At 55.9% G+C, this 57,157-nt stretch carries 50 protein-coding genes and 1 tRNA gene (1 of these 51 cut by a window edge); 30 read left to right on the top strand and 21 right to left on the bottom strand.

From position 1 onward, the window contains the following. The first annotated feature begins 33 nt into the window (after positions 1-33). A tRNA-Met gene (locus tag HKD32_RS00005) sits at positions 34-110 on the top strand. Between the two features lie 302 nt (positions 111-412). Here HKD32_RS00005 and HKD32_RS00010 read toward each other — a convergent pair. The 3 genes from HKD32_RS00010 to HKD32_RS00020 all read right to left on the bottom strand — a co-directional run bounded on the left by HKD32_RS00010 (position 413) and on the right by HKD32_RS00020 (position 2,616). Further along, the gene (locus HKD32_RS00010) at positions 413-958 is read right to left on the bottom strand and encodes a flavin reductase (RefSeq protein WP_061930392.1); all 546 of its coding nucleotides are present in this window, start codon (positions 956-958) and stop codon (positions 413-415) included. After that, positions 948-1,634: a peroxiredoxin-like family protein gene (locus tag HKD32_RS00015; protein ID WP_061930389.1), complete on the bottom strand. Its 687-nt coding sequence runs from the start codon at positions 1,632-1,634 to the stop codon at positions 948-950. The genes HKD32_RS00010 and HKD32_RS00015 overlap by 11 nt, the downstream gene beginning before the upstream one ends. A gap of 97 nt (positions 1,635-1,731) precedes the next feature. After that, a complete protein-coding gene (locus tag HKD32_RS00020) occupies positions 1,732-2,616 on the bottom strand; it encodes a LysR substrate-binding domain-containing protein (protein WP_061930386.1) in 885 nt (294 codons plus the stop codon). Between the two features lie 142 nt (positions 2,617-2,758). Here HKD32_RS00020 and HKD32_RS00025 point away from each other — a divergent pair, with 142 nt between their 5' ends. From HKD32_RS00025 to HKD32_RS00045, 5 genes are read left to right on the top strand one after another with little or no spacing between them, the layout of a single operon-like run. Next, on the top strand, positions 2,759-3,853 hold the full coding sequence (locus HKD32_RS00025) for an LLM class flavin-dependent oxidoreductase (RefSeq protein ID WP_194257301.1): 1,095 nt from the start codon (positions 2,759-2,761) through the stop codon (positions 3,851-3,853). A 3-nt stretch (positions 3,854-3,856) separates the two neighbouring features. Further along, complete coding sequence (locus HKD32_RS00030) at positions 3,857-4,852, top strand: NAD(P)-dependent oxidoreductase (RefSeq protein WP_194257302.1); 996 nt, start codon at positions 3,857-3,859, stop codon at positions 4,850-4,852. A gap of 19 nt (positions 4,853-4,871) precedes the next feature. After that, on the top strand, positions 4,872-5,678 hold the full coding sequence (locus HKD32_RS00035; RefSeq protein ID WP_194257303.1) for a class II aldolase/adducin family protein: 807 nt from the start codon (positions 4,872-4,874) through the stop codon (positions 5,676-5,678). Between the two features lie 14 nt (positions 5,679-5,692). After that, the gene (locus HKD32_RS00040) at positions 5,693-6,289 is read left to right on the top strand and encodes a cysteine dioxygenase family protein (protein ID WP_194257304.1); all 597 of its coding nucleotides are present in this window, start codon (positions 5,693-5,695) and stop codon (positions 6,287-6,289) included. Beyond that, on the top strand, positions 6,286-7,893 hold the full coding sequence (locus HKD32_RS00045; protein WP_194257305.1) for a rhodanese-like domain-containing protein: 1,608 nt from the start codon (positions 6,286-6,288) through the stop codon (positions 7,891-7,893). Before HKD32_RS00040 ends, HKD32_RS00045 begins: the two co-directional genes overlap by 4 nt. 51 nt (positions 7,894-7,944) lie before the next feature. On the opposite strand, the gene HKD32_RS00050 is transcribed toward HKD32_RS00045, so the two are convergent. Both HKD32_RS00050 and HKD32_RS00055 read right to left on the bottom strand, forming a co-directional pair. Continuing rightward, positions 7,945-9,108: an acyl-CoA dehydrogenase family protein gene (locus HKD32_RS00050; RefSeq protein WP_194257306.1), complete on the bottom strand. Its 1,164-nt coding sequence runs from the start codon at positions 9,106-9,108 to the stop codon at positions 7,945-7,947. Positions 9,109-9,153: 45 nt separating this feature from the next. Then, a complete protein-coding gene (locus HKD32_RS00055) occupies positions 9,154-10,092 on the bottom strand; it encodes an aliphatic sulfonate ABC transporter substrate-binding protein (RefSeq protein ID WP_061930420.1) in 939 nt (312 codons plus the stop codon). Positions 10,093-10,276: 184 nt separating this feature from the next. Here HKD32_RS00055 and HKD32_RS00060 point away from each other — a divergent pair, with 184 nt between their 5' ends. From HKD32_RS00060 to HKD32_RS00070, 3 genes are read left to right on the top strand one after another with little or no spacing between them, the layout of a single operon-like run. After that, positions 10,277-11,116: an ABC transporter permease gene (locus tag HKD32_RS00060; RefSeq protein WP_194257307.1), complete on the top strand. Its 840-nt coding sequence runs from the start codon at positions 10,277-10,279 to the stop codon at positions 11,114-11,116. After that, complete coding sequence (locus tag HKD32_RS00065) at positions 11,113-11,841, top strand: ABC transporter ATP-binding protein (protein WP_010505447.1); 729 nt, start codon at positions 11,113-11,115, stop codon at positions 11,839-11,841. The genes HKD32_RS00060 and HKD32_RS00065 overlap by 4 nt, the downstream gene beginning before the upstream one ends. Positions 11,842-11,868: 27 nt before the next feature. Then, complete coding sequence (locus HKD32_RS00070) at positions 11,869-12,474, top strand: nitroreductase family protein (protein ID WP_061930364.1); 606 nt, start codon at positions 11,869-11,871, stop codon at positions 12,472-12,474. Between the two features lie 29 nt (positions 12,475-12,503). Here the strand turns inward: HKD32_RS00070 and HKD32_RS00075 are convergent, their stop codons facing one another. Both HKD32_RS00075 and HKD32_RS15490 read right to left on the bottom strand, forming a co-directional pair. Further along, positions 12,504-12,821 carry a transposase gene (locus HKD32_RS00075; protein WP_156471979.1) on the bottom strand — a complete coding sequence of 106 codons (318 nt, stop codon included), beginning with the start codon at positions 12,819-12,821 and terminating at the stop codon, positions 12,504-12,506. Beyond that, entirely contained in the window at positions 12,760-13,017 is a 258-nt protein-coding gene (locus tag HKD32_RS15490) for a transposase (protein ID WP_156470767.1), read from the bottom strand. The genes HKD32_RS00075 and HKD32_RS15490 overlap by 62 nt, the downstream gene beginning before the upstream one ends. On the opposite strand from HKD32_RS15490, the gene HKD32_RS00085 reads away from it, so the two are divergent. Next, positions 13,008-13,427, top strand: coding sequence for a TonB-dependent receptor domain-containing protein (locus tag HKD32_RS00085; protein WP_228118669.1), 420 nt, complete (start codon positions 13,008-13,010; stop codon positions 13,425-13,427). The genes HKD32_RS15490 and HKD32_RS00085 overlap by 10 nt on opposite strands. Positions 13,428-13,641: 214 nt before the next feature. On the opposite strand, the gene HKD32_RS00090 is transcribed toward HKD32_RS00085, so the two are convergent. The 3 genes from HKD32_RS00090 to HKD32_RS00100 are packed head-to-tail and all read right to left on the bottom strand — an operon-like array spanning position 13,642 to position 15,961. Continuing rightward, positions 13,642-13,836, bottom strand: coding sequence for a hypothetical protein (locus HKD32_RS00090; RefSeq protein ID WP_228118670.1), 195 nt, complete (start codon positions 13,834-13,836; stop codon positions 13,642-13,644). Beyond that, positions 13,833-15,701, bottom strand: coding sequence for a ferrous iron transporter B (feoB, locus tag HKD32_RS00095; protein WP_061930359.1), 1,869 nt, complete (start codon positions 15,699-15,701; stop codon positions 13,833-13,835). Before feoB ends, HKD32_RS00090 begins: the two co-directional genes overlap by 4 nt. Before the next feature lie 8 nt (positions 15,702-15,709). Further along, positions 15,710-15,961, bottom strand: coding sequence for a FeoA family protein (locus HKD32_RS00100; protein WP_026017613.1), 252 nt, complete (start codon positions 15,959-15,961; stop codon positions 15,710-15,712). 263 nt (positions 15,962-16,224) lie between these two features. On the opposite strand from HKD32_RS00100, the gene HKD32_RS00105 reads away from it, so the two are divergent. Beyond that, entirely contained in the window at positions 16,225-16,578 is a 354-nt protein-coding gene (locus HKD32_RS00105; protein WP_010503891.1) for a metal-sensitive transcriptional regulator, read from the top strand. Between the two features lie 25 nt (positions 16,579-16,603). Here the strand turns inward: HKD32_RS00105 and HKD32_RS00110 are convergent, their stop codons facing one another. The 4 genes from HKD32_RS00110 to HKD32_RS00125 form a co-directional block, all read right to left on the bottom strand. Continuing rightward, on the bottom strand, positions 16,604-16,879 hold the full coding sequence (locus HKD32_RS00110) for a hypothetical protein (RefSeq protein ID WP_061930356.1): 276 nt from the start codon (positions 16,877-16,879) through the stop codon (positions 16,604-16,606). A gap of 27 nt (positions 16,880-16,906) precedes the next feature. Then, complete coding sequence (locus HKD32_RS00115) at positions 16,907-17,680, bottom strand: copper resistance protein B (RefSeq protein ID WP_061930351.1); 774 nt, start codon at positions 17,678-17,680, stop codon at positions 16,907-16,909. Continuing rightward, complete coding sequence (locus HKD32_RS00120) at positions 17,677-19,461, bottom strand: copper resistance system multicopper oxidase (RefSeq protein WP_061930348.1); 1,785 nt, start codon at positions 19,459-19,461, stop codon at positions 17,677-17,679. The genes HKD32_RS00115 and HKD32_RS00120 overlap by 4 nt, the downstream gene beginning before the upstream one ends. Positions 19,462-19,545: 84 nt before the next feature. Beyond that, entirely contained in the window at positions 19,546-19,947 is a 402-nt protein-coding gene (locus HKD32_RS00125) for a hypothetical protein (RefSeq protein ID WP_010503884.1), read from the bottom strand. Between the two features lie 276 nt (positions 19,948-20,223). Here HKD32_RS00125 and HKD32_RS00130 point away from each other — a divergent pair, with 276 nt between their 5' ends. From HKD32_RS00130 to HKD32_RS00145, 4 genes are all read left to right on the top strand, one after another. Beyond that, positions 20,224-20,436: a heavy-metal-associated domain-containing protein gene (locus HKD32_RS00130; protein ID WP_082905311.1), complete on the top strand. Its 213-nt coding sequence runs from the start codon at positions 20,224-20,226 to the stop codon at positions 20,434-20,436. A gap of 79 nt (positions 20,437-20,515) precedes the next feature. Beyond that, entirely contained in the window at positions 20,516-22,912 is a 2,397-nt protein-coding gene (locus HKD32_RS00135; RefSeq protein ID WP_061930345.1) for a TonB-dependent siderophore receptor, read from the top strand. Beyond that, positions 22,899-24,614: an ABC transporter ATP-binding protein/permease gene (locus HKD32_RS00140; protein WP_061930342.1), complete on the top strand. Its 1,716-nt coding sequence runs from the start codon at positions 22,899-22,901 to the stop codon at positions 24,612-24,614. The genes HKD32_RS00135 and HKD32_RS00140 overlap by 14 nt, the downstream gene beginning before the upstream one ends. Before the next feature lie 79 nt (positions 24,615-24,693). Continuing rightward, entirely contained in the window at positions 24,694-27,069 is a 2,376-nt protein-coding gene (locus tag HKD32_RS00145) for a heavy metal translocating P-type ATPase (protein ID WP_194257308.1), read from the top strand. Here the strand turns inward: HKD32_RS00145 and HKD32_RS00150 are convergent. Next, positions 27,066-27,737 carry an RBBP9/YdeN family alpha/beta hydrolase gene (locus HKD32_RS00150; protein ID WP_061930337.1) on the bottom strand — a complete coding sequence of 224 codons (672 nt, stop codon included), beginning with the start codon at positions 27,735-27,737 and terminating at the stop codon, positions 27,066-27,068. The genes HKD32_RS00145 and HKD32_RS00150 overlap by 4 nt on opposite strands. Before the next feature lie 111 nt (positions 27,738-27,848). Beyond that, complete coding sequence (gene cysK, locus HKD32_RS00155) at positions 27,849-28,844, bottom strand: cysteine synthase A (protein ID WP_061930334.1); 996 nt, start codon at positions 28,842-28,844, stop codon at positions 27,849-27,851. A 309-nt stretch (positions 28,845-29,153) separates the two neighbouring features. Between cysK and HKD32_RS00160 the strand changes: the two genes are divergently transcribed. The 5 genes from HKD32_RS00160 to HKD32_RS00180 all read left to right on the top strand — a co-directional run bounded on the left by HKD32_RS00160 (position 29,154) and on the right by HKD32_RS00180 (position 33,273). Beyond that, positions 29,154-29,348, top strand: coding sequence for a hypothetical protein (locus tag HKD32_RS00160; RefSeq protein WP_061930331.1), 195 nt, complete (start codon positions 29,154-29,156; stop codon positions 29,346-29,348). Positions 29,349-29,467: 119 nt separating this feature from the next. Continuing rightward, positions 29,468-30,418 carry an ABC transporter permease gene (locus HKD32_RS00165; protein ID WP_061930411.1) on the top strand — a complete coding sequence of 317 codons (951 nt, stop codon included), beginning with the start codon at positions 29,468-29,470 and terminating at the stop codon, positions 30,416-30,418. Further along, on the top strand, positions 30,415-31,398 hold the full coding sequence (locus HKD32_RS00170) for an ABC transporter permease (RefSeq protein WP_061930327.1): 984 nt from the start codon (positions 30,415-30,417) through the stop codon (positions 31,396-31,398). Before HKD32_RS00165 ends, HKD32_RS00170 begins: the two co-directional genes overlap by 4 nt. Beyond that, on the top strand, positions 31,388-32,341 hold the full coding sequence (locus tag HKD32_RS00175; RefSeq protein ID WP_061930325.1) for an ABC transporter ATP-binding protein: 954 nt from the start codon (positions 31,388-31,390) through the stop codon (positions 32,339-32,341). Before HKD32_RS00170 ends, HKD32_RS00175 begins: the two co-directional genes overlap by 11 nt. Further along, positions 32,338-33,273, top strand: a complete 936-nt coding sequence (locus HKD32_RS00180; RefSeq protein WP_194257508.1) for an ABC transporter ATP-binding protein — start codon at positions 32,338-32,340, stop codon at positions 33,271-33,273. Before HKD32_RS00175 ends, HKD32_RS00180 begins: the two co-directional genes overlap by 4 nt. A 3-nt stretch (positions 33,274-33,276) precedes the next feature. On the opposite strand, the gene HKD32_RS00185 is transcribed toward HKD32_RS00180, so the two are convergent. Further along, positions 33,277-33,891: a LysE family translocator gene (locus HKD32_RS00185; protein WP_023944636.1), complete on the bottom strand. Its 615-nt coding sequence runs from the start codon at positions 33,889-33,891 to the stop codon at positions 33,277-33,279. 112 nt (positions 33,892-34,003) lie between these two features. Here HKD32_RS00185 and HKD32_RS00190 point away from each other — a divergent pair, with 112 nt between their 5' ends. From HKD32_RS00190 to HKD32_RS00215, 6 genes are all read left to right on the top strand, one after another. Continuing rightward, positions 34,004-35,449 (top strand): aminotransferase-like domain-containing protein, encoded by a 1,446-nt coding sequence (locus tag HKD32_RS00190; protein ID WP_194257309.1) that lies wholly within the window; start codon positions 34,004-34,006, stop codon positions 35,447-35,449. A gap of 125 nt (positions 35,450-35,574) precedes the next feature. Next, entirely contained in the window at positions 35,575-37,977 is a 2,403-nt protein-coding gene (locus HKD32_RS00195; protein WP_194257310.1) for a TonB-dependent receptor family protein, read from the top strand. 265 nt (positions 37,978-38,242) lie between these two features. Continuing rightward, positions 38,243-39,703: a xanthine dehydrogenase small subunit gene (xdhA, locus tag HKD32_RS00200; protein ID WP_194257311.1), complete on the top strand. Its 1,461-nt coding sequence runs from the start codon at positions 38,243-38,245 to the stop codon at positions 39,701-39,703. Continuing rightward, a complete protein-coding gene (gene xdhB / locus HKD32_RS00205) occupies positions 39,696-42,023 on the top strand; it encodes a xanthine dehydrogenase molybdopterin binding subunit (RefSeq protein WP_194257312.1) in 2,328 nt (775 codons plus the stop codon). The genes xdhA and xdhB overlap by 8 nt, the downstream gene beginning before the upstream one ends. A gap of 2 nt (positions 42,024-42,025) precedes the next feature. Then, complete coding sequence (xdhC, locus tag HKD32_RS00210) at positions 42,026-42,817, top strand: xanthine dehydrogenase accessory protein XdhC (protein WP_194257313.1); 792 nt, start codon at positions 42,026-42,028, stop codon at positions 42,815-42,817. A 295-nt stretch (positions 42,818-43,112) separates the two neighbouring features. Next, complete coding sequence (locus HKD32_RS00215) at positions 43,113-44,540, top strand: glucoamylase family protein (RefSeq protein WP_194257509.1); 1,428 nt, start codon at positions 43,113-43,115, stop codon at positions 44,538-44,540. On the opposite strand, the gene treZ is transcribed toward HKD32_RS00215, so the two are convergent. Genes treZ through glgA form a run of 3 tightly spaced genes read right to left on the bottom strand, consistent with a single transcriptional unit; the run spans position 44,537 to position 50,167 of the window. Continuing rightward, positions 44,537-46,294: a malto-oligosyltrehalose trehalohydrolase gene (gene treZ / locus HKD32_RS00220; protein WP_061930309.1), complete on the bottom strand. Its 1,758-nt coding sequence runs from the start codon at positions 46,292-46,294 to the stop codon at positions 44,537-44,539. The two genes, HKD32_RS00215 and treZ, sit on opposite strands and share 4 nt — an antisense overlap. Positions 46,295-46,312: 18 nt before the next feature. After that, a complete protein-coding gene (gene glgB, locus HKD32_RS00225) occupies positions 46,313-48,514 on the bottom strand; it encodes a 1,4-alpha-glucan branching protein GlgB (protein ID WP_061930306.1) in 2,202 nt (733 codons plus the stop codon). 12 nt (positions 48,515-48,526) lie between these two features. After that, complete coding sequence (glgA, locus tag HKD32_RS00230; protein ID WP_061930303.1) at positions 48,527-50,167, bottom strand: glycogen synthase GlgA; 1,641 nt, start codon at positions 50,165-50,167, stop codon at positions 48,527-48,529. Here glgA and HKD32_RS00235 point away from each other — a divergent pair. The 3 genes from HKD32_RS00235 (at position 50,166) to HKD32_RS00245 (ending at position 52,794) form a co-directional block, all read left to right on the top strand. Beyond that, positions 50,166-50,321, top strand: coding sequence for a hypothetical protein (locus HKD32_RS00235; RefSeq protein WP_167347212.1), 156 nt, complete (start codon positions 50,166-50,168; stop codon positions 50,319-50,321). The two genes, glgA and HKD32_RS00235, sit on opposite strands and share 2 nt — an antisense overlap. A gap of 62 nt (positions 50,322-50,383) precedes the next feature. Beyond that, positions 50,384-52,537, top strand: a complete 2,154-nt coding sequence (glgX, locus tag HKD32_RS00240) for a glycogen debranching protein GlgX (RefSeq protein ID WP_061930300.1) — start codon at positions 50,384-50,386, stop codon at positions 52,535-52,537. A 68-nt stretch (positions 52,538-52,605) separates the two neighbouring features. Further along, positions 52,606-52,794 (top strand): YqaE/Pmp3 family membrane protein, encoded by a 189-nt coding sequence (locus tag HKD32_RS00245; protein WP_061930297.1) that lies wholly within the window; start codon positions 52,606-52,608, stop codon positions 52,792-52,794. Positions 52,795-52,852: 58 nt separating this feature from the next. On the opposite strand, the gene HKD32_RS00250 is transcribed toward HKD32_RS00245, so the two are convergent. After that, positions 52,853-53,647 carry an SDR family NAD(P)-dependent oxidoreductase gene (locus HKD32_RS00250; RefSeq protein WP_082905310.1) on the bottom strand — a complete coding sequence of 265 codons (795 nt, stop codon included), beginning with the start codon at positions 53,645-53,647 and terminating at the stop codon, positions 52,853-52,855. 175 nt (positions 53,648-53,822) lie between these two features. Here HKD32_RS00250 and HKD32_RS00255 point away from each other — a divergent pair, with 175 nt between their 5' ends. Beyond that, positions 53,823-57,157 carry the 5' portion of a PAS domain-containing protein gene (locus HKD32_RS00255; RefSeq protein WP_194257314.1) on the top strand. The gene runs 298 nt beyond the window's last position, so only the first 3,335 of its 3,633 coding nucleotides appear in the window; the start codon lies at positions 53,823-53,825; its stop codon lies beyond the right edge, outside the window.

Raw genomic sequence — 57,157 nt, forward strand, 5'->3', positions numbered from 1 at the left:
AAAACCCCAAAAAACCAACATCACACACACCACCGCGGGGTGGAGCAGCCCGGTAGCTCGTCAGGCTCATAACCTGAAGGCCGCAGGTTCAAATCCTGCCCCCGCAACCAACTGAACCAACTTAATATCAAGTACTTAGGCCGCCTACCGGGCGGCCTTTCTGCGTTCCAGAGCGCACCAACTGGAATCATATAGGAATCAAACGGCGGAGAAAGATGTCGGGGCATAGGTTTGAGATGTGGCTTTTTTCTGTGAACCTTTGAGACCAAGCCGTGCTTTTCCATGAAGTCTTCATTGGGTTTTGAGCGATACGCCTTGTCGGCCCAAACCGTTGAGGCCGTATTGGTTTTATCCAGCAGGCCCGCGAGCAGTCTGGCGCCATCCCTGCCGGCAGCATGCGTCGTTTTCCATTTCAGGCCCGTTTGACGGGCAAATGGTGGAAATTACGAGAGAACCAGGCAAGCCCATGGTCGGCGTCTGCACTGGTAGAAATGGATTTGACGGCACAGAACAGGACGTCGTGCGTGCCTGCGCTGTGAATGGCGTCAATTTCGCAATCAAGTGTGACAAGCGCGTCTGAGAGCAGGGCTGACCCTGTTTCGCCAATGACCCAGTTGCCTTGTGCGAACTTCTCGTCAGGTTCTACGGAGCGGCTGGCAAAGACCCTTGCCAGATCATGATGAACAGGCGACAGCACACTAATTCCGACGACACCGTTCTTCAGAAACGCCTGATGGGAGCGATTACTGCGGTTCAGACAGACCAATATCGTCGGAGGTGTATCGCTGACACTGCTGATGGCGGAAACCGTTAGCCCCTGACGTCCTCCGGGGCCATCAGTTGTGACGAGAACCACGGGAGCCCCAAGCAGGCTCATCGCTTCCCGGAACTGGTCCTGACTGACGGCAGGGGCTTCAAAGGTGGTTTGCGAAAGCAGCGTTGTGGTGTCATGCGGCATGAGAAACGCCTTTTTGGTCTAGCCCGAGAACCTTCAGGATGGTTGAAGTTTCTGTTCTGCGCATCCAGTCAGGCGAGATATCGATAAAGCGCACAACACGACCGGGGTTGAGAACCAGAACGGTGGGCTTTGGAAGTTCCCAGCGCGATGTTCCATTCAGGGCTTCGCTTCGGCTTCCTTTGGAAATCGCCGCTTCTCGCGCGGCCGCATCGAAGAGATAGGTAATTCCCAGATCCTGAGACAGCGTCAGTTCCGGATCATTCAAGACCGGAAAAGGCAGATCATTCCGCGTTCTGATGCTCTCGAGTTCTGGAAAAGGCTGGGAGGAAACTGCAACCAGCGGAATGCCTGCCTCTTTCAGAACGGGAGCCAGCGTTTCTGCATAATAGGGCAGCGCAATATTACACGCTGGACAGCCGGCGAACCTGAAAAAGACCAGAACGGCTGGCCCTGAAGATGTCAGATCATCAAGTGAAACCGTGGCACCATCTGCGTCCAGAAGCGTGTACGGCGAAAGGACATCGCCCGTTTTAACATGCGTCGTCGCGGGGTGTGCCCGGACAAGGGCTTCCCGTTGCGCGATATTTCCAGCCAAAGCTTCAGGAGACCACGTTCTGCGACGTTCTGCCTCAACGGCTTCATAGCGGCTTTGGAGGGAAGAAGAGGGAGTGCTCATGCTCATTAGACCCCAAGGGTGACCTGATTGGCCCACCATGGGGGAGAACCGGGCGCGGTTTCCAAAGAGTTTTTCTTATGTGGCAATTTGCGCCCGGTCATTGATCAGCTGTCGCCTGAGCCAGAAGTTCGGCAAGGTCCTGAGCAGCCTCCGGCAAGCTGTTTCTCTGTACGAGAATGGTTTCGATTTCCGGGACTTCCGGCAGGATCCCCGTTGGCAGAATGGAGAGACCTTCGGACGTCGCGAAACGTCGCGTCCGGCAACTTGCGCCCAGACCGCTCCGAACCCCCGCGCGCATGGCGGGAAGATGCGGCGTTTCAAGTACAATGCGGTAGTCCCGACGTGCTTTCGCAAGAGTTCTGAGCGCGGCCTCGCGGAAACGGCAGGGTGGCTCCAGCAAAACAAGCGGAATTTCAGACTGATCCAGAACGCTTGGATCTCCGATCCAGACCATTCTGTCATGTCCTACAATACGCCAGGAGGAATTGGGGCGATCCCCGTGCTGGCCCAGGCACAACACGATATCCAGCCGGGATCGATCAAACATTTCCAGCAGTTCCGCTGATCCACCAACGCGAACGGTCAGCCGGCAGCGCGGATGTTCGAGACGGAAACGGGCAAGAACGTCTGGCAAAATAGTGTCGGCAAAGTCCTGCACCATACCAATCGTTATGGGTTCCGGTTCTGAAACGTCGCCAAGCTTGTGCATGATCCGGTCATTGAGGGCGAGAAGCTGCCGTGCATAGGCCACGAGTTCTTCGCCAGCAGGGGTAAGGACCAGCTTTCGTCCATCCCGACGGAAGAGTTTCTGCTGCAACACGTCTTCCAGCCGCTTCATCTGCAAACTCAAGGCGGACTGCGTCAGAAAGATCGTCTCGGTCGCTTGAGCCATGGAGCCAGCTTCCACGATCGCGACGAAAGACCGCAGAAGTTCGGTCGGAACATTGCGTGCCATGCGCTGGGGAAGGGACGTGTTGGACATAGCAGTGCTCCGTGCTGGAGGCATGGCCTACAATTAACCATGCAAAAGTGTGGCATTTGTGTTTCTTGCTTGAATTATGACGTAAGAAAATGAGTATATTGTCAATACAACAATTTATTATAGTCTTTTAGGGGCTTCAGCCATGCCTGTGGAATTCATCGGGTTCGTGAGCAGTCAGAACCATTCCGAGATTATTCCCCCAACAGGGCCGGTCATTGATCTTGCCCATATCGAGACGGCTGCCAAAATCCATGAAAATGGTGGTTTTGACCGGGTGCTGATCGCTTTTCATTCTAATTCGCCTGAGAGCATCCTTCTGGCCCAGCATGTTGCTGCGTCCACGCGGACGCTGGGTTTGATGGTGGCACATCGTCCTGGATTCACGGCACCGACTCTGGCAGCCCGTCAGTTCGCAACACTGGATCAGATCAGTCGTGGTCGGGCTGCCGTACATATCATCACGGGCGGGAGTGATACGGAGCTTCAGGCCGATGGCGATCACACCGTCAAGGCAGAGCGGTATGCCCGGACTCGCGAATATCTTGAGATTGTCCGTCGGGAATGGAGCAGCCGGGAGCCGTTTGATTATCAAGGCAAATTCTACACGGTGCATGGCGCCCAGTCCCGCGTGCTTCCCTATCAGGGGGGCGCCATTCCGGTTTATTTTGGCGGCTCTTCGGAGGAAGCCATTGCTGTAGCCGGGGAACAGGCGGACGTTTACGCCCTGTGGGGGGAAACCTACGAGCAGGTCCGTGAAACCGTCTCCCGTGTTCGGGCTGCTGCGGAAAAAGCGGGGCGTAATAACCTGCGGTTTTCACTCTCTCTTCGGCCCATACTGGCTGAAACGGAGGAGGCTGCATGGGCCAAGGCAGATGCCATTCTCGAGAAGGCCAAAGCTCTTCAGGAAAAGACGGGCTACACACGTTCGTCCATCATTCCGAACGAAGGATCCCGCCGCCTGCTGGCTGCGGCCGAGCAGGGCTCGAGGCTGGATAAGCGCCTCTGGACGGGGATTGCCGCTCTGACGGGGGCCAAAGGCAATTCCACGTCCTTGGTGGGAACGCCGGATCAGGTTGCGGAAGCCCTTCTGGATTACTACCGCTTGGGAATTTCAACGTTCCTGATCCGTGGGTTTGATCCGCTTGTGGACGCCTATGACTATGGGCGGGATCTGTTGCCGCGTGTTCGCGAGCTGGTTGCGAAAGAAGACCAGCGCTCCGGCCAGAAGGCTGCCTGAAACATGGCAAGCGCCTCAACGGCCTTGACGGTCATCAACCAGATTGGGCCGGAAATCGGCCATATCCTTTCTGGATTGGGTGAGCGCGTCCGGGTGGTGGCTCAGAGCCGGGATGTTTCCGAGCCATGGAATACGGGTGAGGCAGATATTCTGTTGACCGGTCCGTCTGTGGCGTGGCGGAATGCTCCCGAGGCCCCGCCCGCTGACTGGAATCCCTCGCTTCGCTGGGTGCAGATTGCATCGGCTGGCGTTGATGGTTTTCCGGAATGGCTGCTTCAGGGACGGGAGATTACGACGGGTCGCGGCAATGCTGCCGGGCCAATCGCTGAATACGTTCTTCTTGCGTTGCTGGCCCAGACCAAGCGGTTCGAAACGTTCAAGCCGTCCTCTCCCGAGGAGTGGGGGCAGCAGGCGTCTGTCGTCAAACACAGTGCGCCATTGGGATCGCTGGCGGGGCGGGCGCTTGGCCTTGCGGGATACGGCGCTATTGGGCAGGAAATTGCCCGACTGGCGCGTAGCTTTGGCATGACTGTTCTCGTCTGGCGCAGGAGTGCGTGGACGGATGGGGAAGCGGAGCGGGAAGGTGTGCAGCCGGTTTCCGATCTCGGCACGCTGTTCGAACGCGCCGATCATCTGGTGTTGGCCCTCCCGCTGACATCAGAAACGAATAGCATTGTGAGCGCGGATATACTGGCGCGAGCAAAGCCCGGACTGCATCTCGTGAATGTTGCGCGGGGAAAGCTGATTGATGAAGCAGCGCTCCTGGACAGTCTCAATCACGGACGTATCGCAGCAGCGACGCTGGATGTTACGGCGCCGGAGCCTCCTCCTGCCGGACACCCCTTTTACACCCATCCCAAAATTCGGCTGACGCCCCACATCTCCTGGTCCGGGCCAGATGTGCTGGCCAGTCTCGGGCAGCGCATTACCCGGAATTTCGAAAATTTCCTTCAGGGGCGGCCTCTGGAAGCCCGGTTGGATCTGAGCCGTGGATACTGATTTCTCAAGGAAGACCCTCATGAGTGCGACACAGCATAACATCTCGTCCCTGCAGGAAGTCCGTGCACGGACTCACCGTCTTCAGCCGCGCAAACCCGCAGCGACGTTTGAAGAAGAGCGGCTCCATCGGAAGCAGCGCCTGGCTGCAACGTTCCGGCTCTTCGGGCGCTATGGCTTCGATCAGGGGCTGGCCGGGCATGTGACTGCCCGTGATCCGGAGTTCCCGGACCGGTACTGGATTAACCCGCTGGCTGTGCATTTCTCGCAGATCAAGGTTTCTGACCTTCAGCTTGTGGATCATGAAGGAAATATCCTGATCGGTGAACGCCCGATCAATACGGCAGGCTTCACCATTCATTCCGCTTTACACCGTGCCCGCCCGGATGTGATCGCTGCGGCCCACACCCATTCCACATATGGCAAGGCATTTTCCACGTTAGGGACCGAACTGCTCCCCATCACGCAGGATTCCTGCGCTTTTTACGAGGATCATGCGGTTTTTGATCCGTTCAGCGGGGTGGTTCTGGATGACAATGAAGGCGACCGTCTGGCCGCGACGCTGGGAAACCGGAAAGCTCTGATCCTTCAGAACCACGGTCTTCTGACCGCCGGACCGACCGTTGAAGCCGTGGCGTGGTGGTTTCTGGCTATGGACAACGCCGCCCATACTCAGCTTCTGGCGCAGGCCGCCGGACCGCTGAAGCCTATCGCGCCGGATATTGCACGGTTGACTGCCAGCCAGGTCGGAACGGCACAAGGTGCCTATTATTCGTTCCAGCCTCTTTGGGACTGGATCGTCGCACTTGAGCCAGATCTGCTCGATTAAGGATTGCGAAATCAATGACGAATATTGAGCCATTGCGGGAGTTTGTTTCCGGATTTACGCGGCTTTTCGAGACACATTCTGATGCCGCATTGATCCAGAAGGCGGGAGCGGAGCTTCTGAAAACACTCGTTTCGCGCGATGACTGGCTACCCGAAACCTATACTCGGCCACATCCGGAACGCTACAGCCAGTATCTCCTGCACTGCGATCCGCTGGAGCGGTTTTCTGTCGTCAGTTTCGTGTGGGGGCCGGGACAGAAAACGCCTTTGCACGATCATCGTGTCTGGGGGCTGATTGGAATGCTCCGGGGTAAAGAAAGCGAAACGCAGTTCACGCGCCGGGAGGACGGGAGCTTTGAAAAAGGCGAAACGGATTTTCTTGAACCCGGTGAAGTCGCGTTTCTGGCGCCCGGGGTGAACGACTATCATCTCGTGGCCAATGCCCTGACAGATCAGACGTCTATTTCCATCCATGTGTACGGGGCCAATATCGGCGGTGTTTCGCGTGCCGTTTACGATGAGGCCAGTGGCATCGAGAAGAGTTTCATATCCGGATATTCGAGCGAGGACGTTCCCAATCTCTGGGATCGTTCCAGGAGCAAGGCTGCATGAACAGCATTACAAATCTTCTGCCCGTGACCTCTTCGGAAGACGTCCGGCAGAGCCTGAAAAACGGGGCTGAAATCGCGCTTCTGGATGTCCGTGAAGAAGGGCCGTTTGCCTCCGCGCATCCGCTCTTTGCCGTCAACCTGCCTGTGGGGCGCATCGAGGAGCGCATTACCGGGCTGGTGCCGCGCAAGGACGCCCCCATTGTTGTGTATGATAACGGGGAAGGCCGTACGGCAAAAGCTGTTCGACTGCTCCAGTCTCTTGGATATTCGGACGTCTCGGCGCTGGAGGGCGGTCTGGAAGGCTGGAAACGATCCGAGGGTGAAATATTCATTGATGTGAACGTCCCGTCCAAGGCATTCGGCGAACTCGTCGAACATGTCCGGCACACACCATCCCTGCCGGCGCGTGAGGTTCATGGCAGGATCAAGCGCGGCGATGATCTCGTTATTCTCGATGCAAGACGGTTCATTGAGTACAATGTCATGTCCATTCCCGGAGGCCGTTCCGTTCCGGGGGGTGAACTGGCGTTGCGGGTTCGGGATATTGCGCCTTCGCCGGAAACAACCGTCATTGTGAATTGCGCTGGACGGACAAGATCCATCATTGGCACGCAGTCCCTCGTCAATGCTGGAATACCCAACCCGGTTTTTGCGCTTCGAAACGGCACGATTGGTTGGACGCTGGAAGGGCTTTCGCTCGAACATGGTGCCGCTCGTAAAGGAGCAGACGTCTCGGAGCAGAACCACCAGGCGGCGCGCGAGCGTGCGGAACTTCTGGCAGAGCGGACCGGTGTTCGGTCTGTTACGAAGGATGATCTGGAAAGGTTTCTCGCTGATCCGGAGCGGACCGTTTATCGACTGGATGTGCGTTCGCCTGAAGAATACGTGGAAGGGCATCTGAAGGGGTTTCGTTCCGCACCGGGCGGCCAGCTTGTGCAGGCAACGGATGAATGGGTTGGTGTCCGGCATGGAACGATTGTTCTGACGGATGACGATGGGGTTCGTGCCAGAATGACGGCGCACTGGCTCAGGCAGTTGGGATGGAACGACGTTTACGTTCTGGAAAAATGGGATGGTCTGCCGTTAGAAACCGGGCAGGAAGCGCCTTTGCTTTCTCGGCCGTTGCCGGATGTAGAAACAATTTCTGCTGTAGAACTGCATGAGCACCTTGAGGGGGGCAAGAGTCTGGTGTTGGACCTCGCCACCAGTCCGGCTTTTCGGAAGGGACATATTCCGGGTGCGCGGTTCGTGATCCGCCCGGATCTGGTGTCTCATCCTGCAATTCTTGAGGCTGGAGAGATCGTTCTGGTATCTCCGAATGGTATTGCCGCTTATCTGGCAGCGCCGGATCTTGCTGACGGAAGCCGTCGCATTCGTGTTTTGAAGGGAGGAACGGAGGCCTGGCAGGCAGCAGGTTATGCGCTTGAAACCGGGCTGGATGATTCGCAGGCCTTTTCCACACCGGATGATGTCTACAAACGGCCTTATGAAGGCACGGACAATGCGGCAGAGGCGATGCAGGCCTATCTGGACTGGGAGTACGGGCTGGTTGCCCAGCTTGAGAAGGATGGAACTCATGGCTTCAGAGTTCTGGAAAATATCTGAAGCCTGACGATCTTTCCCGGCGACTTTCGTGGTCGCCGGGTTTTTTTGTATCTAGACCTTCAGGGCCTCTCGCCCGGCTGCCAGAAGGGCGCTGTCACCTTGAGGGGTGTGAACGCGACCGCACAGCACATTGCGATAATGCCGTTCCAGTGGGTTGTCCTGGCTCAGACCGGGGTTTCCGATAGCGGCGACCGCTTTGCTGACGGCGGCAATGGCATTTTCGGTGACAACCTGTTTGGCCAGTCCGGCGCGGGTGTCGCTTTCCGTACCCTGTTCCGCGAGGGTGATGGCATGGTTAATCAAAGCCTCATTGGATAGAAGCAGAGCATCAATCTCACCGAGCAGGATGTGAAAACGGGGCAGGGTTGCGAGAGAGGCCCCGAGATTGGAAGGGACGCGGCTGTGAAGGAACGTCACCAGCCAGTTCCGCGCCGCGATGGCAATTCCATTATAGAGGCCGGCAATGACAATCGCATGCCAACTTGCAATCGCGACCGGGCCATTTTCCTTTGCAGGAGAAGGCGCCAGAAGGCCCAGATAGCGCTCTGGAATTTCCACATTATCAAAAATGATGGTGTGACTTCCGGTGGCACGCATTCCAAGCTGGTGCCAGCTTTTCTCGATCCGTACCCCTCGCAGGTCGAGCGGAACAAGAACCGGGCCAACCTTGGGTTCGGCATCATCCGTTTTTGCCCAGACAACGCCCCATTGAAGGGCTGTCGAGCCGGTTGAGAAGATCTTGCGGCCGGAAATACGCCATGTCGAACCGTTTCGGCTGACAGTCGTATCGGGCAGACCACCCCGGGCAGGCGTGCCAAGTTCCGGTTCCACCCGCAGGGCGTTGATGAGTGCGCCTTCCTGACGAATGCTCTCAAACAGTTCCTGCTTTACCTCGTCTGACCATTGAGGCGAATGTGCGAAAGCTCCAGACTGAAGATACTGCATTGCCAGAATGAGGGCGGTTGATGGATCGCCCTGTGCAAGACGGCTGATAATCTGTGTCACAGTCCGAAGGGAAATGTCTTCTCCCCCAGCAGCTTTTGGCAATGCCAGGGCGAGAAAACCCGCTTCATGAAGGTCATGCAGGTTCTCGACCGCAATATTGCCGCTACGGTCATAGCGTGGGGCACGCTCAGCAAAGACCTGAACCAGTTCGTCGAGGGCTTTGTCCGTAACAACGGGACTGGTTGGGGGGGAAAAGGGACTGTCACCCATGGCGGTTCTCCGTCTTTCCTCGGTCTGGCAGATACTAGAACGTATTTATTGGGGGGTGGAAACTGTCAGATCGAAAGCGTCCTCCAGCTTTCCCGCGTCTTTCAGGAAACCGCCGGAGCGATAAGCGTCCAGCGTCGTCTGTTCCTGCTGAATGACCTTTGGAGTCAAAGGTGCAGGAGCAGCGATCAGGCGCTTGGCCACGGCGGTTGCGACGGGCAAGGGGAGGCCGGTCTGACGCGCCAGAATGGCGGCGTATTCGGCCTGATGTTCTGTCCCCCATGCGTAAGCAGCTGTCATCCGTTGATAGAAATCTGCCAGTTGTGCGTGCTTTGTTGCCAGAGCCTCATTGGTCGCAACAAAGAAACTGTTATTGGGCATGACATTGCGGCCATCCACAATGTTGTGTGCATGACTCTCGACGACTGCCAGAGACACATACGGTTCCCATGTAGACCAGGCATCAATCTGCCCCGTATCAAGAGCGGCTTTGGCCTGAGCGGGCGCAAGAAAAACGATATGCGGAGCCGGTGCAGGAATGGCACCCGTGGCAATCAGGCGCAGAAGCAACAGATGCCCGATCGACCCTTTGCCCGTTCCGATCCTTTTACCAGACAGATCTGCTGCGGTACGAATGGGTGAGGTGGCCGAAGTAACCACAGCCGTAGACTCGCCGCCGCCTCTAGGGGGAACCAGGAACGCTGCCTTGATGGGCAGATGGGCGCCCCATGCAAAAAGGAAGGGACCATCTCCCGCAATGCCCGTATCCACGGCGTTTGCCGCAAGCGCCTGTAGAAGAGGAGATGCGGCTTCAAATTCTGTCCAATGAAGCGTGTAAGGCAGGTTTTTGTCTTGTCCTGCAGCTTCGAGAAGGGCTTTTTGCTGACCTTTCTGATCGGCAACAATCAAAGTCTCTTCTGCGTGCACAAAAGAGGGCCCCAAAAGAAGCGCGGCCATAAAGGGCAAAAGTTTTCTTACAGAGGCCATGAAAAACAACTCGTTCAGAACTGGGGCCACATCCTGCATACGACAGGAAAGTCTCCAGCCTGACTCCATGTCTGCTCAAGAACAATTAAATCACGTCAAACATTGGGATTTACAATATTCACCTGACATCTGCGCGTAGAATAGGGAAGGTGGGCGTCTAACGCTGCCTGTGGGAGGACGCCCGATGTCAGACGCCATCACACTGACTGGATCTTACAAGACTGCCGAAACCAGGGGGAAAACCCGGAGTTTGAGGACGCTTGTTTCCATAAGGCGGTATGCGTCTCCCATTGTGCTGGTCTGTCTCTGGCAGATTGCCTGCTCGTCAGGGTTGCTTTCCACCAGGCTTGTGGCGTCTCCGGTTCAGATTGCCGTAACGGGCTGGACGCTGGTGCGCGATGGAACATTGCCTTTCAATCTGGGTGTTTCGCTTCTGCGAGCAGGAAGCGGCCTCGGTCTTGCCATCAGTCTGGGTGTGGCTCTGGCGCTTGTTTCGGGGCTGTCCCGTATCGGGGAAGATATTGTGGATGCGCCTCTGCAAATCCTGCGGACGTTGCCTGCGCTGGCTCTCGTGCCGTTGTATATTTTGTGGTTTGGAATCGGCGAGACGCCCAAGATCCTGCTTGTTGCGCTCGGAGCGACGTTTCCGATCTATCTGAATCTGCATAAAGGCATCCGGTCTATCGATCCGAAGCTTGTGGAAATGGCATCCACACTCGGACTGTCGCGGTGGCAGACTATTCGGGATGTTTTTCTTCCGGGCGCATTACCTGATTTTTTGACGGGACTCAGGTACGCTGTTGGGGTGTCCTGGCTGATGCTGGTCGTTGCTGAACAGGTGAACGCGGAAAGTGGCATCGGACATATGATGATGGATGCTCAGGACTTTCTGCGGACTGACATCATTCTTGTCGGGCTTCTGGTTTACGGTGTGCTGGGGCTGATGTCCGATCAGATTGTCCGCCTTCTGGAAAGCACACTGCTGGCCTGGCGTCCGGATGGACGAAAAGGTCGTACGGCATGACGCACATACAGTCTGACGTTCATCCGGGTACCGCCGTTATTGTGGAGCGACTCACGCGTCGCTTCAATAACGGTCCTCCTGTTCTGGATGAACTGGATCTGGCGATTGCGCCGGGCGAATTTGTTGCTCTTCTGGGGCACAGCGGCTCCGGAAAATCGACGCTTTTGAGAACGCTTGCCGGGCTTGATCCGGTGACAGACGGAGCAGTGACCAGACCGCGTGACGTCTCGGTCGTGTTTCAGGAACATCGTCTTCTTCCATGGAAACGTGTGTGGAAGAATGTTGTCCTGGGGCAGGAAGACAAAGCTATACGGCAGCGGGCGGAGGCTGTTCTGGAAGAAGTCGGTTTATCGCACCGCAGCAACGCTTGGCCATTGACGCTCTCAGGTGGGGAAGCCCAGCGCGCGGCCCTTGCGCGGGCACTTGTCAGAGAACCTGCCTTTCTGATGCTGGATGAGCCATTTGCTGCTCTGGATGCCCTGACGCGATTGAAAATGCAGCAACTGGTCGCTGATCTGTGGAAGAAACACGGCTGTGCTGTGCTGCTTGTAACCCATGATGTTGATGAGGCTCTTCTTCTTGCAGACCGGGCTGTGGTGCTTGAACGGGGGCGCATCAGGGTAGATGTTCCCATTACCATTCCGCGTCCCCGGCGGCATGCTGATCCAGGATTTGAGGGGTTACGCAGTCTGTTGCTGGATGCTCTAGGCGTGCATGCTGCATGAGATCGTATTTTTGATAAGGCTAATGTCATGACAACTGCCCCTGACCGCGCGCCGGATTCTGAGGTTCTCCCAGTTATTCTCGATCGGTGGTCGCCGCGGGCGTACGCGCCGACGGACATCGATCCGCAAGATCTGCTCGGTTTTCTGGAGGCAGGCCGCTGGGCTCCTTCGGCTTACAATATCCAGCCCTGGCGTTTTATTCATGGCCGCCGGAATACGCCGGATTGGGACCGGTTTCTGTCATGGTTGATTCCGTTCAACCGAAGCTGGGCGGAAAATGCCTCTGCAATTGTCTATATCGTTTCCAGAACAATTACGATCTCCAGCAGAACGGGAGAACCGTCTCCTTTGCCGACCCATGCTTTCGATGCAGGTGCGGCGTCGGTGTTGATACAGCTTCAGGCTTCACAGGCAGGCTGGGCGGTTCATCCGATCAGCGGGTTCGATCATGACCTGGCCCATGCGGGGCTGGAGCTTCCCGAAGACTATCAGGTGCATGCAGCCCTCGTCATTGGCCGACAGGCGGATGCTGGTGTTCTGCCAGAAGGGTTACGTCAGCGCGAGCAACCCTCTGGTCGTCTGCCGCTTGAGAAGATTGCGTTCGAGGGTCGTTTCAAACCGGACGACCAATAAGGTTCCTGAAACCCTTTTTCGTTTTGTGCCTAGGTCACGTTGGCAAAAGATCCAATCCAGAGCCTTGCTGCGGCGATATTGAGGAAACTCATGAAGGAGAGGGCGGTCTTGTTGTAGCTGGTCGCAATGTGGCGCATCTGCTTGAGGTGGTTGAAGATCTGCTCGACGCGGTTGCGGTCCTTGTAACGTCGCCAGTCTGTTTTCTGTGGAACACTGCGGCCTTTTTGTGAGGGAATAACCGGCAGGATCCCTTGGATCAGCAGGTCCTGGCGGAAACTGTCGCTGTCATAACCCCCGATCAGCCAGCATGGCCCTGGGGTTTGGAGCCGGAAGTTCCAGCAGGGCATTTACGGCTTTATAGTCCGAGACCTGCCCGCCGGTGAGGGCAAAGCCAAGAGGACGTCCCTGATTGTCGCATCGGGCGTGGATTTTGCTCGTAAAGCCGCCGCGTGACCGACCAAAAGCTTCCGCATGAGCCCCTCTTTTGCGCCAGTTGCCTGTGAATGGGCACGAACCACGGTGCTGTCGACCATATGCTGTCAGTTATCCAAAGTTTGCAGCAAGGCGTCCCAGACGACCTAGCCTATTTGGATGCACGATATGTTCAGGCTGCAGCGGGCTACCAAAATCATAAGCTGGAAGCGGTTGCTCCCTTTCAGGCAGCCTTCAATGCAGAATACCGGCTGGAGTCCGTGCGGGGTTTGAGTGTCAACGCTGGATTCAATTATGTTTCACGCAGTTGGCTGGATGCAAGCAATACGGTGCGGTTGCCATCTTATATCGTGGGCAATGTCGGTACAGCGTATAGTATGAAAATTGCGAACCACCATGTTGTATTGCGGGGCGCTGTCGAAAATATTGGGAATATTCGTTATTGGATGAGTCGCGGAAATAGAAACCTGTTTCCAGGCGCTCCTCGGACAGTGTCTCTTAATGCCCGGTTTGATCTTTAGACTGAGAAGTCATCGGCATAATGTGATGATTGCAGCGCAGCAGATGGCCGACCCACTGCATTTCGGATATCTGCCACAGTGTGCTGCAATCCGCTTTCAGTTCTTAAGCTGCCTTGTACGTTTTTTGTTGGAAAAAGGGACGTAAAATAATCCGTCTTCTCTTTCGTCAGGCCATTAAAGACCTTCTGTCTTCAGTCTCTCTCTGGGTGCTGATTTAATGGCACCCACCAGATTTTCCGCTACAGGCAGAGCAATTGTCACAGCCTTTGGCAGGTGAGGGGGACGGAACACTGGTTGCAAGACCCATGGACATTTTGAGCCTTCTCCATCCTGTAGGAAAGAGGCGTGTGTACCAGTAAAGCGCTGCAAGGGAGACAAGCAGCACGGCAATGATCGTTTCAATCATCATGCTTCTCCTGTGATGGCCTTGGTCAGGTGGTAAACGATAAACGCAGCCAAATAAGCTAGCCCGAAAAGATAGGTGGTTGCACCTATAACGACCTTCATGGATCGGGTTTCCCTGCGCATCACAGCCAACGTAGAAATGCACTGGGGCGCATAAACATACCATGCCAGCAGAGATAAAGCAGTTGCAATGCTCCATTGGCTCGACAGGAGGGGGAGCAGTTTTTCTGGGGCTGCTTCTTCGCTAACGCCGAGCGCATACACCGTCGCCAGTGCACTGACTGCGACTTCGCGCGCGGCGAGACCAGGAATAAGCGAGACGCAGATTTGCCAGTTGAACCCGATTGGGGCAAAAACCGGCAACATGAGATGGCCAATGCGCCCTGCCAGGCTGTAATCAATGGCTGCACCTGTGGCTCCCTGCGGGGGAAGCGGAAAGCTTGAGAGCCCCCAAAGCAGGACGTTCAAAGACACAATGATCGTCCCGACACGCGACAGGAACATGACCGCACGTTGCCAAAGCCCCAGTGCGAGGCTCTTGAGGTTGGGACGGCGATAGGGTGGCAGTTCCAGAAGCAGCGGATGCTCTTCGGACTTTACGCCCCGCGTCATGATGCGTGCGGCGACAACGCCACTGACAATGGCGACCGCATACAGTGCGAACAGGACGAGGCCCTGAAGCCCGAAAATCCCCAGAACTGTTTTGTGCGGAATGAACGCGCCAATCAGAAGCGTGTAGACCGGAAGACGTGCTGAACACGTCATCAGCGGAGCAATCAGGATTGTGACCAGCCGGTCCCGGGGATTCTGAATGGTCCGTGCGGCCATGATGCCGGGAATGGCGCAGGCGAAGCTCGATAGCAGGGGAATGAAAGACCGGCCGCTCAGTCCGGCAAGGGCCATTAGACGGTCCAGCAGGAATGCGGCGCGGGGCAGATAGCCGGATTCCTCCAGAGCAAGAATCCAGAGGAAAAGAATTAGGATTTGCGGGAGGAAGACGATGACTGTCCCCGCACCGGCAATGACGCCATCAGCCAGAAGGCTTTTCAGAACACCATCAGGCAATGGCTTGAGGATCAGTTCTCCAAGCAGGGTAATGCCACTTTCCAAGGCGTCCATGAGGGGCTGAGCCCACGCAAAGACGGTCTGGAACATGACGAACAGGACAATGAGCAGGATGACCGGACCCCAAACAGGGTGCAGGAACCAGCGGTCAAGACGATCGACCAGTCTTTCCTGCCCTGCGGAGCGGTCTGTGACATAGGTCTGAATCAGCCTGCGCACTTCTGCGTGAATATCCAGGCCGTTCTGCAAGGGGACGGGAGGCGCGGGAACCGGGTGATCCAGGACTTCCAGAAGTGGTTGTACACCCTGCCGGTGCAGGCTGATGACCGGGACAATGGTCAGCCCCAGATCGCGCTCAAGCCCCGCAATATCGATGGTCATGCCATTGCGTTTGGCCTCGTCCATCATACTGAGGGCGACAATGATCGGCACGCCAAGCTCACGGAGTTCCAGCAGGAAGCGGAGATGCAGGCGGAGATTTGTTGCGGACACCACGCCGATCAGGAGTTGCGGGCGAGGCTCCGTACGATGTCGCCCAAGGCAGACATCGCGTGTGACATCTTCGTCTGGGCTGGTTGAGGAAAGGCTGTAAGCACCGGGAAGGTCCAGGACCCGGATGGATTTGCCTTGCGGTGTAGAAAAGAAACCTTCTTTCCGCTCAACCGTCACGCCTGCGTAGTTCGCGACTTTCTGGCGGCTTCCGGTTAACTGGTTGAAGAGAGAAGTCTTGCCGCAGTTGGGATTTCCGACCAGTGCAATATGTAATGTGGAATCTGCGCGTAACGCTTGTGCTGGAGAGGCCATGGAACGTGTCAGACGGCACGTCGAAGCATGATTCGGGCAGCTTCCCCTTTCCGAAGAGCAAAACGGGAGGTCCCGAGGGAGACAGCAATGGGGTCTGCGCCAACCGGTCCGGTTGCAACGATTTTAACGCTTTCTCCAGGAACGAAGCCGAGTTCACATAGGCGTGCACTGATCGGATCGGCGGTGGTCCGCTCTTCAACACGATCAATAATGGCGTAATTCCCTTTGGGAAGCGTATCCAGAGACCACATCAACTTCATATCCTAATGCGCCCCAGCGTTCTTTTCGAAAGGCTGGCTGAACACTAGATAAGCCCATCTGGCAGCAGCGAAAAGGGAGAGATGAGAATTAATTGCATCCACATCTTTCTTTTTAACATCCGGGTTCTTTTTATCCTGTCTTTTCAAAAGAGAGGGAGCCAGCCGGATTTGAGATTACGGGCATGTCGCTTTTTCCGGCATGGTCGGAAGGAGCCAGGGAGTGCTATGCACCTTCTGGCCCGAGTGTATAGGAAATGTGCCCCATGAGTGCTTTGACAGCAAACGAAGACGAATTTCCGGCAGAAGGGTGCATCCATTGTGCCACGTCTGAGACATCCGGAGAAAAGCGCGTTGAGCAGCCTCAGAAAAAAGCACTCCTGAACCGTATTCGTCGGATTGAGGGGCAGGTTGGTGGTGTTCTGAATATGATTCAGGAAGACCGTTATTGTGTTGATATTCTGACGCAGATCTCGGCCATCAAGTCTGCACTGGATGGCGTATCCATTCAGATTTTGTCCACGCACGCCAATGGGTGCGTCCGAAAGGCCGTACAGGCGGATGGGGGCGAAGAGGCGATCGACGAGCTGTTGCAGGTCGTGCGCCGGATGATGCGCTGACGCCTCTTCGGGGGTTGGGAAGGGTTTAGCGGTCCTGTGTGGCGTCGGGTGCCGTCTCAGGCATGGAGTCCATGGTCATGGCCTGACATGCTTTGAGCTGTTGCTGCATCTTCGGCGAAAGCGGTTTGTTCTGCTTTTTCAGCGTCTCAAGACGATCGCACAGTTCCATCTGCTGATCCATGCTCAGACCTGCAAGCGGGTCTGCCGGCGCTGTGGAGGGCTGCTTGGGCATGGGTGCCGGGGAAGCATAGGCTGCTGTTGCAAAGAGCAGGACTGCGAGAGCGGGAAGGCTTTTTGTCATGATGAAAACTCCTGAGAGATGTGAAAATCAAAACCAGCTTCGGATGCCAAGGCTGAAGCGGAGTGAGCCAGGCTTTTCGCCCTGATCGCGCACAATCCTGCGGGCCTGCGTCAAATGGCCGGAATAAGTGACGCCCACATAAGGGGCGAACTTGCGCCAGAGTTCGTATCGAAGCCGCAGACCGGCATCCACGTCTGACAGGCCCGCGCCTCCCTGTCGTTGTGGGTCTGACTTCGTATAGAGATTGAACTCGGCCTGAGGCTGAAGGATGAGGCGATTGGTTAGCAGGAAGTCATAAGATCCCTCAACGCGTGCGCCAAACCGTCCCCGATCGCTGACATAGCCTGTGGCCTGAAACTCGAACTGATACAGGGCGAGCCCCTGAATACCGAAGGCGCCCCAGGTTCGTGTCGGGCCATCATCCAGATCGATGCGGACGCCACCCTGAAGGTTCCAGTATGTCGAAATGGCACGGCTGTAGAGAATGTCCTGCTGGCCGTCGCTCAGGCGTCCTTTTTCGAGGGTGCCTTCGGACTTGATCCAGAGCCTGTCATAATCCGTGCCGTACCAGACTTCGCCATCCCATCGGAAATCGGTTCCGGATGGTGCGTAACGTCCCTCCGCCTGCTCCAGAATACCGTGGAACCAACTGCTTTGATCCATCATGACGGGCATGATGTTGCCAAGATGCGTGACGGAGCCTGGAACGGGAGCGTCTGCGGCGTGATACTGCATGGTGTCTTCCGCGCCTGCTGTCCCCGCAGCCATCAGGAACAGCGCGGTTGTCAACGCGGCCTTCATGACACCACCACAGTGCGGAACATCCCAAGATCCATGTGGTACAGCAGGTGGCAGTGATAGGCCCACATGCCGGGGATATCTGCCGTCACGAGATAGCTCATGCGAGAGCCGGGCTGGGAAATGATGGTGTGTTTGTAGGGACGATAGTCTCCCTGACCATTCTCCAGCTCGCTCCACAGACCATGCAGATGAATCGGGTGCTCCATCATCGTGTCATTGATGAGCGTGAAACGGACGCGCTCGCCTTTTTTCAGTTTGATCGGGCCAGATTCTGAGAACTTTCGTCCGTTGAAGCCCCAGATATAGCGCTCCATATTCCCTGTCAGATGCAGAATGATTTCCCGCGAGGGAGGGCGTGGGTCCGCGCCGGGCCGTGTGGCACGAAGCTGTTTGTAGTTCAGGACGCGACGGCCGTTATCTTCCAACCCATCCCCGGGGCTACCCGTCCGATCCATGGGCATCATGGCGACGTTCTGGTTTTCCACGTTGATCGGAGGCGGGCCGGGATCGTCCACTTCCATTTTTGGCATGGCCATGTGCCCCATATGGCTCATGTCCATGCCTGCCATAGACATGTGATCCATCCCCTCCATGTCCATGCCGGACATGGACATATGATCCATGCTTTCCCAGGGCTTCATGTTTCCCATGCCCATATCCACCATGGTGCGAACAGGGCGGGGGTCCATGGGCGGGATCAGGCCGTTCATACCGACACGAGGGGCCAGCGTTCCGCGGGCAAAGCCTGTCCGATCCTCGCTCTGGGCAAAAATCGTGTACGCGCGGTCTTCCTTCGGCTGCACAATGACGTCGTAGGTTTCGGCTACCCCGATCCGGAACTCATCGACCGGAACCGGCTCGACGTCATTTCCATCCGCCTGAACAACCAACATTTCAAGACCCGGAATACGGACGTCAAACAGCGTCATGGTGGCGCCATTGATGAACCGCAGACGCACCCGCTCCCCGGGCCGGAACAAACCGTTCCAGTTCATGTCCGGGGCATGGCCGTTGAGCGTGTAGGTATAGATGACGCCGGACACGTCCGCGATATCGGTCGCCGCCATGTTCATCCGCGACCAGGCGAGCCGGTCTTTCAGCGCAGCCATGGCACTTCCGGCTTCACGGGCTTCCTTGGGGAAGGACGCAGCCGTGCGCTGACGGAAGACGTAATAGTCATCCTGCATTTTCAGATTGTTCACGATGTCATGGGGCATGACATCGGTCCATTCCCCCAGAAAGACGACATAATCCCGGTCACAGGCATTTGGGTCAGGGCGGATCGGGTCAATGACGATCGCGCCATACAGGCCCATTGCTTCCTGCATGTTGGAATGGCTGTGATACCAGTAGGTACCGCTCTGATGCAGCCGGAAGCGATAGGTGAAGGTTTCGCCGGGAGGGATTCCTGCAAAGCTGAGACCGGGTACGCCGTCCATATCCGCTGGGACACGAATGCCGTGCCAGTGGATGGATGTTGTTTCATCCAGCGTATTCCGGACGTTCAGAGTGACCGTCTCGCCCTGTTTCCAGCGCAGGATAGGGCCGGGAACACTGCCTCCTATGCTGGGCGCATGCATGGATTTTCCATCCAGAGAGACGTGCGTTCGGCTGACCTTCAGGTCCCATGTATTGGACGGCATTGCGGGCAGGCAGCCGGAAGAGGGGCGACCTTCTGCTTTGGCCTGTTGAGGCAGGGCGCTCAGGCAGGCCCCGGCGCCAAGACTTGTGACGAAGCGACGACGCGTCAGGCCGCGTGCGAGGCTGGAAAAACTGTGCATATGCTGAAAACCGGGAAACGGTGCAGGAAAACCGTAGCGTCTTCAGACCTATGATAGATCAGAACGCTTACGGATCGGGACGTTTCAGGACAGCAGGAGTTTGGGAGGCGGGGGTGTCGGAATCCAGTCCGTACCAGACAGGGATGGATGCCCGGTCTGGACGAAACGTCCGGAAATGGCGATCTGAGCGGGAAGCGGTGTCAGATGCGCGAGCGTCAGAGCAGGCTCTGCCGACGCCGTATGGATATGGCAGCAGCCTTGCCCGTGACTGTCATGATGATGGGACGGCGCTTCTGACATCATGACCTGCATATCATGCTGGTCACAACGCACAGTGGCGTGCTGTGTCATGGATGCGCAGTGCGCCATGGTCATGACGTGGGTTCTGGTTGCGGCATGTGCCGGGAATGCGCCCGCCATCAGCCCTATCTGCATCAGCAGACAGGCGATCAGGCCAAGCCATTTCCGGGTATGCGTTCTGAGCATCTCAGATCCCTGTTCCAGACAGACAGTTCGATTTCCTCTGTCTGCCTTGTATGGCGCGATCCTATACCGGGGCGGGGCATAAATGGAAGAGTGATTTCCGGTGAGGGCTGTTTTTGGAGAATACCCACCAACCGTATAGAAATTTTAATTCGTTCCATTAACGATTTTAATTTCAAAACTCTCTCTGAATTGCCTAAGGGAAAAATAGATACCCAAAGGGGGTATAATGGAATCGCAGAATTCCAAGAATGTTCGGGCATCGGGGGAAAATAAGTCATGACACAGACAGCACATCTGACGGTTAAGGGAATGTCCTGTGAAGGGTGTGCGAAGCGTCTTCGAGAGGTGCTGGAGGGTGTCGATGGTATTTCCGCTGTGACCGTCGTTCTGGATGGTGGTCAGGTGGCGGTTGCCTATGATCCGGCTGTCATAACCGTGGCAGGTCTGCGCGAAGCCGTTGAAGAGACAGGCTTTGATGCAGTTCCATAGCGTGCGTCTGCCTTCTCATTCCTGAGGGTGCGCGATAGACAGTCATCCGGTTCAACAGGTGAAACCAGTACCGGGTGTCATGTCGCAGAATAATATTCTTAAAGTGAAACAGATCATGCGGCAGTCTTATCATTCCTGGACAGGTTTCATGGAGCACCACAGTGTAAACACGCTGCGGCGGTCCGCTCTTTTTTCTGTTTCCGGCTCGGCCCTTATTTGCGGAACTCTGGTGATAGGGAGTATTCCCCATGTACAGGCCTCAGAGCTGAGCGAAAAAGGTCGTCAGAAAGTGTCCCGTTGCCACGAGGGTCGGGGAACAGGGCCTAAAATTGCACAGACATGCAGGAAGCCCGCTGATCTTTCTGCTTCCTCTCAGTCTTCGGCTGCCAGCGCTTCAGGAAACGCTGATGAGACGTCCGCTGTGGACGGCGGAACGGAAAATCTGCACGTCTACGGAACGTCCCGCTCCTATACAGCTCCCGCTGTAGAAGCGTGGGGGAAAACACCTGTTGCCCTGAAGGATATTCCACACTCGATTTCCGTCATTACTCAGCAGCGCATGGAAGATTCCAACATGCTGACAATGACGGATGCCATGCGTCAGATAAACGGAATTCGCGTGCTGCCGGCATCAACGGCCAACAGTAATTTTTATTCACGGGGCTATCAGCTCACAACGTCGATTGACGGAACGCCCAATGCGGCCGGAACGCTGAACAACGCGAGTTTTGATCTCTCCATGTATGACAGAATTGAGGTCATGCGCGGGTCAGCCGGTTTGCTGCAAGGCGCGGGCGGCGCTGGTGGCGTGGTCAATCAAGTGACAAAGAAGCCCGGAAAGGAATTCGCCGCGGGTGGAAATGCTACTGTGGGCAGCTTCAATAACTACCGTGCGGATATGGATCTGACCGTTCCGCTCAACCGCTCCAAAACATTACGGTTCCGGACGGCTGATCTCTTTCAGGATAATGATTACTTCTACAAATATTCCCATAACCGAAGCTGGCAGGCTTATGGTGTGCTGGAATGGGATATCACGCCGTCCACCACGTTTCTGGTGTCTCATGCGGCGCAGAAGCAGAATATTGATGCGCCTTATTACGGACTTCCCGTCACAACGACACGTACCCTCTGGTATGGTGGCAGGGATGCAAATCCAACCCCGCCCTGGGGTTATAGTGATTACATGACCCAGCAGACAATTGCGTCCCTGACGCAGAAGCTCTGGGAGGATTGGACGGTCACTGCCCGCGGGACATTTTACGACCAAAGTTACAACACGTCCTATAACTCTCCAGATACACTTCCGAATGTGCGGACGGGTCTGACAAGTTATGTGGATGGTGGGACTTTTCCGAACCGGGGAACCAATACGTCCCGGTCAGCGGATGTCTATGCCACGGGCAGTTTCCGGCTTCTGCACCGCACGCATCACCTGCTGCTGGGCTTTAATTACAACTCTTATAATACGCATGTCGGGTATGGCGCCGTTACGTCGGATACAGAGTACTCGGATGTCAATATTAACAATACGGCGGTTGTAAAGGCGCCTCCTGCTGGTAGCATTACTTATAATGCGGTCGATGGTGCGGAAGGAACGGATGATAACGCCTATCAATGGGGTTTTTACGGGCAGCTCAGGCTTGAAGTGATCCGTCACCTGTCCCTGATCCTTGGTGGGCGGGTGTCGCGTTTCTCCGAAAAAACGCGGGATGCCAGTCCTTCTCCGGAAGGCCCATGGAAGACAACCGCCAATATTCACGGTCAGCTGACGCCGTATCTGGGAACTGTCTATCAGATCACACCCAACCTTTCTTGGTATGCCAGCTACGCCAGTATTTTTACGCCTTCTGTCGGACGGCTGACTTACAACAGAGAGGGTCTGACGCCTCAGCAGGGCAATCAGGTCGAGACAGGTTTCAAGGGCGAGTATTTCCACGGTCGTCTGAATTTTTCGACAGCGCTTTTCCGTATGGAAAGTGTCAACCAACCCGTTCAGGACCCCGATCACACAAGCTTTTACATCACGACAGGACCCATTCGTCGACAGGGTTGGGAAGCGCAGGTTGATGGACAGCTCATGCTAGGGCTCGATGTGTCTATTGGATACACCTATCTTGATACCAAGGTTTCCAATCCGAAAGTGTCTGATTTCGGCGGGGTTTTCTCACCGCGTCACATGTTCAAATCCTGGGTGCATTACAATGCGCAGCAAGGGCGCTTGAAAGGACTGAGCTTTGGTGTCGGGCTGGATGCTTACAGCAACCTCCGTGGCAGTTATGCAACGACGGTTCAGGGGGGGTATATGACGCTCGACAGCGTGATCGGATATCGCTTCAACAAACATCTGAAACTCCAGCTCAACACCTATAACCTGACCAACCGCTATTATTACGAGCGTGCCAGCGGGGTCTGGCAGTTCAATTTCCCAGCGGCTCCCCGCAGTTTCATGGCAACGCTTCGTGGCACATACTGAAGACCCTACACCCGCGCATTCTCTTTCAGACTGGAAAGTTCTCCTGCCTTACTGGCGGTCGGAAGACCGCTGGAAGGCTTTGGGCCTTCTGATCGGAATTATTGGCCTGTCGTTTCTGGATGTGCAGGTCGCGGTCTGGTTCGGGAAATGGGACCAGACATTTTTCGATACGATGTTCGCGTATAAAGTTGCAGCCTGTATTGCGCTTATCCCGATCTATGTCGTCATGATGGGTTTGAGTGCAGGAATGCGCGTCATCCAGCAGTACATGACGCAGGTGCTCTCCATGCGCTGGCGTTTATGGAACACGCGAGTCTATTTGCGAAAATATCTGTCCGATAATGCGTATTATCATCTGGAGCACGGAGAAAACCGGGCCGACAACCCCGACCAACGTATCGCGGATGATCTGGCGCAGATGTCGGTTTGGACCCTGCGTCTGGGTCTGGACGCCATTCAGGCTGTGACGACTTTCCTGTCCTTCGCGATCGTTCTCTGGACGATTGGTGGCACATTGTCCTTTGTCTGGCAGGGTTGGCACATCGTCATTCCGGGCTACATGTTTTTCGGGACGACAATTTCCATTCTGCTCATTTCTCTGGTTCTGGAAAAAGCCGGTGGCCCGCTCGTCAGCGCCAATTATCGCCAGCAGCATTATGATGCTGATCTGCGTGCGGCTCTGCTGGATGTGCGGCGTAATTCGGAACAGATTGCTTTTTATGGCGGCGAGGGCGCCGAACACTTTCGACTTTCGGACTGTTTGCACCGCATTGCCGCCAACTGGCGCAGCGTGATGGCCTATACATGGCGTGCCAATACCGTGGTCGAGCTTTATACGGGTGGGATCAATATTGTCCTGTGGGCTTTGCTGATCCCGAAACTGCTGGCGCATACGCTGACGTTTGGTTTGTACTCCCGAATCAATTCGGCGTTCATGAATGTGCGTCGAAGCCTGCAATGGTTCATTGAAAATTACACGGACCTCGCGACGCTCCGTTCTATTCTGCAACGTCTCAGCGAGTTCGAGCGCGTTGTAACGGATTGTCCTGAAGGTGGCGTTGTTCGTGTGCCGACACAGCAGGGACAGATCGAAATCCGGGATCTGGTGCTTGATCGTGCCGATGGATCGCGACTGGCCAGCATTGGGGATCTGACAATTCCCGCAGGAAGTCGCTGGATCATTGGCGGGTCGTCCGGGGTGGGGAAAAGTACGCTTCTGCGGGCGTTGGCAGGACTTTGGACTTATGGGACGGGACGTGTCTCGTTCAACATGCGGGACGCCATGTTCCTGCCGCAGCGAAGCTATGTTCCCACGGGTACGCTTCGACAGGCTCTCAGTTATCCGGCGACACCAGATCGGTATGACCGGGCTGCATGTGAGGCTGCTCTCGAAGCCGCTAATTTGGATGGGCTCGTGTCAAAGCTGGATCAGAATGCCGTCTGGGGGGATGTGCTTTCCCCTGGCGAGCAGCAGCGTCTGGCCTTTGCCCGCGTTTTTCTGGCGAGGCCCACGGTGCTTTTTCTGGATGAAGCGACATCGGCGTTAGATACAGAGAATGAGACGCTTCTTTATACCCGCCTCCTTGCGTTTCTGCCGGAGGTGACCCTCATAAGTGTGGCGCATCATTCAGATCTGAAGCGATTTCATGCTCGGGAAGCTGTTCTTTCGCGACAGGGCATGACGATTCAGCTTCTTTTATAATACCGTACTGGGGTATATTCCTCTTTCGTTTTCCGGAGCCGCCAGTGTCGCGACTCTCGCCCGCTCAGGAGATGTTCAGATGGCCCAGACAATCAGTTTTCCAGTTGGTGGAATGACTTGCGCAGCCTGTGCGGCCCGGATCGAAAAAGTGTTGAACCGGCAGAGCGGCGTGCATGCAACCGTCAATTTCGCGTCCGAACGGGCTCAGGTTGATCTGGACGGACCGGATGCCAGCGTTGGGACTGTGGTCTCTGCTGTTCGTAAAGCCGGGTTCTCCGTTGATGAACAGAGCGTGGATTTCGTGATTACCGGCATGACCTGTGCGGCCTGTGCCGCCCGGATTGAAAAAGTGCTGAACCGCATGCCCTCCGTTCAGGGGAGCGTGAATTATGCGGCGGAACGCGCCCACGTCACCTATATTCCTGGCATTGTGACACCAGAAGATCTGGCGTCCAAGATTACGAAAGCGGGTTTCGGTGCGACCCGACTTGATGAAGGTCAGCGCGAAGATCCGAAAGCAAAACGTGCGGCCGTCTGGCGGAAAGAGCGTAACCGCTTTCTGCTGACGTTCGTGCTGGCTCTGCCGCTCTTCGTTGAAATGTTCGGGATGCTGCTGGGGCGGATGGAAACCGTGCCGGTGGCCGTACAGTTTGCCAGTGCCACACTGGTGCAGTTCGTCTGCGGTGCGCATCTGTATCGCCGGGCCTGGAACGCTGTGCGAGGCGGATCGGCCAATATGGATGTGCTGGTCGTTCTGGGAACGAGCATTGCGTATTTGTTCAGCGCGATCGTTGTTCTGTTCCGTCTGGATCAGCCGGTTTATTTTGAAGCGAGTGGCGCGATCATTACCCTGATTTCTCTGGGTAAGCTGATGGAAACACGTGCCAAGGTGCGCACGAGTGCCGGAATTGAAAGCCTGTTGCAGCTTCAGCCGCAGACTGCACATGTGGAGCGTGATGGCGTTCTGGTTGATCGGGCGGTCGCGGACATGCATGTCGGAGATATCTTTGTCGTCCGGCCCGGTGAGAGCATTCCGGTGGATGGAACCGTTCTGGACGGATCTTCGGACGTCAACGAAGCCATGCTGACGGGTGAAAGTATTCCTGCTCTGAAGCAGACCGGAAGTGACGTCTTTGGCGGCACGATCAACGCGAATGGCATGCTGAAGGTTAAAGCGACAGGCGTTGGCTCTGATACGGCGCTCGCGCGGATTGTGCGTATGGTCGAGCAGGCGCAGGGGTCGAAAGCTAATGTGCAGCGGCTTGCGGATCGGGTGTCCGGTATTTTTGTTCCGGCCGTCGTGGCGTTTGCTGTCGTGACCTTTCTGATCGGCTGGGCCGTGACGGGATCTGCGACGTGGAGTCTGGTTTCAGCAGTGTCCGTGCTGGTGATTGCCTGTCCTTGCTCTTTGGGGCTTGCGACCCCAACCGCCATCATGGTGGGTACTGGTCGTGGGGCACAGAACGGGATTTTGTTCCGGAATGCTAATGCACTGGAGCGTGCGGAAAAACTGTCGACGATCATTCTCGATAAGACAGGGACCCTGACGCAGGGACGGCCTAGTGTGACCTGTCTGCATCCTGTTGCTGGAGTGTCAGTGGAGCGTCTGCTGGCGGTAGCTGCGTCGCTGGAGCAGAATTCCGAACATCCGCTTGCCCGTGCGATTGTGGATCATGGGGCTGCGCATCACGTGACAATTCTGAGCGTTGACGGGTTCAGGGCTGTGCCAGGTCTGGGCGTTGAAGCCCAAGTTGAAGGTGAGCCTGCGTTGCTCGGTTCTCCCCGTTATCTAATCGAAGCCGGATATGACCTGACGGCTCTGCCGGTGGACGCTCTGGAAAGCGGGGGGCAAACGGTTATTGCAGTTGCGGCGGGCGGCCAGCTTTTGGGAGTTGTTGCTCTGGGAGACAACCTGCGGCCTGATGCAGTTTCGACGGTTGCAGCACTTAAGGCACGTGGCATCAAGGTTGTCATGCTGACGGGCGATAATGAGCGGGCTGCCGCAGTTGTGGCGCGGCAGGTCGGTGTGGATGATTATCTGGCTGGTGTTCTGCCGCAGCATAAAGCGGAAGGCGTAGCGCGCTACCGCGCTGAGGGACGAATTGTCGGGATGGTGGGGGACGGTGTCAATGACGCGCCCGCGCTGGCTGCTGCGGATGTTGGTTTTGCCATTGGTGCTGGATCAGCCGTTGCGCTGGACACAGCGGATATCGTGCTGATGAAGAGCGAACTGACGAGCGTTCTGGATGCGATTTCTCTGTCTCGGGCGACGCTGTCCAAGATCCGTCAGAACCTCTTCTTCGCGTTCATTTACAATCTTCTGGGTCTGCCTCTGGCAGCTTTGGGACTGTTGAACCCGATAGTCGCAGGTGCCGCCATGGCGATGAGTTCGGTCTCGGTTGTGAGCAATTCCCTTCTTCTCAATCGCTGGAAGCCGGAAGAAAAGCGCTCCTAAAACGTCTGAAGACGGCGTTGGACGAAGGAGACAAGGGTCTTTGCGCCGTGGCTCCAGAGACCCAGAAAGTCGTCGCTGCCGACATGTCCGGTGAGGCCGGCATCCGTGAACTCTGCGTGCCAGTGTTTGGCAAGGACCCGAGCACGTTCGCTTGAGAGCCACGGATCATTCCGGCTCGCCATTAAGGCCGTAGGAACAGGCGACGGCATTTCAGGTAAAGGCGCAAAAGCGCGGATGCGGGCGGCTTCCGGGTGTGTCGTGTGTTCGATATCCGCTGGCGCGACAAGAAAGGCGCCCGCGACTTGGGATGTCTCATGGCGCGCAAGCCAACGGGTCGTCAGAACTGCTCCCAGGCTGTGGGCAATCAGAAGGACGGGTTTTTCGGCCTGCTGAATTGCGCTCGTCAGGGATGCGTCCCAATCCTCAGGGGTCGGGTTTTCCCAATCGGTCTGGTGCAGGCGTGTGAGGCCAAAGGCGCTTTCCCACCGGGTCTGCCAGTGATGTGGGCCGGAATTGAAAAGTCCGGGCACGAGAAGCGGCGTGAAATGTTCTTTGATGCGGTGAAATTCAGCGGCCAGAACCGTTTCTTCGGAAGAGCGCTGAAAAGCGAATGCGCGAGCACTTGCCGTAAGGTCCAGAGCAGTAGCGCGGCCGGAAAAAAGATTCATGCCCGTGATCTCCAGAAGCCTGACCGGGGACGATTCCCGATCAGGATTGAATGTCTGGATTAATAACGAACATAGATCAGTATTAAATAAAACAACTATATAATAATGTGGTTATGAAAGGCCGTCAAAAAGCTGTGTGGAGAGATATCGCTCCGCAAAGGATGGCGCGATCACGACAATGGTTTTGCCACGATTGGACGCCTTCTTGGCCAGAGACATGCCCGCATAAAGGGCTGCACCGGAAGAAATCCCGATGGGAATACCTTCTACGGCGGCGCAAAGCCGGGCTGTTGTCAGAGCTTCCTGCTCAGAGACTTCAATGACGCTATCAAGCGCACGCAGATCCAGTGTGTCGGGTTGGAAACCTGGTCCAATACCCTGAATGCCATGGGGGCCAGGCTCGTCGCCATGCAGAACGGCACTTTCCCGGGGCTCCACACCAATGACCTTGATAGCTTTGCTGAATTTCTTCAGCCCGTGCGCAATGCCTGACGCAGTGCCACCTGTGCCAAGACCGGCCACAACCATGTCCACCTGTCCGGCGGTATCATTCCAGATTTCGAATGCTGTTGTCTGCTCATGAACAGCAGGGTTGGCATCGTTCTCGAACTGGCTCGGCATCCAGGCGTCCGGAAGTGTTTCCATCAGTTCTTCCGCGCGGCGGATGGCGCCAGCCATGCCATCATTGGCGGGAGTGAGTTCGGTTGTCGCGCCCATCAGACGCAGCATTTTCCGACGCTCGGTTGAAGCGCTCTCTGGCATGGTGACGATCAGGCGATAGCCCAGCGCCACGGCTGCAAAAGCCAAGGAAATGCCTGTGTTGCCGGAGGTCGGTTCAATAAGAACGGTTCGACCCGGTGTAATAAGGCCGCGCGTTTCCGCATCCCGCAGCATGGCAACGCCGATACGGTCTTTGACAGAGCCGAGCGGGTTGAAAAATTCAAGCTTGAGAAGCAGCCGTCCGTGCAGCTTTTCCTGCTCTGTCAGACGGGGGAGGGCAACGAGCGGCGTGCCCCCGACAGTTTCCAGAAAGGAGTTATAAACTCTGCCACGTGGAGCGGCATAACCTTTAAACGGAGCGGGGGAAGACACGACCTTTTTGTTCATGTCGTTTCTGTATCACAGGAGTTGAAAAAGGGCAGGCTCGAATTTCTCAACGTAACAACGATAACAAAATGTTGTATAAAATATTTATACCACAAATGTCTATTGTTAAAAGTTGTATATTGACGCTCAGATCCTTTCCTGCCTAAGAGGGATCGTCATCGACCTCCATAGAAGGGCATCTCCATGATGTGTCGAATGTGTAGCTGGCAGCCGTCGTGCTGCCATGTTTCCGCCGCTCGGAAACCTCTTCCCCTATTTCCGTAATTTCCCGACAGCACAGACATGTCGGGCACCTGAAGGTTCGACATCATGCTTGGTTCTACGGTTATCGAAATCAACGGTATTTTTCTTGGCGTTGCCATTCTTGTCAGCACGACGGGCGCACGCCGGTTCTATGCAGCCCATGAAAGCGTTCGTGCGCTGCATAATGAAACAGTGGCGGATCTTTCTGCCCTGCGGCGGCGTGTGGCCCAGCACGCCCGGACTGTTTTGAAGCCGGTCTGAAACTCACACATTACGTTTCTTTCCTCACGGCTCTTCTCTTCCCTGAATGGTCAGCTAGAACGGAATGCTGAACAGGTCATTGGATGGGAGTGCGCGTGGGGGAAAACGGTTTTTTGCGAATGGTCCGTACCCTTTCGGTGAAGAGGGACGTTGTCTTCGCCATAGTGGCACTGGGATTCGTTGTTCTGGCCAGCCTTTGTGCGCCCCTTTATGCGCGGATGGTGGGCGTAGACCCGTTTTCTTCCAATGTCGCCGGGACGACTATGCGTCACGGGCAGACACTTGACCTCATGCAACCCAATGACAATCCGCTTCATCTTGGTTTGACCCCATTGGGACCGGACTGGTCTGCGGGTGCCTATAGTCTGGGTGCGGATTCTCAGGGGCGGGATGTGGCGTCGCGTCTTCTTTATGGAGGGCGAAGTTCGCTTCTGATCGCGTCCGCGGCGGCATTTTTGTGCCTGTGTCTGTCGGGCAGTATCGGAATCTGTGCGGGATATTTCGGGGGCTGGGTGGATATTTTACTGTCCCGGCTTTTGGATATTCTCTGGGCGATTCCGGTTTACCTGTTCGCCATTTCCCTTTCTGTCGTCACGGTCGGCCACGGGATTCACTTGGGGTTCGTGACGCTTGGGGCTGACAGTTTCCTGATTCCCATTGGCATTATTGCGCTGGTTTATGTGCCTTATGCCGCCCGCCCGCTGCGAGCCCGTGTCCTAAGCCTGTCACGGGCGGAGTTCGTAACGGCCGCGCGGGGAATGGGCGCGTCTGATTTTCGTATTCTCCGACGTGAAATCCTGCCCAACCTGGCACCGTCCATGGTTGTGCTGGCGCCTCTGGTCATGGCGCTCTGTCTGCTGGCAGAGTCGGCGTTGTCGTTTCTGTCTCTTGGTGTGCAAGCGCCATCGGCCTCCTGGGGAACGCTGATTCAGGATGGCGAAGGACTGCTTTATACGCGCCCGATTGTGGCGATTGCTCCAGGTGTCGCGATTGTCATCACCGTGTTGGCCCTGAACATTCTCGGAAATGCCCTGCGCGATTATCTGGACCCGAAAGGAGCCGGCCGATGATCGCAGCGCTCCTGTCCCGTATCGGCCAAATGGCACTCGTTATTTTCGGTATTTCTGTTCTGGTATTCTGCATTTTCTTCGCCACGCCGGGGGCAGATCCGACGGCGCGGATCGCGGGGCGTGGCGCCAGCCCGCAGGTCATGGAACGCGTGCGGGCGGAATACGGGTTCGATCGGCCGTTGCCCGTTCAGTATGTGCGCATGATGGAGAAGCTGTTCGTCAGCCGGGATCTGACGTCTTTCGTCAACCATGGTCAGCAGGTCGTGCCGGAAGTGGCCTCTGCGGCTCCCGTGACCTTATCGCTTGTGCTTTGGGCAGCGTTCTTCTGGGTCATAGGGTCGCTGGGGATTGGAATTGTCTCCGCCGTATTGCGTGATAGCTGGGTGGATCGGTTTCTGATGGTGCTGGGGCTAGTTGGTCTGTCCATGCCGGTTTTCTGGCTTGGTGAAGTCGTGAACCTGTTCACGCAGAGCCGCTGGCATGACATCTGGATGTTCCGCTGGGTGCCGCCATTGGGATATGTGCCGCTTACAGAAAATCCGCTCGGCTGGGCGCGCTCCCTGCTGTTGCCGTCCCTGACGCTGGCTGTGTCTTTTATGGGATTATACGCGCGCATCCTTCGTTCGGAACTGCTGTCGGCCATGGGGGAGGACTCCATTCGAACGGCCCGGGCCAAGGGCGCAGGACCCGTGCGTGTCTGGCTCTGGCACGGTCTGCGCTTGTCGTGGTTAAGTTATGTGTCGCTCTTCGGGTTGGATTTCGCACAGCTCCTTGGCGGTGGCGCATTGCTGACCGAAGTCGTGTTTGCTCTGCCGGGCGTGGGGCGACTGACCTATCAGGCCCTTGCTACGCTCGATCTGCCACTCATCATGGCAACGGTCATGTACGCCGCAATTTTTGTTGTGATTGCAAACGCGCTGGTGGACGGGATTTATGCGTTGCTGGATCCCCGTATTAGGGAGGGGCAACATGGGCGCTGAAGTGTTGCTCGATATTCAGAACCTGAAGCTGGATCTGCCAGACGGCCGACGTCTTCTGGAAGGCGTGTCCTTTCAGGTGCAGGCCGGAGAAGCTTTAGGTGTGGTTGGGGAATCCGGTTCCGGGAAAAGCCTGACGGCAATGAGCGTCATGGGGCTTTTGCCTAGCCTTCGTCCGTCTGGTCAGATCGTATTTGCCGGACAGGATCTCGTCGGTCTGCCGGATAAATCCATGCGCAAGCTGCGTGGGGCACGCATCGCTATGATTTTTCAGGACCCCATGACGGCTTTTCTGCCTGTTCGTTCCATCGGAGCGCAGATTGATGAACAGATCCGGCTGCATCAGCCTCTGAGCCGACGGGAAGCGCGCGCCCGGACGGTGCAGCTTCTGGGGCGAATGGGCGTGCCCGACCCAGCAATGGCGGCCAAGCGCTATCCCCATCAGCTTTCAGGCGGCTTGCGGCAGCGTGCGATGATTGCCATGGCGTTGTCCTGCTCGCCCGACCTGCTGATTGCAGACGAGCCGACGACAGCGCTCGATGTGACGGTGCAGGCCCAGATTCTGACGCTTCTGCGGGAAATCCGGGATGAGGGCGCAGGCGTGATGCTGATTACCCATGACATGGGCGTGGTTGCGCAGGCCTGCACGCATGTGGCGGTGATGTATTCCGGGCTGGTAGTGGAGCGTGGTCCGGTGCGGGATGTTCTCGACCGTCCGCTCCATCCTTATACACAAGCTCTTTTAGCCGCCATTCCGCCCTTGGAAGGGCCAAGGCCGGAGCAGCTTCCAACCATTCCCGGACAGCCACCTACCCCGGAAAATCGACCGTCCGGCTGTGTGTTCGCCCCGCGATGCGGCTTTGTGCGACCGGATTGTGTAGTCCGGCCCGCATTGATCGAAACAGAGGAAGGACGGCGCGTAGCGTGTGTCCTGTACGCAGTATGAATGTTCTTCTTGAAGCTCGGAGGCTGGAGAAACAGTACAAACTGGGCGGCGGTCGTGTGCTGCACGCTGTTTCGGATGTGTCGCTTCAGGTGCACCGGGGGGAGGCGCTGGCGTTGGTTGGGGAATCTGGCTGTGGCAAGTCGTCTTTGGGACGTACGCTGATTGGTCTGACCCAGCCGACATCGGGTGAGGTGCTGTTTGACGGACACCGGATTTCCGGCCTGTCAGACCGTGCGCTGCGGCCGTGGCGTGCGCGGATGCAGATGGTTTTTCAGGACTCCTCTGCGGCTTTTAATCCGTGCAGAACGGTAGGGGAGTCTCTCGCCGAACCTCTGCGGATTCATGGTCGTAAAAACATTCGCGCCCGCGTTGACGACTTACTGGATCAGGTGGGTCTGGCCCGTTCGGTGGCTGATCGATACCCGCATGAATTTTCAGGTGGGCAACGGCAGCGGTTGAACATCGCCCGTGCGCTAGTACTGGGCCCGGATCTTCTGGTGGCGGACGAGCCTGTCTCTGCGCTTGATGTGTCGGTTCAGGCGCAGATCGTGAATCTGTTCCGGGATCTGCGTGCATCGCTGGGCGTCGCGTGCGTCTTTATTTCCCATGATCTGTCCGTCGTCCGACAGATGGCGGACCGGATTGCGGTCATGTATCTAGGCAGCATCGTGGAGGAAGGGGACGGGCTGGAGGTTCTGGATCGTCCGGCGCACCCTTATACAAAGGCTCTTCTGGATGCCGTTCCGCGCCCGGACCGACCGTTGCCACCTCCGTTAAAAGACGATGTTCCCAGCCCGGTCAATCCGCCGTCAGGATGTCGCTTCCACACCCGATGCCCCATTGCGCAGCCGAAATGTGCGACGGACCGCCCCAGTCTCCAGCCTTGTGGAGAGGGACGGCGCGTAGCATGCCATTATCCACTGGTGGCCTGAGTATCAGTGTGACGCTGTTTCGAACGCCAGCGGATAGAGGGACGCGACCAGAAGCAGGGCCATCGTATAGTTGAAGCTTTTCAGCAGCAGGGGCCGATGCAGCCAGCGTCTCATGCCTGCGCCAAACCCGGCCCATAGTGCCACGGATGGAAAGTTCACGATGCCGCAGATCAGGCTCGCGATGGCAAGGTTGAAGAAGAATCCTTCTTTGGGAACGTAAGCTGCAATGATCCCTACCGCCATGACCCACGCCTTCGGATTAACCCACTGAAATCCGGCCGCTTGTAGAAAGGTGATCGGCTGACCCTTGCTCTTGGCTTCTGGTGCGGAAGATGACGTGGCAATCTTCCAGGCCAGCCAGAGCAGGTAGGCTGCGCTGGCATATTTCAAAGCCACATAAAACCATGGTGCATGTTCAAACAGGCTTCCCAGACCCAGCCCGAGCAGAACCACCATCACGACGAAGCCGAGTGCCACGCCGAGCATGTGCGGAATGGTTTTCCGAAAGCCATGTGTCAGCCCTGATGAGGCCAGCATCATGTTGTTCGGTCCGGGCGTTACGGAGGCGACAAACGTGAAGAGAACGAGCGGCGCGAAAGCCTGCCAGTAAGTCGGCATGAGGGAATTTCCTGTTGCAGACGGGAGCGTCCTGCAGACTATGACAGTTGATACCGGAACAGTACCGGTACAATCTGACGATATTCTTTCAGACTGTACCGGAGGTTTGACCATGCCAGTTTCCATCGCTTCATCCGGAATGCTGCCTGTGTGGCAGCCTGTTCGTGGGGCGGACAGAACTCTGGTTGAACAGCTTGAAGCCGAATTGGTCGGGCGGATCGAAGCGCATATGCTCAGGCCGGGCAGTCGTCTGCCGTCTGTCCGTAAAATGGCAGAAAGCGCAGGGTTGAGCCGTTATACGGTGATAGAGGCTTATGAGCGTCTTCAGGCTCGAGGGCTGATCCTGTCCCGGCCGGGTGCTGGATATTTCGTGCGACCACCCGTGGATCTCCCTGTTGTGGCAGAGGCTGTCGTACAGGAACAGACCGAGCCCTCTCGGCTGGATGTGACATGGCTCCTGCGTGAAATGTTTGGAACCGGAACGTCCGTAAAGCTCACAGCGGCATCAGGTGTTTTGCCACAGCACTGGCTGGATGCGGATCTTGTGGCGGGTGCCATCCGGGCGAGTGCCCGCACGGATGTTGAAGGCCTTCTGCATTATGGGCATCCGCAGGGTAGCCCGCAGTTGCGCAAACACATCGCGACCATGCTGGGAACGCAAGGAATAGCGGCACATCCGGATCATCATTTGATGACCACGGCGGGTGTGACCCATGCGATAGATCTTGTGCTTCGGTTGATGGTTCAGCCCGGTGATACGGTTCTGGTCGAAGACCCCGGATGGCCTCTGATTTTTGGACGTCTTGCAGCTTATGGCGCCCGGATCATCAGTGTTCCGAGACGGCGGGAAGGGCCAGATCTGGAGGTGCTGGAGCGACTGGCTGCGGAGCATCGTCCCAAGCTCTTTCTCATCAACAGTGTGGTCCATAACCCGACGGGTTACACGCTCGGAGCCGCCGCTGCGCATGACGTGCTTCGTCTCGCTGAGAAGCATGATTTCATGATTCTGGAAGACGACACTTATGCGGATTTCCATGATGGCACAGCCATCCGTCTTGCCTCCATGGACCGCCTGCAACGCGTCATTCTCGTTACGGGGTATGCCAAGACACTGGCCGCCGGGCTGAGGGTGGGCGTTCTGTCCGCGAGGCCGGATCTGGTTGCTCGTCTGATTGATCTCAAGCTTCTGGCGGGCCTCTCTACGCCACAACTTGGGGAAAATGTCATGACGCGACTACTGAGAGAGGGGCATTACGGACGGCATCTGCTGAGACTGCGGCAAAAGGTCAATCAAGCCCGGCAGAAATGCGTTGATGTGCTGACGGCTTGTGGTCTGAACGTGCCATACCTGCCGCCGGCTGGCATTTTTGTCTGGGCGGATTGTGGGCAGGATTCAGAGGCGGTTGCGCGGGCGGCATCTGAAGCAGGGATGCTACTGGCTCCTGGAACGCTTTTCTCATCGACGCAGGCGCCGTCCACTATGCTGCGTTTTACGGTCAGTGCTGTGGAGCAGGCAGAACTCTGGCCAGCTTTGGCATCGCTGCTTGGACGATCATAATTCCTCATGTTGCGAAATTGCAACGGGTGACAATTTAGAGTCAGAAATTATATGATATGAAATTGACACACTAAGAATAAAAACTTTCCAATGCGGGGTCTGATATCCAATGAAACGGACTCCTAATGCCCCGAGCATCTCGGCTTCTTCTTTCTGGCGTTGCTCTGGCTGGTCTGATTGCTGGCCCCGCCAACGCAGCGTCCCATAAAACCCGGCATCATCACGCGACGTCTGCTCCCAAAGCTGTTGCTCCTGTGAGAGGGGCTGGGGTTCGGTCTAAGCCTTCCGTCAAATCCGGCTCGGAAGCTATGACTGTTCATGCGCATCGGAGTGGTCCTCATAGCGCCGTGGAAGTTGTTAGCCGTCAGACGCTTGATCATTTCGTGGCCGGGACAAGCCCGATGCAGGTTCTGGCTCTAACAACGCCGGGCGCGAATTTTGCATCGGATGATGCGTTTGGTCTCGATACTGTGGCGAATACACTCTATGTGCGTGGTTTCAATCAGACCCAGCTTGGTGTCTCTCTGGATGGTATTCCAATGGGCGGGCAAGGTTTCCATAACTGGAATGGTCTTGGCGTTGACCAGATGGAAATTCAGGAAAATATCGAAAGCCTGACCATGTCTCAGGGAGCGGGGGCCTTGGATACCCCGTCTGCACAGACTCTGGGTGGGGCAATTACGTTCACGTCCAGTGATCCGGAAAACAAAGCTGGCGGGCGTATCAGCCAGCTTTTTGGTAGTAATCACGGCTTCAGAACATTCGCCAGAGCTGATAGTGGCGTTCTGAACGCAAGCGGGACAAAATTTTACGCTGCTTATGCCCGGACAGCACAGGATCTGTGGAAGGGCTATGGAGACCAGCAGGAACAGCAGGCCAATTTCAAGCTGGTGCAGCCTGTGGGAGATCACGGTAAGATTACGGCCATTTTCGATTATTCAAATTTCGAGCAATACAATTATCTCAGCGTGACAAAAAACATGTGGCAGAAGATGGGACGCAAAACGACCTATCTGAAACCAAATTACGAACTGGCCAAAGAATACGCGATGTACGCCCAGAATGGGGGAGTGCCGAGTAATCTGGAAGGCGTATTGTCCAACGATGAAATTGGCGATTACGCTTATGACGGAACCCAGACGCAGCGGAATTACATGTCTGCCATCACCGGGGATTTTAAGCTTTTCCCGAATGTGGATTCCAAGACGATTGCGTACGCACATGTTTCAAATGGCGATTACAGCGCAACCAATCCCTTCCTGACCTCTCCGACCTCACAGGTTCCAATGGCCATGGAAACGGGTCATCCGGATGTGCGACGCCTTGGGTTTGTGCAGAGTTTCGATATTCATGCCGGACATCATAACGATATCAAGACGGGTATCTGGTATGAGAACAACCGGTTTAATTACCCGATGGAGATGTATGAAGATGGAGTGGACAAACCACATTCTTCCATTTCCAATTTCAAGAACGGGACGAAATGGTGGGAAGACTCTTTCAACACCAATACCTTCCAGTTCTACTTACAGGATACCTATCATATTCTGCCTGAAATGACGGTGACGGCCGGGTTCAAATCGCTGTTGCAGACGACCCATGGTGGCACCAGCATTGATAATTCGGGTACGTTGTCACAGTGGGGCGTTTATTACAGCCATCCGGCGTCTGGCAGCCTGACTGCAGCGAATGCCTTCCTGCCGCATTTCAACTTCGATTATCATTTCCTGAACCAGCATGAAGTCTATTTCGACATTGCTGAAAACATGCGTGCCTATGATTACGGGGCCCAGAGTGGCAGTGGAAACCCATGGGGCGGTCTGGGGAGTTCTGCAAACCCGGCCCAGTCGGTATTCAATGCGAACAAGCAGACCTTACGGCCGGAACGGACATGGAATTATGTCGTCGGCTATCGCTTCAATTCGCATTTCTTCTCAGGGAGCGCGGATTTCTACCACACGGACTATTATAACCGTCTGGCAGCCATCACGAGTGGATCGACGGGGAACACTTACAGCGCTTTCATGAATGTTGGTCGTGAAACGATGAATGGCGCGGATGTGGCTGGAACGATCCGTCCTCTTCCGGGGCTGGCGATCACCAACAGTTTTAGCTGGAATGATGCGACCTATCAGGACTCACATTTGCCTTATAACGGTGCTTACATCAGCATTAAAGGTAAGCAGCAGGTCTACTATCCGAAGTTTATGTACAAGGCGAACGTGACCTATACATGGAAGCGCGCGACCTTCAACTTCAACACGACCTATACCAGTGCGCGTTACATGACATATACGAACAACGAAAAGATCCCCGCATACTGGACCTCCAACCTCAACGCGACATACGATTTCGGCAAGATTGGATTTGTTCAGAACTTCCAGACGTCGTTTGGTGTCACGAACCTGTTCAATCAGGTTTATATCGGGGGTGTTTACGGCGCTGCCTCTGTTTCGGGGGATGATAACGCCAATCTGTTCATCGCTGCCCCCCGACAGTTTTTTGGAACGGTTTCCGCGAAATTCTGATATCGGGTTCCAGAACCTCTCCATGCACCCGGCCTTCGTGCCGGGTGTTTTTGTATGAGAGGTTTTGAGGAAATGTGCTCTCGAAAAAGCAACGCGCTATGCGTATCTTAGTACTGGACGGCAACACCCTCGATAGTGCAGGAGTCTGCTAATCTTCCCCTTTCCGTATGCGGGATTTCTCGCTTTTTCAGGGTCGCATTTTGCCAGTCCAGCCAGAATTTCTTCTTTTTTCAGTACAGACTTCTTGTTCAGGGGGGCAGGTGTGATGAGACAGGCCGTTCAGTTTTATCTCGGCGATGACCGCATCGTACTTGGGGATGTCTCTCCGACACTGACCCTGCTGGACTGGCTGCGTGAGCGTGGCCGGACTGGAACGAAAGAGGGTTGCAATGAAGGGGATTGTGGTGCCTGCACGGTTCTGGTCGTTCGGCTGGAACAGGACCGGCTTGTCTGGCGCGCGGTCAATGCGTGCATCCAGTTTGTAAGTATGCTGGACGGGGCGCAGGTTTATACGATTGAAGACCTTGGCACACCAGACGCGCCGCACCTGGTTCAGGCGGCAATGGTCGAGCAACACGGCTCCCAGTGTGGCTTCTGTACGCCGGGCTTTGTCATGTCTATGGCCGCCTATCGCAAGACCCCGGGTGCTACGGATGACGATGCGAAGATTGATGACGCGTTGGCTGGAAACCTCTGCCGTTGTACGGGGTACGCACCCATCGTTCGGGCGATGAAACAGTCCATGACCGCGGGGCCTGATCGTTTCGATGCGCAGGTTCAGACCATTACGGAGCGTCTGGTGGCTCTGAATGATGGTGAAACCGTGCAGCTTTCCGGCACGGAAGGGACACTGACGGTTCCGGGGAATGTGGATGTCCTGGCGGAAGTGCTGGAACAGAACCCCGATGCGACCATTGTGGCAGGGGCTACGGATGTTGGCCTGTGGGTAACGAAAGGGATGCGGCAGCTTCGGCATGTTGTGGCCATCGGTCGTGTACCGGAACTTCGCCGGATGGAACGGACAGCAGAAGGTCTGACGATTGGGGCTGCCGTGACCTATCAGGAAGCCCAGTCCCGCATTGCAGAACTATTGCCGGATGCAGGGGAGATGATCCGTCGTTTGGGCTCAACGCAGGTTCGCAATAGTGCGACTGTGTGCGGGAATATCGCGAACGGCTCCCCGATCGGGGACGGGCCGCCGATGTTCATTGCGGCTGGAGCCACGCTTCATCTGCGTTTGGGTAATGAGCGCCGTTCTTTGCCGTTGGAATCCTACTTCATTGCCTATGGAAAGCAGGATCGTCGTCCTGGCGAGTTCGTGGAAGGCGTGACCATTCCGGTTCCTCCGGCGAATGCGCAGTTCCGGGCTTACAAGATTTCCAAACGCTTCGATCAGGATATTTCCGCTGTTCTGGGGGCTTTCATGATGGAGCGGAATGCTGAGGGCGTGATTACGTCCGTGCGTCTGGCTTATGGCGGTATGGCAGCAATACCGAAGCGGGCCGAACAGGCGGAAGCCGCGCTGCTGGGACGTGTTTGGAATGAAGAGGCACTTGAAGCCGCGCGCGCTGCCATCGCACAGGACTTTACGCCACTGACAGACATGCGGGCGACGGACTGGTATCGCCGCACGGTGGCTGCCAACCTGCTGACGCGCTTCTTTGAGGAAACGACGGGCGGCCCACAGGCGCGTCTGGCCCGCACCGGAGGGCTGGCGCATGTCTGAGGCTCACAAGATACTGGTTCAGGGGGCTGCCTCGACCAGCATGAAGCATGAAAGCGCGATCCTGCATGTGACAGGGCGCGCAAATTACATCGACGATATGCCCGAGCCGAAAGGCATGTTGCATGTCGTTCCGGGGCTGAGCACCAAGGCTCATGCGCGGATCGTTTCCATGGATTTGAGCGCGGTGCGGTCTGCGCCGGGCGTGGTGCGGGTTCTGACGGCCGAGGATGTTCCGGGCGAGAATGAGATCAGCCCGGTGCATGCGCATGATGAGCCGCTACTGGCCACGGATCATGTCTATTATTGGGGTCAGCCGATGTTTGCTGTAGTGGCAACATCCCGGCAGGCGGCCCGTCAGGCCGTACGGCTTGCAAAGATCGAGTATGAAGAGAAGCCTGCTATCCTGAACGTCGCTCAGGCACGGGAAGCTGGCGGCGATCTGGTTTGGCGTCCGCTGGTCATGAAGCGTGGTGATGTGGATGCCGGACTGGCTGCCGCGCCGCGTCGTCTGTCTGGCAGTATCACGATGGGCGGGCAGGAGCATTTCTACCTTGAAGGGCAGGCCGCTCTGGCTCAACCGGGTGAGGCGGGGGAAATGCGTGTCTGGTCTTCCACGCAGCATCCGTCTGAAACGCAGCATCTGGTGGCGTGTGTTCTGGGGCGGCCCCATCATCTGGTCACGACGGAAGTGCGCCGGATGGGCGGGGGCTTTGGGGGTAAGGAAACGCAGGCCAATGCTGCGGCCTGTCTGGCGGCTATTGCGGCTGATCTGACCGGCCAGGCTGCCAAGATGCGTCTGGACCGTGACGACGACATGATGATGACCGGCAAACGGCATGATTTCGTCGTGGATTATGATGTCGGTTTCACGGATGACGGGGACATTCTGGCGGTTGATATGGTTCTGGCCGCTCGCTGTGGCTGGTCCGCCGATCTGTCCGGTCCTGTTGTGGATCGTGCGCTGTTTCATGCAGACAACGCGTATTTCTATCCGGATGTGCGGTTCCGTTCCGAGCCACTGCGGACCAACACGCAGTCCAACACGGCCTATCGAGGGTTTGGTGGTCCGCAGGGTATTGTCGCGGCGGAGCGGGTGATTGAGGAAGTTGCGTTTGCGACGGGACTTGATCCGGTCACGGTGCGGTTGCGCAATTTCTATGGAACGACAGACCGGAACGTCACGCCGTATCATATGACGGTGGAAGATTCGATCAGTCGGGAAATTGTCACGGAACTGGTGCGGCGCTGTGATTATGCAAAGCGCAAGGAAGAGATCCGCGCTTTCAATAAAACCAGTCGATACATCAAGCGCGGGATTGCCCTGACGCCGGTAAAATTCGGCATTTCCTTCACGGCGACACATTACAATCAAGCTGGTGCGCTGGTTCATGTCTACACGGATGGTTCCGTGCAGGTAAACCATGGCGGAACCGAGATGGGGCAGGGTCTGCACACGAAAATGGTGCAGATTGCCATGCGTGAGTTTGGCCTGACGTCCGACCGGGTTCGCATTACGGCCACCACAACTGGCAAGGTTCCCAATACATCCGCAACAGCGGCGTCTTCCGGAGCGGATCTGAACGGCATGGCAGTTCTGGATGCCATTACCAAGATCAAGCGCCGCATGATCGCGTTTGCTGCTGAGAAGTGGAGCGTCTCTGAAGAAGACGTGCAGTTTCTGCCGGATGGTGTGCATGTCGGGTCAGATGTCATGACTTTCCAGCAACTGGCCTGGCAGGTTTATTTCGCCCGTATTTCCCTGTCTTCCAACGGGTTCTACAAAACGCCCAAGATTTCCTGGGACCCGGCAACGGGGCGGGGACGTCCGTTCTTTTACTTCGCCTATGGCGCGGCCTGTGCGGAAGTGTCCGTTGATCTGCTGACGGGTGAAAACACCATGGACCGCGTGGATATTCTCCATGACGCTGGGCAGTCTCTGAACCCGGATATTGACGTCGGGCAGATCGAAGGTGGCTTCGTGCAGGGCGCAGGCTGGCTGACGATGGAAGAATTGGTCTGGGATCCTGCGGGTCGTCTGCGGACACATGCCCCCAGCACCTACAAGATCCCGGCCTGTTCCGATCGGCCACGGATTTTCAATGTGGAACTGCTGGAAAATGCTCCGAACCAGGAGGAGACAATTTTCCGGTCCAAGGCCGTTGGGGAACCTCCTTTTGTGCATGGTGTGGCCGTCCTTCAGGCCATTTCGGATGCTCTCGCCAGCCTGAATGACTACAAGACCTGCCCCCAGCTTGATGCGCCCGCCACGCCGGAGCGGGTTCTGCGAACTGCCATGAGCCTGCGTGGCGAGATCGACTGATCATGTTGGAAGCCATCCGCCGCTGGCGTGATGCGAGGGAGGCAGTGGCCAGAATTACGGTTCTGGTCGCTAAAGGATCTACTCCGCGTGAAGCTGGGGCCTACATGCTGGTGACGTCGCGCGAGCAGGTTGGGACGATTGGCGGCGGCCGTCTGGAATGGGACTGCATGGCGAAGGCCCGTACTGTCTTGACGGAGGGCGGGGAACGCCTTGAGAGACATATACCGCTGGGCCCGGCCATCAATCAGTGTTGTGGGGGCGCAGTCACCGTCAGTATTGAGCGCGTCGTAGATATGGAGGCGCTTGAGCGTGAGGTCTGGAAAGAGCGGGAAGGGCTGCCTCAGCTGATCCTATTCGGGGCCGGGCATGTTGGCAGGGCTCTGGCAAAATCGCTCGCATTACTGCCTTTGCAACTCATCTGGGTGGATGCCCGGGAGGATGAGTTCGGACCGGTTCCGCCAGCCGTTGACGCGCAGGTGACGTCCGACTGGGAGAGCATTCTTGATGCTACGCCTGCTGGATCTGGGATTCTGGTTCTGACGCAGAGCCATACGCTGGATGCCCTGATCACGGGTGCTGCGCTGGCCCGTAACGATTTGCGATATGTAGGCATGATTGGGTCCCGGACGAAGCGCAAGCGTTTTGAAAGTGCCTTCCGGGCAATTGATATTCCGCAGGAGCAGATCGATAAGCTGGTTTGCCCGATCGGGGATTTTGGCGTTCGGGACAAAAGACCTGAAATGATTGCTGCTTTTGTTACGGCAGAAATTGCGGCCCGGTTTCTGGGAGAGTGAGATTCCCCCGTCGAGCGGGAATCGGGCGTGTAACGGAAGCTTGCAAAATAGTATTGATTCTTGAATTTCGGAGCTAATGATATTCGTTAATATTCGCAGTTTTCTGCGGGTAAAAATCATCACGATGTTGTGATCTCACTCCACGTTCAAGTGATGCGTTGTCTACGCTTATGCTGGGCGCATGAGCACTGACTTTCGAATGCAGCCTGCGCCGGGCAACAGGTTTCTCTCGACAGCACGACGTGCAGGACAAAAGTTCTGTGCCTCCTCTTCCCGTCTTCTCAGAACCGGGGCGGTGGCAGGGGTTGTGCATCTGGCACTCTCTTCAGGAGCAGCTCTCGCAGCGAACACGGTGGTGGCGCAGCTTAATAAGCCAGCGTCACTGACGAAAGCCGATCAGGCCTTCGTGGAAGATCTGGAGCACCGGACATTTCGGTGGTTCTGGGATACAGCCAACCCGAAAAACGGTCTGGTGCCGGATCGTTCGCCGCTTCCCAATGGTGCAGCCAGTATCGCCAGTGTCGGGTTCGGGCTGACGGCTTACGGGATCGGTGCGGAGCGCGGTTATGTCACACGCGATCAGGCGGTGGACCGCACGCTGACGACGCTACGGTTTCTCATCAGTCTGCCACAGAATGACAAGGTGTCCGGCGCATCCGGGTACAAGGGTTTTTTCTACCATTTCCTTGATCCGAACACGGGCTTGCGCGTCGCGGATTGGTCCGAACTTTCAAGCGTAGACACAACACTTCTCATGGGCGGCGTTCTGTTCGCACAGTCCTACTATGATCAGGACAATGCGAAAGAAAAGGAAATCCGCGACATTGCGGATCGTCTGTATCGCCGGATTGACTGGACATGGATGAAAGCCCATGGCCCTTGGCTCAGCATGGGTTGGTCCCCGCCTAACAACTTCATTACGACGGACTGGAAGGGCTATAACGAAGGTCTGATCATTTACCTTCTGGCCATCGCTTCTCCGACGCATCCTCTGCCTGCCGACACATGGAAGACGTGGACTGCGACTTATGATGGGCAGTGGGGAGATTTTCAGGGGCATCAGCTTCTGAATTTCGCGCCGATGTTCGGTCATCAGTATAGTGAATCCTGGATTGACTTCCGTGGCATTCAGGATGACTTCAATCGCAAGCATAATGATGATTATTTCCAGAACGGACGTGAAGCCGTGTATGCGCAGCGCGCCTATGCACAGGCCAATCCAGGCGACTGGAAAGATTATGGCGCGAATATCTGGGGCCTGACGGCGTGCGATGGACCGGGTGACGCGCATCAGGATTATGACGGTAAGCCGCGTCATTATCTGGCGTACAGTGCGCGTGGGGCCGGACGCGATTACATTCTGGATGATGGAACGATTGCGCCGACTGCGGCCGGCGGATCCATTGCTTTTGCACCGGAAATTGCACTTCCTGCTCTTGAAGAAATGCAAAAGCGCTATGGAAACCGGATCTATAACCAGTATGGCTTCCTGGATTCCTTCAATCCGTCCTTCAAGGACAAGAACGATTATTGGGTAGATGGGCAGCAGCTTGGCATTGATCAGGGGCCAATCCTGCTGATGCTCGAAAACTGGCGAAGCGGTTTCGTATGGGACGTGATGAAAAAGAACCCTTACCTGCGTGATGGTTTGCAACGCGCAGGCTTCCAGGGGGGCTGGTTGAGTGAGAAGACGGCGTCCAGCGGGAGCGATCGTCCCCTTTAAAGAGGACGATCCAGTCCTGCGACTAAACTTTCAGCAGGAAGCGTGCCGGGACGGCGATCGGAAGCGGTGTCGTAGAAAACCGTTTCCGGGTCTGTGAAAGAGGCATTCTCTTTTCCAAGATTAACGGCGATGGTCAGAAGACTGCCATTTGCCAGCGTCCAGCGCGCCACGACAGCCTTATCTCCCAGAATGTCGGCTCCTGCACTATAAGCGCCTTTCAGATAGGGCGTAATTTTCGAGTGTCGGAGCGACAGGAGCTCTCTTGTCATGGCCAGCCAGGCCTGTCCCGTTGGGGAGTCTCGTTGGCTTCTGTCCGGTTTGGAAAGTCTGAAGGTTTTCGGGTCTATGGGATTGGGAAGTGTCTTGAGGATCTCCGGATCCGTCAGGTTGCAGTATTCCGCAAACTGTTCCTCACGACCGAGAATGACTTTTTTGCCAATTTCTCCATGGAAATCCGAGAAAAAGTAGAAGGGTGTTGTGGAACCCCATTCCTCGCCCAGAAACAGCATGGGTGTCATGGGGCATAACAGCAACAGAGCGTAAGCGGCCTGAAAGGCATCAGGGTTTGAGAGAGTAATCAGGCGCTCCCCAAGCGGACGATTGCCGATCTGATCGTGGTTCTGGAGAAACGTGACGAACTTGGTGGGAGGAAGGTCACTGCTGGGTGTGCCGCGTGCCTTTTTCCGGGGTGGAAAATATTCTCCCTGCCAGGCAAAACCTTCCGTCAGAACGCGTTTGAGAAGAGCGGTTGTCTCTGTATGGAAAGGCTGGAAAAAACCTTTGTCCTCGCCGCTCAACATGACGGTCAGGGTATGGTGCCAGTCTTCGCACCACTGCCCGGAATAGCCATCCCTCAACAGGCCTGAATCATTGTTTTCGTTTTCAAGAATGAGATGGACGTGGCGTCCTTTTTCGACGGTCTTATGAATTCTGCTCTGGAGCTTATAGAACCATTTTTGATCCGTAATGGCCCATGCAGCATCAATGCGCAGACCATCAAAACGATACTCCATCAGCCAGTACAGTGCATTGTCGATGAAGAAATCCGCCACGATGGGATTGTGGAAATCAATGCCGTCGCCCCATGGTGTATCATACCGGGGGTCGAAGAAGCCCTTGGCATATTCCAGAAGGTAATTTCCGTCAGGCCCGAAGTGATTATAAACGACATCCAGAAAGACCATCAGTCCCAGTGAATGGGCATGATCGATCAGGTCTTTGAGATCATCCGGGCGTCCGTAGGCCGGAGTGGGTGCGTAGACAAGTACGCCATCATAGCCCCAGTTCCAATGCCCGCTGAAGCTGTTGACGGGCATGAACTGAATGGTCGTGATTCCAAGGTCGGCCAGTTCCTGAAGGCGCGCTTTCATGCCTTCGTAATTGCCTTCAAGGCCCAGATGCGTCTCGTAAATGATCGTTTCTTCCCAAGGACGTCCCTTCCAGTCCGGATGCTTCCAGTCGTAAGTGTCTGGGTCCAGAACTTCGCTGCGACCATGCACACCGTCGGGTTGAAAGCGGCTTGCAGGATCTGGAACCGTTATTTCGTCCCGAACCCTGTAGAAATAGCGTGCTCCGGCCCCACAGGGTGCTTCGGCTGTGAAGGTTCCGTCTGAATGACGACGCATGGTGATGGGAGCAAGGTCTTCCACCTCGACGACGACCCTGTCACAGGAGGGTGCCCAGAGTGTGAAACGCGTCTTGTCCGGAGCAATAAGTTCCGCACCAAAGCGGTTCCTGAACCTGAATGAAGACATGGAATGACCCCTTGTTTTTCAGGAGGCGGGAGAAAGATAGAGAACAGACAGAGGAGGGAGCGTCAGGCTGACAGAATGGTCCAGTCCATGAGAAGGAATATCCTGCGCATAAACCTGACCCTGATTGCCCAGATGGCTACCGCCAAAAATATCAGCGTCCGTATTCAGCAGTTCCTGCCATGGGCCACCCCATGGAACGCCAATGCGATAATCCCAACGCGGAACGGGTGTCATGTTTCCTACAATGAGCACTGGAGGGGCATTGGGGGTGTATCGGACCCAGGCAAACACACTGTTCTGTGTATCGTCCGCGATCAGCCACTGGAAACCTTCGGGGCGATCATCAAGCGTATGAAGCGCTGGAAGATGCCGATAGAGCCAGTTGAGGGAACGGATCAAGGCATGAACACCGCGTCCGAGCGGGTCTGAAAGACGATGCCAGGCGAGTTCCCCGTCGTGATTCCATTCCTGTGGTTGGGCTATTTCTCCGCCCATAAACAGGAGTTTGCGACCGGGATAAGCCCACATCAGGGCATAAAGGGCGCGAAGATTGGCATGTTTCTGCCAGTCGTCTCCCGGCATTTTGCCCAGCAGAGAGCCTTTTCCGTGAACGACTTCATCATGCGACAGTGGCAGGATAAAGCGCTCAGAATAGGCATAGATCATCCCGAAGGTGAGGTCCGACGGGTGATAGCCGCGCCAGAGTGGGTCGCGCTGCATGTAGCGCAGCGTGTCATGCATCCAGCCCATGTTCCATTTATAATCGAAACCGAGGCCACCAGTCCGGGCTGGTGCAGTCACTCCAGGCCATGATGTTGACTCCTCTGCAATCAGGAGTGTGCCTGGATGCAGGTCATGGAGTGTTTCCGAAAGATGATGCAGGAAATTGACGGCCTCAAGATTTTCGCGGCCGCCATGAATGTTTGGGCGCCATTCTCCATCTTTGCGGCTGTAGTCCCGGTAGAGCATGGATGCGACGGCATCTACACGCAGACCGTCAATGTGGAACTGTTCCAGCCAGTGCAAAGCGCTTCCTGCCAGAAAGCCACAGACCTCGTTGCGCCCGTAATTGTAAATGAGCGTATGCCAGTCCTGATGGTAACCTTCCTGCGGGTCAGCATGCTCGTAGAGATGCGTTCCATCGAACTGGGCGAGACCGTGCTGATCGGCTGGGAAATGCGCGGGAACCCAGTCCAGAATAATCCCCAGGCCTGCCTGGTGGCAGCGGTCAACGAACCTGGCAAACTGTGCACGGGATCCATGACGGGCTGTTGGGGCATACAGGCTGAGAGGTTGGTATCCCCAGGAACCGGAAAATGGATATTCCGCAATAGGCAGAAGTTCCAGATGGGTAAAGCCGAGGTCCTGAAGATACGGAATAAGGGTATTCCCCAGTTCGTCCCAACTGATGATCTCACGACCATGCTGAGGGTGACGCCAGGAGGGCGCATGAATTTCATAGATTGAAAGGGGGGCAGTATTGGATTGTCGAGAAGGGCGAGCAGCCATCCATTCCTCATCGTGCCACTCAAATGCATCTGGATGAGCAATAACGGAGGCATTGGCCGGTGGGAGTTCTGCGGCCTTGGCATATGGATCCGCCTTTGCAGGAAGTACTTTTCCGCTATGGGATACTATTTCGTATTTGTATCGTTCTCCGGCCTGGACGCCGGGAATGAACAGTTCCCAGATGCCTGATCCATGGCGAAGGCGCATGCAGTGTCTGCGGCCATCCCAGATATTGAAATCACCGACAACCGAGACGCGCCGGGCATTGGGTGCCCAGACGGCAAAACGCACGCCTTCTATACCGTTCACGGTCATGGGAATGGCGCCCATCATACGATCGATCTGCTGATGCTTTCCTTCCGAGAACAGGTAAAGATCAATATCCCCTAACAGCAGACCGAAACTGTAAGGATCATGTGTTTCCTGCCAGGCATCGGCCCAGCGGATACGCAGGAAATAGTGTGCCGAGCGTGGCAATGTCGCTGAATAAAGCCCCCGATCATCAATTCGGCGCATGATTTTTTCAACAGTTTGGCCAGAAGCTTGCTGGATCATCAAATGCACTTCTACGGCATCAGGGTAGAAGACTCTGACGATATCCTGTCGATGGTCCCGATGACGCCCCAGCACTGCGAAAGGATCGCCACACTGACCCGTCATCAGGGTGTTAATCATGTCTTGCAGTGCTGGATCGACCGTACGAGCGTGCATAGGGGAAAACTTTCAGGGGCCGGTGCCCGTACGGGGTGAAAAGGGAATAAGAGAAGATATGGTCGTTCCGCCGGATGTCCGGGGCATGCGAGCGACCTGCCGAGACAGACGAGGGCGTGCTGAAGCAGGATCTGCGCGCCGGGGGGCGATATCGGTACCCGTATCAGTGGTTTTTGTTTCGTATCCGGACATTTCGTGTAGTACCTGAGCGTACTGAGCAGCCTTCCCATTCCACGAGACATCATGGAGGGCTCCATTGCGCTGCATCCGTGCCCAAACGGCTTTCTGGCGGAACAGGGTTTGAGCCCGACGGATGGCCAGATACAGCATGTCTTCCGTGGTGGGAGAGAACAGGATGCCGTTTGCGACGCCTTCCGAAACCGCAGCGGAGTTGGCGTCAATGATCGTATCGCTTAGTCCCCCAACACGTGCGGCAATGGGAATTGATCCGTAGCGGAGTGCATGAAACTGGGTCAGGCCACAGGGTTCAAACCGCGATGGAATCAGGGAAGCATCTACGGCAGAATGCAGTCTGTGTCCGAGGACCTCGCTGTACCGAAGGTGGCAGACGAAATTGTCAGGGTAGCGGCTCCGAAGTGTGGCAAATTCCTGCATGATGGCCTCGTCACCTGTGCCAACCACAGCAAGCTGGATATTCTCCTGAAACAGACGCGGAGCCAGACGGGCCAGAAGATCAGCACCTTTCTGTGTAGTCAGGCGGCTGACCATACCGAGCAGGAGGGCGTCCGCTTTCTGCGGGAGACCAAATTCTGCCTGGAAGACACGTTTGTTGGCGCGGCGCGCGATAATGTCGCCTACAGCATACGGGAAGAATACAGACGGGTCCGTCATGGGATTCCATTCCCGAAGGTCCACGCCATTCAGGATGCCTGTCAGAACATTGGAACGGGCCCGTAGAACGCCATCCAGCCCCATGCCTTCTTCCGGTGTCTGGATTTCTTCGACATAGGTTGGAGAGACGCTGATCAGCCGGTCGGAGAGCTGAAGCGCTCCTTTCATGAAGCTGATCTGCCCGTAATACTCAAGCTTGTCAGGGGTGAAGGCATCGTCAGGTATGCCGAAGGTTTGGAGCATGTCATAAGGATAGAGCCCCTGAAACGCGAGGTTATGAATGACATGCGCGACCGGGGGTGTCGTGCCTTCCATGTAATGGAGGTAGGGAGCCACAAGACCGGCGTGCCAGTCATGTGTCAGAACCACATCAGGTTTCCAGTCTGGGAGCAGTCCCGCGGCGATCAAAGCTCCAACACGGCTCAGAACGGCATAGCGGATGCCATTGTCGCTCCAGGGTTGTCCGGAAGGTTCAAGGTAGGGATTGCCCGGCCGATCATAGAGTGCAGGGATATCCAGAGCATAAACAGTATTGCCCTCTGTTCTTCCGCACAGGACTGTCACTGTATGTCCAAGAACATTATCAATCCGGATTATTTCTTCTCTGTTGGAGAGAGCGCGAAGAACAGCCGGATAACCTGGTAACAGGGTTCGTGTGCTGACGCCCTGCTTCTCAAGAGCATCTGGCAAAGAGCCAACAACGTCTCCCAGTCCGCCCGTTTTGATGAAAGGATACATCTCGGCAGCGACCGATAGGAGCTGTAACTCCCGTTTTGTCGAGGTGGGCGTATTCTGGAGCATGGCACACACCCTTCTTGCTGTCGGCCCAGTTATTCGAGGACGTTTGTTGATTTTTGGCTTTCTGATGGCACAACGCCTGACAGAGGGTGTTGGAAACGGGATCACGGATAAGTTATCGCCTCTTTCACGGGCTCTTGCCGCGTTACCGATCTGAAGGCTGCGCGGCTCTGCCATGGGGCAGGAAAACCGGCGCGCGTCTTTTCTGGAACAATGACTATGAGCAGTTCGCGCCAGAAGGGATTACAGGAAGGTTCTCCCAATCGTCTGGGAGCCATGTTTGAAAATGACGGGGTCAATTTCGCAGTTTTTTCGGCCCACGCGAAATCGGTCGAAGTGTGTCTCTTTGATGACGATGGCAAGCGGGAAACAGACCGGATCAAGCTTCCGGAATATACGGATCACGTCTTTCATGGTTGGGTTCCTGATCTGAAGCCAGGGCAGCTTTATGGCTATCGTGTTCATGGACCGTATGAGCCGGATGAAGGGCACAGATTTAATCCGAATAAACTGCTGTTTGACCCGTATGCCCGTGCGTTTCATGGAGATCTCACGTGGGACCCGGCACTTTTCGGTTATGTGCTTGACCATGCTGACAAGGATCTGAGCTTCAATTCAGAAGACAGTGCGCCTTTCGTCCCTAAAAGCATTATCATTGATCCGACGCCGCAGCATTTTGAGAGGCCGCAAACGTCCTGGACGGATACGGTCATCTACGAAATGCATGTGAAGGGTTATACGAAACTTCATCCGCAGGTTCCTGAAAAAATTCGCGGAACTTATGCTGGTTTGTCTGATCCGACATTGCTGAAAAATATTCGAGATCTGGGCGTGACGGCAGTTGAATTCCTGCCAGTTCAGAGTTTTGTGAACAGCAAATTCCTCGCGGACAAGGGACTGAGCAATTACTGGGGCTATAATACGATCGGGTTCTTTTCTCCCGAAAGTCATTATGCTTCCGAACCAGACAATGCGGCTCAGGAATTCAGAGCGCTTGTTCGGGCCTGTCACGAGGCAGGTCTCGAGGTTATTCTGGATGTTGTTTATAACCACACGGCAGAAGGCAATGAACTGGGGCCAACGCTCTCTTTCCGCGGTCTGGACAATGCGTCCTATTACCGTCTTATGCCGGATAGTAAAAGACATTACATTAACGAAACAGGTACGGGGAATACGTTCAGCCTGACGCATCTGAACTGCATCCGGTTTGTTGCAGATAGTCTGCGGTATTGGGTGGAGGAAATGGGTGTTGATGGATTTCGGTTTGACCTTGCAACGATACTTGCGCGTGAAGATGATGGTTTCCACAAAGATTCGAGTTTCCTGCGTGTTTGCCAGCAGGACCCCATTCTCTCTCATGTCAAACTGATTGCAGAACCCTGGGATGTGGGACCAGGGGGATATCAGGTTGGGAATTTCCCCCCGGGTTGGGCTGAGTGGAATGATGTTTTCCGTGACACAACACGTGATTTCTGGCGAGGCGAGGCAAAATCCGGTGCGTTAGCCCCTCGGCTTCTGGCTAGTCCAGACCGTTTCAATCATAGCGGCCGTCGGACATGGGCCTGCGTGAATTTCGTTACGGCGCATGATGGTTTCACGCTGATGGACTGCGTGTCCTATAATGAGCGCCATAACGAAGCGAATGGCGAAGACGGGAAGGACGGCTCACCGGACAACCGCTCTTACAATTACGGGGTTGAGGGGCCGACAGACGATCCGGACATCAATGCCGTTCGCTGGCGTCAGTGCCGGAATATGCTGTCTACCTTGCTTTTGTCTCAGGGAACGCCAATGATTGTTGCGGGAGACGAGTTTGGTCGGACGCAGCAGGGTAATAACAATGCGTATTGCCAGGATAATGAAATTTCCTGGCTGCACTGGGACATTAGCGATGAAGGCAAGAGGCTTCAGTCTTTTGTACAACGTCTGACAGAACTGCGTCATCGGTATCCGATCCTGCATCGCAGCCGGTTTCTGACGGAAGCCTACAACAAGGAACTGGATGTTCAGGAACTGAGTTGGGTTACGGCAACGGGGGGGCTAATGATGCCGGAAGACTGGCAGCACGATCAGTGTTTCGGGCTCATGATTGATGGCCGCAGCCAACGCAGTGGTATCATGCGCCGTGGCTCGGATGCGACGGTTCTGATCGTGCTCAATGGATGGAAAGACTCTGTTCCTTTCATTCTGCCGGAAACAGGGGAAGGGCGCTGGAAGCTTCTGCTCGATACCAATCAACCGGATGCAGGTGCTGCTGTGGAACAGGAAGTTTTTGAGCAGAAGTTTGAATACGTCGTTACGGGACGTTCCGTGCTTCTGCTGGAACTGATCTGCCGGGACGGAGGAGACTGCAAGGAGGGGAAACCCAGTTGAGCCAGTGTTGCATCTGAGGCGTTCCTCGCGAACAATGGTTCACCCCGTCAAAAGGAAAGGAACATTTCATGCGTCTTATTCTGGCACTTCTTCTGCCCTGGCTTCAGTTCTTCACCATTGGTCGCCCCTTTGCGGGGATCATCTGCCTGTTCCTTCAGGTAACGGTTATTGGCTGGATTCCGGCAGCCATCTGGTCTGTCTATGCACTTAGCCAGTATCGCACTGACCAGAAAATTGCCGCTGCCCGACGCGGTTGAAGCCAAAAAAAAACCGGGTCCTGAAAGGCCCGGTTTTTTTATGCGCTGTTTGGGAACGTCAGATCGTATCGATTGTCCCACCATCCACGCGCAAGGCGGCTCCCGTTGTTGCTGATGCAAGAGGCGAGGCTGCATAAACGACCATATTGGCCACTTCATCCACAGTAGCCATGCGCTGAAGGATGTTGCTGGGGCGATGTTTTTTTACAAAGTCGGTACCCAGTTCAGCAACAGGCTGGCTGCTCTCCGGATTTTGAGCTTTCAGCATGGCTTCAACGCCTTCTGACAGTGTCGGGCCGGGCAGGATCGAATTCACCGTTACATTTGTGCCTGCCATGTCCTTGGCCAGTCCACGCGCCAATCCCACCATGGCTGTTTTGCTGACGCCATAGTCAATCATTTCAACAGGGATATTGAACGCGGATTCAGAGGCAATGAACAGAACGCGTCCCCAGTTCCGCTCTTTCATTCCTGGCATGTACGCACGGGCGAGGCGTACTCCAGAAAAGAGATTGACCTCAAACAGCTTCTGCCAGCTTTCGTCGGTCGTTTTGAAAAAGTCGCTCGGGCCGAAAATGCCCGCATTGTTGATCAGAATATCCACCTGGCTTTCTGCAGCGACCAGGGCATCACAGCCTTCCGCCGTACCAACATCCGCAACCACACTGCGAAAGTTCCCGCCAGGAACATGCGCCCGCAGGGTCTCGAGAGCGCCGTCGAGCGTATCCTGTTTGCGGCCATTGAGAATAACCGTGGCATCGGCTTCTGCCAGTCGACGGGCAATGGCCAGACCAATCCCGCCGGTAGAGCCGGTCACAAGGGCTGTTCTGCCGCTCAGATCAAGACCCAGCATGATGAAATCTCCTGTTAATGAAATGTTCGTGACGGCAGAAACGTCTTACCCCCGGCAAAGTCGCATGGGATTTGTGCCAAAGGACGCATACGGTCACAGGACGTCCCGACCTAGATCTGTTAGACTGAAGGGCAGTACTGTCTTGTCCATGGACAGGACTTGACTGAGGAAATGCATGATGAGCAGCGAAGAGGGACAACTGGCCAACGAAGAAAGACTTCTGTCTTCGGAAATGCGTCAGACCCGCGCGGCTTTTCAGACGTCCTCTATCAATCATTGCCTCGCGCTCGCCGCCACTCTTGGCGGTGGTGCGGCTCTTCTTCTGGCGCAGGCGCGTGGGCAGGAATGGCTTCTGGCTTCTGCGGGGGATGAGACCCGTCTGGAAGTTCTGAAATCTTCTCTAAAATCCTCCTCGACCTGTCGTTTGTCTGTTCATACGGGCTCTCCGGAAGTGTGGCTGTGTGTCAGTCAGGCCGGTTCAGGTCTGGAGAATGTTCGTGCCTTGTGTGAGCAATACGCGCAGGACATTTTCAGACCTGAACCGGACCGGACCCCGGTCGTCATGGCGGATCAGCTCAGAAGGCTGGAGCGTCGCGTCAAACGCATGGCCGAAGCCGCAGAAATGGGCTTTTTCCGGGCCAATCTTGTGAAGCGTACCGTTTCCGGGGATGAGCGTTTTGCAATGATCTGGGGCGTGCCTTCCGCGCAGATGGCGCATGGTTTGTCCCTGGAGACTTTCTACAGCCGCCTTCATCCCGAGGACCGGAAAGCCTACGAAACCGTTGCGGAAGAAGAGCTCCTTCAGGAAGGAAGCTGCGAACTCCGTTTTCGGATCATTGTTTCACATGAGCATGGCCCGACCATGGTTCGGCATCTGCTTATGCGTGCCTGGATGGATGATGAGAAGACAGCCGGAGAGGAGCTGTCCTGCGTCGGGGTTATTGTCGATCTGTCGAATGCCACCATGACTGCTGAAGCTTTGCGATCCAGCGAGGCATTTACCCGGCTGCTTCTGTCCAGCTCTCCAGACTGCATTCATATTCTTGATCGCGAAGGCTGTATTCGTTTTGTCAACGAAGGCGGGATACGCGCCATGGAACTGGACAGTCCGATTATCCTGCACGGTATTCCATGGGTTGATCTTTGGCGGGCACAGGCACGGGCGCGGGCGGTGCAGGCCGTCAATGCTGCGATTGCGGGTGAGACCGGTCGTTTCCAGGGGTATGCAACCACGATGCGGGGCAATCGCCGCTTCTGGGATGTGGCTATCACGCCGGTCTTTGATGAAGAGGGAGTTGTCCAGAAACTGCTGGCGATCGGGCGCGACCTGACGGAAGTGAACCAGTCCGCGGTGCGGCTCAAGCTTGCGCTTGATGCTGGAGCCATCGCTGGAACCTGGGTCTGGGACGATAACTCCGGTCTGGTGATTGGGGATGCTCGACTGGCAGAAACCCTGGGGCTGGATACTCAGGCCCTTCAGCAGGGTGTACCGGTTACCGCGTTCTATGATGCGATCGATCAGGATGATCGCGCCTCTGTTGCCGAGGCCATAACACAAGCCCTGCGGATGGGAGGCAAATGTGACTTTGAGTTCCGCGTTCAGACGCCGAGCGGTCTTCGCTGGTTTGAGGGTAACGGGCGTTGTGATCTGAATGATGAGCGGCGAGCGATCCGGTTTACGGGTATCGTTTTCGATATTGACCAGAGCAAACGGCAGTCGCTTCGGCAGATCGCGCTTGTCGAGCTTGGTGATCGTCTGCGTGCGCTGGAAACTGCAGATGAAATGGAAGGCGTTGCCGCACACATTCTGTGTCGGGAGCTTGCTGTGTCCTGTGCGGCTTATGGCGCTGTTGATGAAGCGGGCACCGGTCTGCTGATCGGTCCTGCCGGAACAGCGGGTCTGGGCAAAGGCATCAATCTCCAGCAGCGTGTGTCTGTTCGGGGTTTCCATAGTTTTCGGGATTATGGAGATTATGGGCCGTTATTGGCCCAGGGCCGGACAATTGCCATTGCCGACGTGCAGCAGGACCCGATGACGGCAGGGCGGTCGGAGCGGTTCGGGCCTTTGGGTATTCGTGCCATCCTGAATGTCCCGCTTTTCAAATTCGGACGTCTTGTTGGTGTGATGTGTGTTTATGCGTCCGTTCCCCATGTCTGGACTGAAGAGGAAATTGTTTTCACCCGCGCCGTTGCGGACCGCACCCATGCTGCCATGCGTCAGGCCAAGACGCAGCAGCAGCTTCGGGAAATGAATGTGATGCTGGAGGAACGTATCCGCCAGCGCACGCGGGAACGTGATCGCCTCTGGACGATTGCCAAGGATCTGTTTGTTATCATCAGCCGGAGTGGGCACTACCTTGCTGTCAGTCCATCCTGGTTGCGGGCCTTGGGTTATGCGCAGGAAGGGCTGATTGGTCTGCGGATTGATGCGTTGTGTCATCCCGACGATCAGGCTGCGGTTTGTGAGGCTTTTGACCGGTCGCATCAAAGTTCGTCCTGGTCTGATCTTGGGCTGGATGTCCGGATGCTGCATCGCAACGGGACGTGGCGGATCTACAACTGGAACTTCAATAATGAAGGCGACAGTATCTATGGTGTAGGGCGCGACATTACCGAGCGTAATGATCTGGAGGAACAACTGCGCCAGTCCCAGAAAATGGAAGCTGTTGGTCAGCTGACAGGCGGTCTCGCGCATGATTTCAACAATCTTCTTGCCGGGATCGGTGGGAGTCTTGAACTTCTGGAGATGCGCCTGTCGCAGGGTCGGACAGTTGGTCTGGAGCGTTATCTCACAGCGTCGCAGGATGCCGTTCGTCGTGCTTCATCCCTGACGCATCGCTTGTTGGCATTTTCGCGTCGTCAGCCACTTGATCCAGTGCCGACAGATGTCAATGAACTGGTCAGTGGTCTGGAAACCCTGTTGCAAGGCAGTGTCGGACCAGCCATTTCGCTCAGCTTTACGTTGGCTCCGCAAATCTGGACAACACGGATTGACGCTAATCAGCTTGAAAATGCCATTCTGAACATCTGCATTAATGCGCGAGATGCCATGCAGGAGAAAGGTAACCTGCTTCGGATTTCAACCAGTAATGCCACTTTGGGAAATGTCGCTGCACATGAAGTCGGCGTTCCCCCTGGGGATTATGTCCTGCTTCAGGTGGAAGATGATGGTTGTGGCATGGCTGAAGAAACAGCGAAACGGGCTTTCGATCCTTTTTTTACCACCAAGCCGTTAGGGAAGGGGACGGGGCTGGGGCTGAGCATGATCTATGGCTTCGCCCGCCAGTCTGGCGGTGGCGTATCTCTAAAGTCCCAGCTTGGGCAGGGGACGTCCGTCTGTCTTTTTCTGCCGCGATATGATGGGCCTTCTGGGCACGTCTCGGCTGTTGAGACCAATTCCGTGATGACGCTGGGTGGCCCACCCTGGATGTCCGGGAAGCTGGTCATGATTGTGGATGATGAAGAAGCTGTTCGACTGATTGTCAGTGACGTCATCGGAGACTTGGGTGC

The sequence above is a fragment of the Gluconobacter japonicus genome, from assembly GCF_015244665.1.
GTDB lineage: Bacteria > Pseudomonadota > Alphaproteobacteria > Acetobacterales > Acetobacteraceae > Gluconobacter > Gluconobacter japonicus.

What these genes read in the sequence shown, in the direction of transcription:
- HKD32_RS00010 (WP_061930392.1), bottom strand. Translation starts at nt 958, where the DNA reads ATGCCGCATGACACCACAACGCTGCTTTCGCAAACCACCTTTGAAGCC.
- HKD32_RS00015 (WP_061930389.1), bottom strand. Translation starts at nt 1,634, where the DNA reads ATGAGCACTCCCTCTTCTTCCCTCCAAAGCCGCTATGAAGCCGTTGAG.
- HKD32_RS00020 (WP_061930386.1), bottom strand. Translation starts at nt 2,616, where the DNA reads ATGTCCAACACGTCCCTTCCCCAGCGCATGGCACGCAATGTTCCGACC.
- HKD32_RS00025 (WP_194257301.1), top strand. Translation starts at nt 2,759, where the DNA reads ATGCCTGTGGAATTCATCGGGTTCGTGAGCAGTCAGAACCATTCCGAG.
- HKD32_RS00030 (WP_194257302.1), top strand. Translation starts at nt 3,857, where the DNA reads ATGGCAAGCGCCTCAACGGCCTTGACGGTCATCAACCAGATTGGGCCG.
- HKD32_RS00035 (WP_194257303.1), top strand. Translation starts at nt 4,872, where the DNA reads ATGAGTGCGACACAGCATAACATCTCGTCCCTGCAGGAAGTCCGTGCA.
- HKD32_RS00040 (WP_194257304.1), top strand. Translation starts at nt 5,693, where the DNA reads ATGACGAATATTGAGCCATTGCGGGAGTTTGTTTCCGGATTTACGCGG.
- HKD32_RS00045 (WP_194257305.1), top strand. Translation starts at nt 6,286, where the DNA reads ATGAACAGCATTACAAATCTTCTGCCCGTGACCTCTTCGGAAGACGTC.
- HKD32_RS00050 (WP_194257306.1), bottom strand. Translation starts at nt 9,108, where the DNA reads ATGGGTGACAGTCCCTTTTCCCCCCCAACCAGTCCCGTTGTTACGGAC.
- HKD32_RS00055 (WP_061930420.1), bottom strand. Translation starts at nt 10,092, where the DNA reads ATGGCCTCTGTAAGAAAACTTTTGCCCTTTATGGCCGCGCTTCTTTTG.
- HKD32_RS00060 (WP_194257307.1), top strand. Translation starts at nt 10,277, where the DNA reads ATGTCAGACGCCATCACACTGACTGGATCTTACAAGACTGCCGAAACC.
- HKD32_RS00065 (WP_010505447.1), top strand. Translation starts at nt 11,113, where the DNA reads ATGACGCACATACAGTCTGACGTTCATCCGGGTACCGCCGTTATTGTG.
- HKD32_RS00070 (WP_061930364.1), top strand. Translation starts at nt 11,869, where the DNA reads ATGACAACTGCCCCTGACCGCGCGCCGGATTCTGAGGTTCTCCCAGTT.
- HKD32_RS00075 (WP_156471979.1), bottom strand. Translation starts at nt 12,821, where the DNA reads ATGCCCTGCTGGAACTTCCGGCTCCAAACCCCAGGGCCATGCTGGCTG.
- HKD32_RS00085 (WP_228118669.1), top strand. Translation starts at nt 13,008, where the DNA reads ATGCTGTCAGTTATCCAAAGTTTGCAGCAAGGCGTCCCAGACGACCTA.
- HKD32_RS00090 (WP_228118670.1), bottom strand. Translation starts at nt 13,836, where the DNA reads ATGATGATTGAAACGATCATTGCCGTGCTGCTTGTCTCCCTTGCAGCG.
- feoB (WP_061930359.1), bottom strand. Translation starts at nt 15,701, where the DNA reads ATGGCCTCTCCAGCACAAGCGTTACGCGCAGATTCCACATTACATATT.
- HKD32_RS00100 (WP_026017613.1), bottom strand. Translation starts at nt 15,961, where the DNA reads ATGAAGTTGATGTGGTCTCTGGATACGCTTCCCAAAGGGAATTACGCC.
- HKD32_RS00105 (WP_010503891.1), top strand. Translation starts at nt 16,225, where the DNA reads ATGAGTGCTTTGACAGCAAACGAAGACGAATTTCCGGCAGAAGGGTGC.
- HKD32_RS00110 (WP_061930356.1), bottom strand. Translation starts at nt 16,879, where the DNA reads ATGACAAAAAGCCTTCCCGCTCTCGCAGTCCTGCTCTTTGCAACAGCA.
- HKD32_RS00115 (WP_061930351.1), bottom strand. Translation starts at nt 17,680, where the DNA reads ATGAAGGCCGCGTTGACAACCGCGCTGTTCCTGATGGCTGCGGGGACA.
- HKD32_RS00120 (WP_061930348.1), bottom strand. Translation starts at nt 19,461, where the DNA reads ATGCACAGTTTTTCCAGCCTCGCACGCGGCCTGACGCGTCGTCGCTTC.
- HKD32_RS00125 (WP_010503884.1), bottom strand. Translation starts at nt 19,947, where the DNA reads ATGCTCAGAACGCATACCCGGAAATGGCTTGGCCTGATCGCCTGTCTG.
- HKD32_RS00130 (WP_082905311.1), top strand. Translation starts at nt 20,224, where the DNA reads ATGACACAGACAGCACATCTGACGGTTAAGGGAATGTCCTGTGAAGGG.
- HKD32_RS00135 (WP_061930345.1), top strand. Translation starts at nt 20,516, where the DNA reads ATGTCGCAGAATAATATTCTTAAAGTGAAACAGATCATGCGGCAGTCT.
- HKD32_RS00145 (WP_194257308.1), top strand. Translation starts at nt 24,694, where the DNA reads ATGGCCCAGACAATCAGTTTTCCAGTTGGTGGAATGACTTGCGCAGCC.
- HKD32_RS00150 (WP_061930337.1), bottom strand. Translation starts at nt 27,737, where the DNA reads ATGAATCTTTTTTCCGGCCGCGCTACTGCTCTGGACCTTACGGCAAGT.
- cysK (WP_061930334.1), bottom strand. Translation starts at nt 28,844, where the DNA reads ATGAACAAAAAGGTCGTGTCTTCCCCCGCTCCGTTTAAAGGTTATGCC.
- HKD32_RS00160 (WP_061930331.1), top strand. Translation starts at nt 29,154, where the DNA reads ATGCTTGGTTCTACGGTTATCGAAATCAACGGTATTTTTCTTGGCGTT.
- HKD32_RS00165 (WP_061930411.1), top strand. Translation starts at nt 29,468, where the DNA reads ATGGTCCGTACCCTTTCGGTGAAGAGGGACGTTGTCTTCGCCATAGTG.
- HKD32_RS00170 (WP_061930327.1), top strand. Translation starts at nt 30,415, where the DNA reads ATGATCGCAGCGCTCCTGTCCCGTATCGGCCAAATGGCACTCGTTATT.
- HKD32_RS00175 (WP_061930325.1), top strand. Translation starts at nt 31,388, where the DNA reads ATGGGCGCTGAAGTGTTGCTCGATATTCAGAACCTGAAGCTGGATCTG.
- HKD32_RS00180 (WP_194257508.1), top strand. Translation starts at nt 32,338, where the DNA reads ATGAATGTTCTTCTTGAAGCTCGGAGGCTGGAGAAACAGTACAAACTG.
- HKD32_RS00185 (WP_023944636.1), bottom strand. Translation starts at nt 33,891, where the DNA reads ATGCCGACTTACTGGCAGGCTTTCGCGCCGCTCGTTCTCTTCACGTTT.
- HKD32_RS00190 (WP_194257309.1), top strand. Translation starts at nt 34,004, where the DNA reads ATGCCAGTTTCCATCGCTTCATCCGGAATGCTGCCTGTGTGGCAGCCT.
- HKD32_RS00195 (WP_194257310.1), top strand. Translation starts at nt 35,575, where the DNA reads ATGCCCCGAGCATCTCGGCTTCTTCTTTCTGGCGTTGCTCTGGCTGGT.
- xdhA (WP_194257311.1), top strand. Translation starts at nt 38,243, where the DNA reads ATGAGACAGGCCGTTCAGTTTTATCTCGGCGATGACCGCATCGTACTT.
- xdhB (WP_194257312.1), top strand. Translation starts at nt 39,696, where the DNA reads ATGTCTGAGGCTCACAAGATACTGGTTCAGGGGGCTGCCTCGACCAGC.
- xdhC (WP_194257313.1), top strand. Translation starts at nt 42,026, where the DNA reads ATGTTGGAAGCCATCCGCCGCTGGCGTGATGCGAGGGAGGCAGTGGCC.
- treZ (WP_061930309.1), bottom strand. Translation starts at nt 46,294, where the DNA reads ATGTCTTCATTCAGGTTCAGGAACCGCTTTGGTGCGGAACTTATTGCT.
- glgB (WP_061930306.1), bottom strand. Translation starts at nt 48,514, where the DNA reads ATGCACGCTCGTACGGTCGATCCAGCACTGCAAGACATGATTAACACC.
- HKD32_RS00235 (WP_167347212.1), top strand. Translation starts at nt 50,166, where the DNA reads ATGGCACACACCCTTCTTGCTGTCGGCCCAGTTATTCGAGGACGTTTG.
- glgA (WP_061930303.1), bottom strand. Translation starts at nt 50,167, where the DNA reads ATGCTCCAGAATACGCCCACCTCGACAAAACGGGAGTTACAGCTCCTA.
- glgX (WP_061930300.1), top strand. Translation starts at nt 50,384, where the DNA reads ATGAGCAGTTCGCGCCAGAAGGGATTACAGGAAGGTTCTCCCAATCGT.
- HKD32_RS00245 (WP_061930297.1), top strand. Translation starts at nt 52,606, where the DNA reads ATGCGTCTTATTCTGGCACTTCTTCTGCCCTGGCTTCAGTTCTTCACC.
- HKD32_RS00250 (WP_082905310.1), bottom strand. Translation starts at nt 53,647, where the DNA reads ATGCTGGGTCTTGATCTGAGCGGCAGAACAGCCCTTGTGACCGGCTCT.